Annotated in this window: 51 protein-coding genes and 1 pseudogene (1 of these 52 running past the window's edge); 38 read left to right on the top strand and 14 right to left on the bottom strand. The window is 65.0% G+C overall.

Going from position 1 to position 57,671, the window contains the following annotated elements:
• On the bottom strand, positions 1 to 125 hold the 5' portion of the coding sequence (locus EWU68_RS08415; RefSeq protein ID WP_129315685.1) for a PTS sugar transporter subunit IIB. The gene continues 106 nt to the left of window position 1, outside the view; 125 of the gene's 231 nt are visible here — the first part of the coding sequence; its start codon is at positions 123 to 125; its stop codon lies beyond the left edge, outside the window.
• 145 nt (positions 126 to 270) lie between these two features.
• On the opposite strand from EWU68_RS08415, the pseudogene EWU68_RS08410 reads away from it, so the two are divergent.
• Positions 271 to 1,488: pseudogene (locus EWU68_RS08410) on the top strand (PTS transporter subunit EIIC); the annotation flags it as partial.
• Between the two features lie 381 nt (positions 1,489 to 1,869).
• Here EWU68_RS08410 and nrdF read toward each other — a convergent pair.
• The 3 genes from nrdF to nrdI are packed head-to-tail and all read right to left on the bottom strand — an operon-like array spanning position 1,870 to position 5,571.
• Positions 1,870 to 2,895, bottom strand: coding sequence for a class 1b ribonucleoside-diphosphate reductase subunit beta (gene nrdF, locus EWU68_RS08405; protein ID WP_129315683.1), 1,026 nt, complete (start codon positions 2,893 to 2,895; stop codon positions 1,870 to 1,872).
• 28 nt (positions 2,896 to 2,923) lie between these two features.
• Positions 2,924 to 5,083, bottom strand: coding sequence for a class 1b ribonucleoside-diphosphate reductase subunit alpha (gene nrdE, locus EWU68_RS08400; protein WP_129315682.1), 2,160 nt, complete (start codon positions 5,081 to 5,083; stop codon positions 2,924 to 2,926).
• Positions 5,080 to 5,571, bottom strand: coding sequence for a class Ib ribonucleoside-diphosphate reductase assembly flavoprotein NrdI (gene nrdI / locus EWU68_RS08395; protein ID WP_129315681.1), 492 nt, complete (start codon positions 5,569 to 5,571; stop codon positions 5,080 to 5,082). Before nrdI ends, nrdE begins: the two co-directional genes overlap by 4 nt.
• 150 nt (positions 5,572 to 5,721) lie before the next feature.
• Here nrdI and EWU68_RS08390 point away from each other — a divergent pair, with 150 nt between their 5' ends.
• The 4 genes from EWU68_RS08390 (at position 5,722) to EWU68_RS08375 (ending at position 11,224) form a co-directional block, all read left to right on the top strand.
• Positions 5,722 to 6,663 carry a MurR/RpiR family transcriptional regulator gene (locus EWU68_RS08390; RefSeq protein WP_162421364.1) on the top strand — a complete coding sequence of 314 codons (942 nt, stop codon included), beginning with the start codon at positions 5,722 to 5,724 and terminating at the stop codon, positions 6,661 to 6,663.
• On the top strand, positions 6,660 to 7,571 hold the full coding sequence (gene murQ / locus EWU68_RS08385) for an N-acetylmuramic acid 6-phosphate etherase (RefSeq protein WP_129315679.1): 912 nt from the start codon (positions 6,660 to 6,662) through the stop codon (positions 7,569 to 7,571). Before EWU68_RS08390 ends, murQ begins: the two co-directional genes overlap by 4 nt.
• 93 nt (positions 7,572 to 7,664) lie before the next feature.
• On the top strand, positions 7,665 to 9,251 hold the full coding sequence (locus EWU68_RS08380; RefSeq protein WP_129315678.1) for a PTS transporter subunit EIIC: 1,587 nt from the start codon (positions 7,665 to 7,667) through the stop codon (positions 9,249 to 9,251).
• A 500-nt stretch (positions 9,252 to 9,751) separates the two neighbouring features.
• Complete coding sequence (locus EWU68_RS08375; RefSeq protein ID WP_129315677.1) at positions 9,752 to 11,224, top strand: amidohydrolase; 1,473 nt, start codon at positions 9,752 to 9,754, stop codon at positions 11,222 to 11,224.
• 7 nt (positions 11,225 to 11,231) lie between these two features.
• Here the strand turns inward: EWU68_RS08375 and EWU68_RS08370 are convergent, their stop codons facing one another.
• Together EWU68_RS08370 and EWU68_RS08365 are read right to left on the bottom strand one after the other, a co-directional pair.
• Entirely contained in the window at positions 11,232 to 11,888 is a 657-nt protein-coding gene (locus EWU68_RS08370) for a flavin reductase family protein (RefSeq protein ID WP_129315676.1), read from the bottom strand.
• Positions 11,885 to 13,312, bottom strand: coding sequence for a purine-cytosine permease family protein (locus EWU68_RS08365; RefSeq protein ID WP_129315675.1), 1,428 nt, complete (start codon positions 13,310 to 13,312; stop codon positions 11,885 to 11,887). The genes EWU68_RS08370 and EWU68_RS08365 overlap by 4 nt, the downstream gene beginning before the upstream one ends.
• Before the next feature lie 131 nt (positions 13,313 to 13,443).
• Between EWU68_RS08365 and EWU68_RS08360 the strand changes: the two genes are divergently transcribed.
• Positions 13,444 to 14,100 carry a GntR family transcriptional regulator gene (locus tag EWU68_RS08360; protein WP_129315674.1) on the top strand — a complete coding sequence of 219 codons (657 nt, stop codon included), beginning with the start codon at positions 13,444 to 13,446 and terminating at the stop codon, positions 14,098 to 14,100.
• A gap of 135 nt (positions 14,101 to 14,235) precedes the next feature.
• The gene (locus EWU68_RS08355; protein WP_129315673.1) at positions 14,236 to 15,369 is read left to right on the top strand and encodes a lipid II:glycine glycyltransferase FemX; all 1,134 of its coding nucleotides are present in this window, start codon (positions 14,236 to 14,238) and stop codon (positions 15,367 to 15,369) included.
• Positions 15,370 to 15,428: 59 nt separating this feature from the next.
• Here the strand turns inward: EWU68_RS08355 and EWU68_RS08350 are convergent, their stop codons facing one another.
• The gene (locus tag EWU68_RS08350) at positions 15,429 to 16,196 is read right to left on the bottom strand and encodes a FadR/GntR family transcriptional regulator (RefSeq protein ID WP_129315672.1); all 768 of its coding nucleotides are present in this window, start codon (positions 16,194 to 16,196) and stop codon (positions 15,429 to 15,431) included.
• A gap of 206 nt (positions 16,197 to 16,402) precedes the next feature.
• Between EWU68_RS08350 and eat the strand changes: the two genes are divergently transcribed.
• The 7 genes from eat to EWU68_RS08315 all read left to right on the top strand — a co-directional run bounded on the left by eat (position 16,403) and on the right by EWU68_RS08315 (position 24,194).
• On the top strand, positions 16,403 to 17,824 hold the full coding sequence (gene eat, locus EWU68_RS08345) for an ethanolamine permease (RefSeq protein WP_129315671.1): 1,422 nt from the start codon (positions 16,403 to 16,405) through the stop codon (positions 17,822 to 17,824).
• A 48-nt stretch (positions 17,825 to 17,872) separates the two neighbouring features.
• Positions 17,873 to 19,246 carry a glutamine synthetase family protein gene (locus EWU68_RS08340; RefSeq protein ID WP_202976707.1) on the top strand — a complete coding sequence of 458 codons (1,374 nt, stop codon included), beginning with the start codon at positions 17,873 to 17,875 and terminating at the stop codon, positions 19,244 to 19,246.
• Complete coding sequence (locus tag EWU68_RS08335; RefSeq protein ID WP_129315670.1) at positions 19,233 to 19,997, top strand: gamma-glutamyl-gamma-aminobutyrate hydrolase family protein; 765 nt, start codon at positions 19,233 to 19,235, stop codon at positions 19,995 to 19,997. The genes EWU68_RS08340 and EWU68_RS08335 overlap by 14 nt, the downstream gene beginning before the upstream one ends.
• Positions 19,994 to 21,385 (top strand): aldehyde dehydrogenase family protein, encoded by a 1,392-nt coding sequence (locus tag EWU68_RS08330; protein ID WP_129315669.1) that lies wholly within the window; start codon positions 19,994 to 19,996, stop codon positions 21,383 to 21,385. Before EWU68_RS08335 ends, EWU68_RS08330 begins: the two co-directional genes overlap by 4 nt.
• Positions 21,382 to 22,161 (top strand): 3-oxoacyl-ACP reductase, encoded by a 780-nt coding sequence (locus tag EWU68_RS08325; protein ID WP_129315668.1) that lies wholly within the window; start codon positions 21,382 to 21,384, stop codon positions 22,159 to 22,161. Before EWU68_RS08330 ends, EWU68_RS08325 begins: the two co-directional genes overlap by 4 nt.
• A 215-nt stretch (positions 22,162 to 22,376) precedes the next feature.
• Positions 22,377 to 22,910, top strand: coding sequence for an O-acetyl-ADP-ribose deacetylase (locus tag EWU68_RS08320; RefSeq protein ID WP_129315667.1), 534 nt, complete (start codon positions 22,377 to 22,379; stop codon positions 22,908 to 22,910).
• 60 nt (positions 22,911 to 22,970) lie between these two features.
• Entirely contained in the window at positions 22,971 to 24,194 is a 1,224-nt protein-coding gene (locus EWU68_RS08315) for a M20 family metallopeptidase (protein WP_129315666.1), read from the top strand.
• 523 nt (positions 24,195 to 24,717) lie between these two features.
• On the opposite strand, the gene ppa is transcribed toward EWU68_RS08315, so the two are convergent.
• Complete coding sequence (gene ppa / locus EWU68_RS08310) at positions 24,718 to 25,197, bottom strand: inorganic diphosphatase (RefSeq protein ID WP_129315665.1); 480 nt, start codon at positions 25,195 to 25,197, stop codon at positions 24,718 to 24,720.
• Between the two features lie 215 nt (positions 25,198 to 25,412).
• On the opposite strand from ppa, the gene dacB reads away from it, so the two are divergent.
• The 19 genes from dacB (at position 25,413) to EWU68_RS08215 (ending at position 45,668) form a co-directional block, all read left to right on the top strand.
• The gene (gene dacB, locus EWU68_RS08305) at positions 25,413 to 26,894 is read left to right on the top strand and encodes a D-alanyl-D-alanine carboxypeptidase/D-alanyl-D-alanine endopeptidase (protein WP_129315664.1); all 1,482 of its coding nucleotides are present in this window, start codon (positions 25,413 to 25,415) and stop codon (positions 26,892 to 26,894) included.
• A gap of 35 nt (positions 26,895 to 26,929) precedes the next feature.
• Complete coding sequence (locus EWU68_RS08300; RefSeq protein WP_238692390.1) at positions 26,930 to 28,156, top strand: zinc-dependent metalloprotease; 1,227 nt, start codon at positions 26,930 to 26,932, stop codon at positions 28,154 to 28,156.
• A 68-nt stretch (positions 28,157 to 28,224) separates the two neighbouring features.
• Positions 28,225 to 29,427: a tRNA lysidine(34) synthetase TilS gene (tilS, locus tag EWU68_RS08295; protein ID WP_238692389.1), complete on the top strand. Its 1,203-nt coding sequence runs from the start codon at positions 28,225 to 28,227 to the stop codon at positions 29,425 to 29,427.
• Positions 29,428 to 29,539: 112 nt separating this feature from the next.
• Positions 29,540 to 30,091, top strand: a complete 552-nt coding sequence (gene hpt / locus EWU68_RS08290; RefSeq protein WP_129315661.1) for a hypoxanthine phosphoribosyltransferase — start codon at positions 29,540 to 29,542, stop codon at positions 30,089 to 30,091.
• Positions 30,092 to 30,229: 138 nt separating this feature from the next.
• Positions 30,230 to 32,407 carry an ATP-dependent zinc metalloprotease FtsH gene (gene ftsH / locus EWU68_RS08285; RefSeq protein WP_156265365.1) on the top strand — a complete coding sequence of 726 codons (2,178 nt, stop codon included), beginning with the start codon at positions 30,230 to 30,232 and terminating at the stop codon, positions 32,405 to 32,407.
• 2 nt (positions 32,408 to 32,409) lie between these two features.
• On the top strand, positions 32,410 to 32,979 hold the full coding sequence (gene folE / locus EWU68_RS08280) for a GTP cyclohydrolase I FolE (protein ID WP_129315660.1): 570 nt from the start codon (positions 32,410 to 32,412) through the stop codon (positions 32,977 to 32,979).
• On the top strand, positions 32,976 to 33,944 hold the full coding sequence (gene folP, locus EWU68_RS08275; RefSeq protein WP_238692388.1) for a dihydropteroate synthase: 969 nt from the start codon (positions 32,976 to 32,978) through the stop codon (positions 33,942 to 33,944). Before folE ends, folP begins: the two co-directional genes overlap by 4 nt.
• Before the next feature lie 64 nt (positions 33,945 to 34,008).
• Complete coding sequence (gene folB, locus EWU68_RS08270; RefSeq protein ID WP_129315659.1) at positions 34,009 to 34,425, top strand: dihydroneopterin aldolase; 417 nt, start codon at positions 34,009 to 34,011, stop codon at positions 34,423 to 34,425.
• Positions 34,422 to 34,937, top strand: coding sequence for a 2-amino-4-hydroxy-6-hydroxymethyldihydropteridine diphosphokinase (gene folK, locus EWU68_RS08265; protein WP_129315658.1), 516 nt, complete (start codon positions 34,422 to 34,424; stop codon positions 34,935 to 34,937). The genes folB and folK overlap by 4 nt, the downstream gene beginning before the upstream one ends.
• Complete coding sequence (locus EWU68_RS08260) at positions 34,934 to 35,476, top strand: DUF3180 domain-containing protein (protein WP_129315657.1); 543 nt, start codon at positions 34,934 to 34,936, stop codon at positions 35,474 to 35,476. Before folK ends, EWU68_RS08260 begins: the two co-directional genes overlap by 4 nt.
• Complete coding sequence (locus EWU68_RS13300; RefSeq protein WP_238692387.1) at positions 35,454 to 36,119, top strand: PH domain-containing protein; 666 nt, start codon at positions 35,454 to 35,456, stop codon at positions 36,117 to 36,119. Before EWU68_RS08260 ends, EWU68_RS13300 begins: the two co-directional genes overlap by 23 nt.
• Positions 36,120 to 36,122: 3 nt before the next feature.
• Positions 36,123 to 37,724, top strand: a complete 1,602-nt coding sequence (locus EWU68_RS08250) for a PH domain-containing protein (RefSeq protein WP_129315656.1) — start codon at positions 36,123 to 36,125, stop codon at positions 37,722 to 37,724.
• Positions 37,721 to 38,659 carry a Rossmann-like and DUF2520 domain-containing protein gene (locus EWU68_RS08245; RefSeq protein WP_129315655.1) on the top strand — a complete coding sequence of 313 codons (939 nt, stop codon included), beginning with the start codon at positions 37,721 to 37,723 and terminating at the stop codon, positions 38,657 to 38,659. Before EWU68_RS08250 ends, EWU68_RS08245 begins: the two co-directional genes overlap by 4 nt.
• A 116-nt stretch (positions 38,660 to 38,775) precedes the next feature.
• On the top strand, positions 38,776 to 39,732 hold the full coding sequence (panC, locus tag EWU68_RS08240) for a pantoate--beta-alanine ligase (protein ID WP_238692386.1): 957 nt from the start codon (positions 38,776 to 38,778) through the stop codon (positions 39,730 to 39,732).
• Positions 39,733 to 39,857: 125 nt separating this feature from the next.
• Complete coding sequence (gene lysS, locus EWU68_RS08235; RefSeq protein ID WP_129315703.1) at positions 39,858 to 41,306, top strand: lysine--tRNA ligase; 1,449 nt, start codon at positions 39,858 to 39,860, stop codon at positions 41,304 to 41,306.
• A gap of 56 nt (positions 41,307 to 41,362) precedes the next feature.
• Entirely contained in the window at positions 41,363 to 41,557 is a 195-nt protein-coding gene (locus EWU68_RS08230; protein WP_238692385.1) for a hypothetical protein, read from the top strand.
• 210 nt (positions 41,558 to 41,767) lie between these two features.
• A complete protein-coding gene (locus tag EWU68_RS08225) occupies positions 41,768 to 42,115 on the top strand; it encodes a histone-like nucleoid-structuring protein Lsr2 (RefSeq protein WP_129315653.1) in 348 nt (115 codons plus the stop codon).
• A gap of 203 nt (positions 42,116 to 42,318) precedes the next feature.
• Positions 42,319 to 44,931, top strand: a complete 2,613-nt coding sequence (locus EWU68_RS08220; protein ID WP_129315652.1) for an ATP-dependent Clp protease ATP-binding subunit — start codon at positions 42,319 to 42,321, stop codon at positions 44,929 to 44,931.
• 218 nt (positions 44,932 to 45,149) lie between these two features.
• The gene (locus EWU68_RS08215) at positions 45,150 to 45,668 is read left to right on the top strand and encodes an amino-acid N-acetyltransferase (RefSeq protein WP_129315651.1); all 519 of its coding nucleotides are present in this window, start codon (positions 45,150 to 45,152) and stop codon (positions 45,666 to 45,668) included.
• A gap of 12 nt (positions 45,669 to 45,680) precedes the next feature.
• Here the strand turns inward: EWU68_RS08215 and EWU68_RS08210 are convergent, their stop codons facing one another.
• Positions 45,681 to 46,685, bottom strand: a complete 1,005-nt coding sequence (locus tag EWU68_RS08210; protein WP_193554042.1) for an HhH-GPD family protein — start codon at positions 46,683 to 46,685, stop codon at positions 45,681 to 45,683.
• 67 nt (positions 46,686 to 46,752) lie between these two features.
• On the opposite strand from EWU68_RS08210, the gene EWU68_RS08205 reads away from it, so the two are divergent.
• Positions 46,753 to 47,583 carry a hypothetical protein gene (locus tag EWU68_RS08205; protein WP_129315649.1) on the top strand — a complete coding sequence of 277 codons (831 nt, stop codon included), beginning with the start codon at positions 46,753 to 46,755 and terminating at the stop codon, positions 47,581 to 47,583.
• Between the two features lie 74 nt (positions 47,584 to 47,657).
• Here the strand turns inward: EWU68_RS08205 and disA are convergent, their stop codons facing one another.
• From disA to EWU68_RS08190, 3 genes are read right to left on the bottom strand one after another with little or no spacing between them, the layout of a single operon-like run.
• A complete protein-coding gene (gene disA / locus EWU68_RS08200) occupies positions 47,658 to 48,728 on the bottom strand; it encodes a DNA integrity scanning diadenylate cyclase DisA (RefSeq protein ID WP_397555695.1) in 1,071 nt (356 codons plus the stop codon).
• A 44-nt stretch (positions 48,729 to 48,772) separates the two neighbouring features.
• Positions 48,773 to 50,239 (bottom strand): DNA repair protein RadA, encoded by a 1,467-nt coding sequence (locus tag EWU68_RS08195; protein WP_129315647.1) that lies wholly within the window; start codon positions 50,237 to 50,239, stop codon positions 48,773 to 48,775.
• Positions 50,240 to 50,269: 30 nt separating this feature from the next.
• Positions 50,270 to 51,469, bottom strand: a complete 1,200-nt coding sequence (locus tag EWU68_RS08190; protein WP_238692384.1) for an FUSC family protein — start codon at positions 51,467 to 51,469, stop codon at positions 50,270 to 50,272.
• 245 nt (positions 51,470 to 51,714) lie between these two features.
• Between EWU68_RS08190 and pstS the strand changes: the two genes are divergently transcribed.
• From pstS to pstB, 4 genes are all read left to right on the top strand, one after another.
• The gene (pstS, locus tag EWU68_RS08185; protein WP_129315646.1) at positions 51,715 to 52,818 is read left to right on the top strand and encodes a phosphate ABC transporter substrate-binding protein PstS; all 1,104 of its coding nucleotides are present in this window, start codon (positions 51,715 to 51,717) and stop codon (positions 52,816 to 52,818) included.
• A 108-nt stretch (positions 52,819 to 52,926) separates the two neighbouring features.
• Positions 52,927 to 53,949 (top strand): phosphate ABC transporter permease subunit PstC, encoded by a 1,023-nt coding sequence (pstC, locus tag EWU68_RS08180; protein ID WP_129315645.1) that lies wholly within the window; start codon positions 52,927 to 52,929, stop codon positions 53,947 to 53,949.
• Positions 53,946 to 55,052, top strand: a complete 1,107-nt coding sequence (gene pstA, locus EWU68_RS08175; protein ID WP_129315644.1) for a phosphate ABC transporter permease PstA — start codon at positions 53,946 to 53,948, stop codon at positions 55,050 to 55,052. Before pstC ends, pstA begins: the two co-directional genes overlap by 4 nt.
• A 28-nt stretch (positions 55,053 to 55,080) precedes the next feature.
• Positions 55,081 to 55,860, top strand: coding sequence for a phosphate ABC transporter ATP-binding protein PstB (pstB, locus tag EWU68_RS08170; protein ID WP_129315643.1), 780 nt, complete (start codon positions 55,081 to 55,083; stop codon positions 55,858 to 55,860).
• Between the two features lie 49 nt (positions 55,861 to 55,909).
• On the opposite strand, the gene EWU68_RS08165 is transcribed toward pstB, so the two are convergent.
• A complete protein-coding gene (locus EWU68_RS08165; RefSeq protein ID WP_129315642.1) occupies positions 55,910 to 56,920 on the bottom strand; it encodes an inorganic phosphate transporter in 1,011 nt (336 codons plus the stop codon).
• Positions 56,921 to 56,923: 3 nt separating this feature from the next.
• Positions 56,924 to 57,541 carry a phosphate transport regulator gene (locus EWU68_RS08160; RefSeq protein ID WP_129315641.1) on the bottom strand — a complete coding sequence of 206 codons (618 nt, stop codon included), beginning with the start codon at positions 57,539 to 57,541 and terminating at the stop codon, positions 56,924 to 56,926.
• Positions 57,542 to 57,671 lie beyond the last annotated feature (130 nt).

Raw genomic sequence — 57,671 nt, 5'->3', positions numbered from 1 at the left:
AGTGCGGCCTCATCGACCACGGACGAATCCTCGACCTCGGTGCGCAAGCGGGTGATGCATCCTTCGATTTCTTCGACGTTCTCGGCTCCGCCGAGTGCTTCCAGCAATTTCTCCGGATCGAACATTGGGTGCCTCCTGGCCTTGACAAGTTACGTCACGTGAATACAGTGATCAGAACCACTGGTTATAAACAGTTGTCTCGAGCGTACCCATAGCGCTCGACCTTCACAACCGCACGCTACTCTCGCACCCGCGGGAAACGAGGTCCCCATGTCTTCGTCAGACGCTTCCACCCCGGCCGCTGCCGCGCCGCGGACCAAGGGTGACGGCAACGCCATGAAAATTCTCCAACGCTTTGGCCGGAGCCTCATGCTTCCGATCGCGGCCCTACCTGCGGCCGCGATTCTCCAAAGGCTGGGGCAGGATGATCTTCTCGGACAATTCTCGTCCATTTCCACGGCCGCACAGGTGATCGGTGCCGCAGGTTCGGCCCTGTTCGACGGGCTGCCGCTGCTCTTCGCCGTCGGAATTTCCTTCGGTTTCGCCAAGAAGGGCGACGGCTCGACGGCGCTCGCGGCCGTCGTCGGCTACTTGGTGATGACCAACATCTTCAAGGTCATGTCTCCTGTGGTGCTGGACAGCAGCGCCACCGCGGCCGCCGGAGAGAAGCCGGAGATCGATTACGGCGTCCTGGGCGGCATCGTGATCGGTCTGACATCGGCCCTGTTGTGGCAAAGATTCCACCGGACCAAACTGCCCGACTGGCTGGGCTTCTTCGGCGGGCGCCGTCTCGTGCCGATCCTGACCTCGCTGGCCGCATTGGTGATCGCCGTGGTGCTCGCCCTGCTCTACCCGTTCTTCGACAAGGGCCTCGCCGCGATCGGCTCCGCCGTGAGCAGCAATACGGTTCTGGGCGCGGGAATCTACGGCATCCTGAACCGACTGCTGATTCCATTCGGCCTGCACCACATTCTCAACTCGATCGTGTGGTTCATCCTGGGCGACTACGACGGTGCCCACGGTGACCTCTCCCGGTTCTTCGCCGGCGATCCCAGCGCGGGCGTCTTCATGACCGGCTTCTTCCCGATCATGATGTTCGGACTCCCCGCGGCGGCTCTGGCCATCTGGCACGAGGCGAAACCGGGCCAGAAGAAGGTCATTGGAGGCATCATGCTCTCGACGGGTCTGACCTCGTTCCTCACGGGGATCACCGAGCCGCTGGAGTTCTCCTTCATGTTCATTGCGTGGCCGCTCTACCTGATCCACGCGGTACTCATGGGAACCTCCATGGCCCTGACCAACGCCCTGGACATACATACCGGCTTCGGATTCTCCGCGGGAACCATCGACTACCTCCTCAACTTCGGCATATCCCAGAACTCGATCTGGCTGATACCCATAGGCATCGGCTACGCCCTGATCTACTACTTCTTGTTCCGTTTCGTGATCCGCAAGTGGAACCTGCGCACGCCGGGCCGTGAGGAAGACGCCGGGGCCGAGGCCGCCGTGGGTGCTGGCGAGGGGACCTCGAAGCGAGTCGCCGCCGAGAAAACGTCGGCCACAGATTCCGGCAAGTCCGACGCCGGTTCGTCCGACGCCGGTTCGCCCGACGCGGCCCCGACCGATGGGACACGCGGCGAGGCCAGTCCGGACGACGCCGACACGGCGGGGCGAGACGGTGTGCCGGGTGCCTCCGGCCGACATGTGGCACAGTCCTCGGATCGGAACCCGGACCGAGGCCCGGACCCGGCATAGCCGTGGGGGCCTGAGGCGGCAGCTTCGTGCATGCCCCGAGGCCGAGGTGGCAGGTTTGTGCGAATTTCGGCGCGAAAGACGCACAAACTTGCCACCTCGCGCCGTGGGAAGCGGCTAGAAGTCCCAGTCGTCGTCGTCGGTCTCCACGGCCTTGCCCATCACGTAGGAGGACCCGGATCCGCTGAAGAAGTCGTGGTTCTCGTCCGACCCCGGGGCGAGGGCCGCAAGGATCTCGGGATTCACTGTGGTCTCCTCCGCGCCGAAACGCGCGGGGTATCCGAGGTTCATGAGGGCCTTGTTGGCGTTGTACCGGACGAAGACGGCGACGTCGTCCATGAGACCGAGGGGCTCGTACAGCTCTCCCGAATACTGGAGTTCGAGGTCGTACAGATCGTCGAGCAGACCCGTGGTGAAGGCCTGGATCTCTTCCCTGCGGTCGCCCGTGCAGGAGTCCAGGCCGCGCTGGAACTTGTACCCCGAGTAGTACCCGTGAACCGCTTTGTCTCTCAGGATCAGCCGGATCATGTCCGCGGTGTTGGTCATGGTCGCGTGGACCGAGAAATGCAGGGGGAGATAGAACCCGGCGTAGAGCAGCAGCGAGGACAGCAGAGTCGAGGCGACTTTTCGGCGCAGCGGATCGTCCCCGTAGTAGTGCACCAGAACCTTCTTGGCGCGTTCCTGCAAGAGGTCGTTGGCGACGGCCCACCGGTAGGATTCCTCGATCTGGGGCGTCGAGGCCAGCGTCGAAAACACGCTCGAATACGACCTGGCGTGGACCGACTGCATGAAGGCGATGTTGGTGTACACGGCCTCCTCGTGCTCGGTGCGGGCATCCTGGATCTGGCTGATTTCTCCGACGGTCGCCTGAACCGTGTCCAGCATGGTCAGGCCCGTGAAAACCCGCATCGTCAGTGTCCGCTCTTCCTCGGACAGACGCTGCCAGGCCGGGAGGTCGTTCGAGAGCGGGACCTTCTCGGGCAACCAGAAATTCGACGTGAGCCGGTTCCAGACCTCGAGGTCTTTCTCATCCTGGATGCGGTTCCAATTGATCGGGCGCAGTCGGTGGTTCGGGTCGTGACGAAAGGACGGCGGGGTCACCGAGATCTCGGTGAGGGGTCGGCGATCGGTCGATGGGGTCATGGTGTTCTCCTTCGAAAGCGGGGAGGGGTCAGAGGGAGCAGGACACGCAGTCCTGCACTTCGGTTCCGTTCAGGGCCGCCTGGCGGAGCCGGATGTAGTAGAGGGTTTTGATTCCGGATCTCCACGCGTAGATCTGGGCCCTGTTGATGTCCCGCGTGGTCGCTTCGTCGGTGAAGAACAGTGTGAGCGACAGCCCCTGGTCCACGTGCGGGGTCGCGGCGGCGTACGTGTCGATGATCTTGCGGTACCCGATCTCGTAGGCGTCCTCGAAGTACTCGAGGTTGTCCTGGGTCATGTGGGGCGCAGGAAAGTACACGCGGCCCAACTTGCCCTCCTTTCTGATCTCGATCCGGGAGGCCACGGGGTGCAACGACGCCGTCGAGTGGTTGATATAGCTGATGGAACTGGTGGGCGGTATCGCCTGCAGATAGGCGTTGTACATGCCGTCGCGCATGACCCGTGACCTGAGCACGATCCAGTCCTCGCGGGTCGGAAGATGCAGGCCGGCGTCGGCGAAGAGAGCCCGCACCCTCTCGGTTGCGGGTCTGCCGCTCGACTGGACGTAACGGTCGAACCTGGCCCCATTCGCGTAATCGGAGTCCTCGAAGCCTTCGAAGGTCTCCCGGCGTTCCACGGCGAGTCGGTGCGATGCACGGATCGCGTGGTAGGTCACGAGCCGGAAATAGGCGTCCGTGAAATCAAGCGCCTCGGGGCTGCCGTACCGGATGCGTTGCGATGCCAGGTATCCGTGCAGGTTCATCTGCCCCAGCCCGATCGCGTGGCTCGCCCGGTTGCCGCGTTCGACGGACGGAACCGCGCCGACGTCGCACTGGTCCGAAACGCTCGTCAGGGCGCGCACCGCGGTCTCCACGGTCCGGCCGAAGTCGGGCGAGGCCATGGCGGCGGCGATGTTGAGCGAGCCCAGGTTGCAGGAGACATCTCGGCCCACGGAGGAGTACGTCAGGTCCGGATCCATGGTCGATGGCGTGCTGACCTGGAGGATTTCGCTGCACAGGTTGGACATCCCGACCCGCCCGGGGTGGGGATGCTCGCGATTGACGGTGTCGTCGAACAGCACGTACGGGTAACCGGATTCGAACTGGAGCTCGGCGATGGTCGTGAAGAAGTCCCGTGCACGGATCGTGGTCTTCCGGATGCGCGAGTTGCGGACCAGGTCGTCGTAGTGCTCCGTGATCGACAAATCGGACATCGGGGTGCCGTACTCGCGCTCGACGTCGTAGGGAGAGAACAGGTGCATCTCGCGGTCTTCCTTCGCCAGCCGGAAGGTGATGTCCGGGACCACGACGCCGAGCGAAAGAGTCTTGATCCGAACCTTCTCGTCGGCGTTCTCCCGTTTCGTGTCCAGGAAGCGAAGGATGTCCGGGTGGTGGGCGTGCAGGTAGACCGCGCCGGCCCCCTGCCGGGCTCCCAGCTGATTCGCGTAGGAGAAAGAGTCTTCGAGGATCTTCATGACCGGAACCACGCCCGACGCCTGGTTCTCGATTTTCTTGATCGGTGCACCCGCTTCCCGAAGATTCGTGAGCATGAGGGCGACGCCGCCGCCGCGCTTCGACAGCTGGAGGGCCGAATTGATCGACCGACCGATCGACTCCATCGAGTCCTCGACGCGCAGCAGGAAGCAGGAGATCAGCTCGCCGCGTTGCTTCTTGCCCGCATTGAGGAACGTGGGGGTCGCCGGTTGATAGCGGCCGGACATCATCTCGTCCACGAGGTGCGCGGCGAACTTGCGCTCGCCCTGCGCCAGGTAAAGCGCCGTCGCCGCGACGCGGTCCGGAAACTCTTCGAGATACTCCGTTCCGTCGAAGCTTTTGAGGGCGTACGACGTGAAGAACTTGAAGGCGCCCAGGAACGATCCGAAGGTGTGCCCGAACTGATGGGCACGGTGGTGAATCTCCTCCAGGGCGTCACGCTCGTAGAGGTCCAGAAATTCGGCCTCGTAATAGTCATTGGCCACGAGCCAGTCGAGGCGCTCCAGGACGGAGTCGAATGTCTTCAGGCGAGGGCCGATCTGCTGTTCCAGGAAGGCGTGGATGGCTTCCTGGTCTTGGTCGAACTGGATGCGCCCCTGATCGTCGAACAGATTAAGCCGGGCGTTCAAGGCATGGTAGTCCTTGCGCGTCCCGATGCCTTCGCGGCCGACGTCGGTTGTTTCCGGCGAGAGCGTCATGCGGTTTCCTCCTCTTTCTGCGTGGTTTTCCAGAACTCGTCGAGTCCGTGGTCGATGGTCTTGATGTCGTGTGCATTGCCGAGCAACTCGAACCTGTAGAGCTCCGGGACTCCGCATTTCTTCGCGATCACGGGGCCGGCGATGCAGTAGTCCTCCCCGAAATTGGTGTTGCCCGCGGTCACGACTCCCCGAATGAGGGAGCGGTTCTGGGGGTCGTTCAGGAAGGTGATGACCTGCCGGGGGACGGCCTTTTTGGCGTCACCGCCGCCGTAGCTCGGCACGACCAGCACGTATGGCCGGCTGACCCGGATCATGCCCTCTGTGCGGGGACGAAGAGGTATGCGAACACTGGGGTGCCTCAGCCGTTGCACGAGCCGGTGAGTGTTCTCGGAGGCGCTCGAGAAGTACACCAGGCGGGGCGATTCGGTCGGTGGGAGGGTGCGGAACGACGTCGGGGGCCGCCTGCGGGAGGCGGATGGATCGTTCATGGCGTCCTTTCGTTGTTGGTCGAAAACACAACATGTTGTGCTGGTGGGCCCCTGAGGTGCGCATATATAGAAATACCACGTGGCAGAACTTAAAACTACGCCCAGGCGTAGTTCTTGACACGGCTCACATATGAAGGAAAACTCCTGCTTGTGAATGCCAAAGTGAAGGAAAACTCCGAAAGCTCTGATGATGCCGATATCCTCGGGTCCTTGAGAGCCGTGGAGGGCACGCTGAGCCCGGGGCCTGCCCGGGTCGCCCGCTTCATCCTCGAGGATCCGGCTCGCACGGTCCCGATGACGCTGGCGGACCTCGCGAAGGAGAGCCGGACCAGCGACGCCTCGGTCATCCGCCTGGCCCGCGCCGTCGGGTGCTCAGGTTTTCGCGAGCTGCGCACTCGCTTGGCCACCTCGATCGGCCGTGCGCAAGGGTCGGACGGGGGCGACCGCTCGTATCCCGCGGGGATCTCGGCCGAGGATCCCCCGGAGGTCGTCATGGCCAAGCTCGCGTCCAGCGACCGCGAGACGATCGCGCGGACGGAAGAGACCCTGGACGCGCACGCCGTCCGCGAGGTGGCCGGAGCCGTGGCAGGGGCCAGGCGGGTCCTCGTCGTCGGCGTCGGGGCGTCCGGCCTGGTCGCGCGAGACCTCGCGGCGAAACTGGGGCGTATAGGGATCCAGGTCCACATGGCGTCGGACGCCCACGACGCGCTCACGTTCGCCGTCCTGCTGACGGACCAGGACGTGTTCATCGGAATCTCCGCGTCCGGGCGCACGCGGGACGTCGTCGACCCTCTTTCCCTTGCCGCACGTGCCGGTGCCCGCACCGTGGCCATCACGACGCGCCCGCGCTCGCCGTTGGGGTCGGCCGACCATGTCCTCGTCAGCGTGGCGACTCGCGAGACCGGTCTTCGACTGGCCGCGATGACCTCCCGTTCGGGGCAGCTCTTCGTGGTCGACGCCCTGTTCACCATGGTCTTCCAACTGCGCGAGGACGAAGCCAGAACCGCAATCGCGCGCTCCCACGAAGCTCTGGCCTTCAAGCGACTGCCCCGAACCGCCCATACCCCCACCCCAGCATCGGAGAAATCATGACGACGGACGTGCCCACCACCGAGGCAGTCGACGAACAGTACTCACAGATCGACAGGATGCCGACCGCGGACCTGGCTCGGCTCATGAATCGGGCGGACTCCACGGTTCCTGACGCCGTGGGGCGCTGCGCCGAGGACATTGCCCTGCTCGTCGATCAGGCCGTGCCCGGGCTCCGCGCCGGTGGGCGCCTGGTCTATGCGGGTGCCGGGACGGCCGGAAGGCTCGGCGTCCTGGACGCATCCGAGTGCCCGCCCACGTTCAATACGGCTCCGGGGGAGGTCGTCGGTCTCATCGCCGGCGGTGAACGAGCCCTGGTTTCCGCCGTGGAAGGAGCGGAGGACGACGCCGCCGCGGGTGCCCAGGCCGTGATCGACCTGGACATCGGTCCGCTGGACGCCGTCGTCGGGGTCTCGGCCTCGGGCAGGACACCCTACGCCGTCGGCGCGGTCGAGGAGGCGGCGCGTCGTGGCGCCACGACGGGAGCGATGGTGTGCAACACAGGTTCGCGCCTTGCATCCGTCGCGGCGCACCCCATCGAAGTCGTGGTCGGTCCGGAGCTCGTGGCCGGATCGACGCGGCTGAAGGCCGGAACCGCCCAGAAACTGGTGCTCAACATGATTTCGACGATGAGCATGGTGCGGCTCGGCAAGACCTACGGAAACCTCATGGTCGACGTGCAGTCCACCAACGCCAAGCTGCGGGAACGGGTTCAGCGCATCGTGGGCGCGGTCACCGGGGCCGAACCGGACGTCATCGGGAAGGCCGTCAGCGCGGCCGACGGAAGCGCCAAGGTCGCGATCCTGACAATCCTTGCCGACGTCGACGCCGCGCGCGCCCGAGAGGAGCTCGAACGCGACTCAGGCGTCCTCAGAGCCGCCTTGGAACGCCTGGTCCGACCCCAGGACTGAACCAAACCACCCCGCCGTCAGCCCGGCGGTCCCGCGCCGGAACCCCTGCCGCTCCGGTCGGTGAAACGAACGCAACCCACAAAGGAGTCGGTCATGTCCGATCAGAACACGACGTCCCAGGACGTCATCGCCGGTCTCGGCGGTGCGTCAAACATCAACGGTGTGGAAAATTGCATCACCCGTCTGAGGATCCCGGTCCACAACGAATCGGCGGTGGACGTCGACGCCCTGCGGGGGATTGACGCGGTTCTCGGTGTCGTTCCGGGGCCCACCATGCAGGTGGTCCTGGGCCCCGGCGTCGTGGACACCGTTGCCCGCGACATCGAGGCCCGCTTGCGGGACGCCGAATCGGAGCCCTCGGGGAACGGAGACGGCGTTGCGGGCGGTGCGGCCGCCGGCAGTGCGGCCGGAGCCGGATCCTCCAGCGCGGCTGGAGCCTCGGCCGCGGGACGAGGTGCGGGCGCAGGAATAGGTGCGGAGGGGGAGGCCCCCGGCTCGCCCGAGGACCTTCAGGCCCTCGGTGCGCAGATGAAACGTTCCCAGTCGGAGCGCAAGTCTTCGCCGGTCCGTGCATTCCTGGGGCGGATCGCCAACATCTTCCTCCCGCTGATTCCCGCGCTGATCGCCTGCGGAATCGTGGCAGGCATCAGCGGCGTGCTCCAGAACTTCGTCGCGAACGGTGCGTGGCCGTGGGCCGCCGGGGCGGTCCCGGTCCTGACCGCGATCTCCAGTGGGTTCATGACCCTGATCGCGGTCTTCGTGGGCATGAATGCTGCGAAGGAATTCGGCGGGACGCCAGTGCTCGGCGGCGCCGTCGCAGCCATTATTCCCTTCGCCGGTGTGTCCAAAGTGTCGATTCTCGGTGCCAGCCTGGAACCCGGCCAGGGCGGTGTGATCGGCGCGCTGCTGGCCGCCATCCTGGCGGCATATGTGGAGCGATGGGCACGGAAGTGGGCCCCTGAATCGCTCGCGATGTTGATCGTCCCGACCGTGACTGTCCTCGTTGCCGGAGCGCTGACCCTCTTCCCGCTCATGACGCTCGCCGGTTGGATCTCGACCGGCATCGGAACCGGCGCCACCTGGTTGCTCGGGACCAGCGGCGGACTTGCCGGGTTTGTCCTCGCGGGCCTCTTCCTGCCGCTCGTGATGCTGGGACTGCACCAGGCACTCATCCCGATCCACACCACGCTGATCGCGCAGGCCGGGTACACGATCCTTCTGCCGATCCTGGCGATGGCGGGTGGCGGACAGGTGGGTGCGACCGCCGCGGTGTACCTGCGCATCCGCAACCGGGCCCTGCGCAACACGATCAAGTCGGCGTTGCCCGCCGGAATTCTTGGCGTCGGAGAGCCGCTGATCTATGGCGTGACCCTGCCCATGGGCCGCCCGTTCATCACCGCGTGCATCGGTGGCGCGTTCGGCGGCGGATTCATCGGCATCTTCAACCAGCTCGGGTTCGCGACCGGGTCCACCGCGATCGGGCCCAGCGGTTGGGCACTGTTCCCGCTGGCCGCAGGAAACCACGGCCTGGGTGCCGCCCTGGGGGTCTACGCCGTGGGGCTGCTCATTTCTTACGTGGCAGGGTTCCTGCTGACCTACTTCTTCGGCGTTCCCAAGGACCTCGTCGCTCGCATGGCGGACGAGGAAGCCGCGGCGGAATCCGCTGTCGCGACGGCGTGACGGTGTGGAGGAGCGGCGGGTGGCGGAGAGGCTGGTGGTCGACTCCGCTGCCCAACTCCCCAGTTCGGTCGGTGGGGTGAACGGCGGGTGACTGGTTTCGGGGAAAGCCCCACGCCGCAACGTCCTTGAGGTTCTCGGCGTCGTCGGAATCCGGTTCAGGCCCGGCCGACACTGAATCTCGCTCGCTGTCCTGCACGTGAGTGCCACTTCGGTCCCGAGGTGGCAGTGGTGTGCGGTTGGGATGGGTTTTCCGGGGTGAGGTGGCAGTTTTGTGCGGTTTTGGGTGGGTTTTTTGCACGTGAGTGCCACCTCGTCCCGCCGCGCTGCACGAAATTGCCACCTCGTTCCCGAGGCGGCAGCCCGAGACGGCCCCAAGCGCCCCCGTCCAGAGACGAGCCAGCACCCCGTTCGCCCGACCCTCGCGATACCTCGACGTCATATTCCGTCGGCACCTGGGAAGGCGTGAGGCGACGGGTCGGCGACTGGGGTAGAAGGGAATCATGGACTCGTTCTTCCTCCGCACCGTGAGAGACCCCTTCGGGGGCGACATCCTTGATGCGCGCATCGCCCATGGCCGCATCGAGTGGGGACACGGTCTCGAGCCGGACGCCGAGGACCACGTCGTCGACGCGGACGGCCGATGGCTCGTTCCGGGCCTCTGGGATGCGCACGCCCACTTCGACCAGTGGGCCCAAGCCAGGTCGCGGCTCGACCTGTCCGGGACGCCGTCGCCCGCAGCGGTGACCCAGGCCGTCGGCGAAGCGCTCAAGCAGGACCGCGGAGGCAGCGTGTTCTTCGGCTTCGGATATCGTTCGTCGGCGTGGCAGCGGCAGCCGACCGTGACCGAGCTCGACGCCGTGAGCGGGAACCGACCTGTGGTCCTGGTCAGCGGCGACATGCACAACGGGTGGCTCAACTCGGCGGCGATGACACTCCTCGGCGTGCCTCCGCGGGATGCGATCTTCAACGAGGACGATTGGTTCCCGCTCTTCGCGAAGCTCGAACCGCTGGCGCCGGACCCCGAAGCGGCCGTTCGCGACGCCGCGCTGGCGGCGGCGGCCCGCGGCGTCGTCGGCATGGTCGACCTCGAATTCGCGGCAAATCACGACGCGTGGGTGCGTCGTTCGGGGCAGAGCGAACCACTGCTCAGGGTCCGGACCGGTGTCTACCCGGACCTCCTGGACGACGTCCTGGACCGCGGGCTCGCCAGCGGAGACGCACTGGACGAGTCAGGCCTCATCCGGATGGGCCCGCTCAAGATCATTTCCGACGGGTCGTTGGGAACCAGGACCGCTCACTGCTGCGAGCCCTACGTCGGGGCCGAAGACCTGGACCATCCCCGGGGCGTGCAGAACGTGCCGCCGGAGGAGTTGAACAGATTGCTCGACCTCGCGCACCAAGGGGGACTCGACGTCGCGCTCCACGCTCTGGGGGACGCCGCCGTCGGTCTGGCCCTGGATGCCTTCGAATCCGTGGGTGCTCGAGGGTCGGTTGAGCACGCGCAGGTGGTTCGGCCTGACGACCTGGACCGTATGGCCCGGCTGGGGATCACGGCCAGTGTGCAACCGGCTCACCTCATCGACGACCGGGACGCCATGGACCGTTTGTGGCCGGATCGAGCCGACCGCATCTTCGCCTTCCGCACGATGCTGGATCGGGGCGTCCGTCTCGCCATGGGATCTGACGCGCCCGTGGCGCCTCTGGATCCGTGGTTGGCCATGGCGGCCGCGGTCCATCGATCGGGCGACGGGCGGCCGCCGTGGCACCAGGAGGAAGCGATCACCCCGAGGGAAGCGTTCGCGGCCTCGACGGACGGCGTCGACCGGATCCGTTCGGGCGACGCCGCGGATGTGCTGCTGCTCGATGCGGATCCGTTCGCCGGGGCCACGAGCGACGACGCCGCGCGCACCCTGGCAGGGATGTCGGTCGCCGCCACATTCGTTGCGGGGCGACCGACCCACTGGGACCTCTGAATACTTCCTACTGAGGGTTGCCGTCCAGGCCGGCCTGCGCGTCGGCGTCGGCACCGGGAACGCGCATCTCGAAGGTGTCTGTCACCACGGTGTAGTCGAAGTACCCCATCCGGGCGATGGGCTGCACCGCGGTGATGTCCACGCGGCCGTCATCGGTCAGGTACTTCTCATTGAGGTGGATCCGCTCGACGGTCGCGTAGACGACGTCGATGGTCCCCACATTGGACTTGCCGGGCAGGCGATGCGTCGTGAGGTACTTGCACTCGTAGTGGAAAGGGCTTTCCGCGACCATCGGGGCGGGGGAGAGGTCCGCGGTCTGCTTGGTGACGTCGAGACGATCGAACTCGTTCTCGCCGGGCGGCAGCGCCATGGCCGAGATGTTGACCGATTCGCGCAGATCCCAGGTCGCCATGTTCCACACGAACCACCCGGTCTTCTCGGCGTTGACGACGGTGTCCTTGCGTCGCCCGTCCGGGTACTGGTTGGCCGCGAACATGACCATCGGCGGGTCGAAAGTCAGGTTCTGCCACTGGCTGTACGGGGCGATGTTCTCGACGCCGTCCTCGCTGACGCTCGAGAGCCAACCGATGGGACGAGGCACCGTCAGGGCCTTGAACGGCGAGTGTGAGAGCGGGCGTTCGACCTCGTTGGGATCGTATTTCACAGTGCATTCCTTTCTTGTTGGTGGTTTGCGGAGCGATCGTCGGCGGCGGAGTCGCGACCGGCCGCCGATTTCTTGGCAATGGCCAGGTAGATGCCGCCGGCGACCACGAGACCGATGATCCACGCGATCTCGGCACCGCCGAACAGGTCGGCGATGGGGCCGACGTAGAGGGAACTGTTCATGAACGGAATCTGGATCAGCACGGCGGCGAAGTAAGCCACGAAGGCCCCCTTGTTGACCGTGCCATAGGGACCATTGCGCTGGAACAGGGCCTCGACGTCGTACTTCTTGTGTCGAATGAGGTAGTAGTCGACCAGGTTGATCGCGGACCACGGCGTCATGAAGTACAGCAGGAACATCAGGAAGTCGGTGAACACGGCGACGAAATTGTCCGACGCCAGGAGCGCGATCACCACCGCGAAGGCGGAGATGATGAGCACGTAGATCGAGCGTGCCCGAGGCTTGATGACCTCGTGCCGGGCCACCGCCGTCACGATCGTCGCCAAGGACATGAACCCGCCGTACGAACTCAGCGTGTTGCCCGTCAGCTTGCCGACGACGACGGCCAACAGCACGAGCCAGAAGAAAGTGCCCGCCAGCCCCGAGAGGAATCCGACCTGGTGGTCGCTGAAGGCCTGCCCGCCGATCTGTGCGGCGAAGGCTCCGACGATCATGGCCAGGGTCGCCCCGATGAAGCTCCCCGCAAAGGTCCATCCGATCGTGGACCGTTGGGACGTCGTCTCGGGGAGGTACCGGCTGTAATCGGCGATGTAGGGGCCGAAGGTCAGCTGCCACGACGCCGAGAGCGAGATACCCAGAATGAACGGGGCCAGGGCGAAACTGGTGTCCGCGGTGATCTGATGACGCATCGGACCGCCCAGAACAATGACCAGGAGAATCACGAAGACGACCCCGCTCAGGACCGACGCCGCGTGCGAAAACTTGTGGATCCACTTGTACCCGGCAATGGCCAGGACGGTCGAGAACAGCGCAAAGATCACCGCACCTGCCTTGACGCTGATGTGCAGCAGGGTCGCGAGTGCCTGTCCGCCGAGCACCAGGCCGGTCGCGTAGAAGCCGATATAGATGATCAGTGCCAGGACCAGGGGAAGGATCGCCCCGTAGTAGCCGAACTGGGCGCGACTCTGGATCATCTGGGGTACGCCCAGCTGAGGCCCTTGGGCGGAGTGGAGGGCCGTGATGAATCCGCCGATCAGGTTGCCGACGATGATGGCGGGGATGGACCACAGGGCCGAATTGCCCAGCAGAACGAAGAGGCCGCCGGTCACCAGAGCCGTGATCGAGCTGTTCGCCGCGAACCAGAGGAAGAAAAGAGAGACCGGGGAACCGTGACGTTCCCGCGGCGGGATCCAGTCAATGGACCGGAGTTCCATGGTTTTCGGTCCGACCGTTGGAGTGGACATGTCATTCTCCTTGCTTTCGGTGTCACTGTGAGCCCTGACACCATTCGTGACCGCCACTCTACCGATATATCGGCTGTATATTCCAGCGGTGTGCCAAGATTTTTGTACGACCCCCGTCAGAGAGGACCAGCATGAACCGCCCCGTCCGCACGCGCTCCGGACCCACACTCACGGACACTGCCTATGTGCACATAGAGCGCATGATCATTCACGGGGAGATCGAGCCGCTCACCTTCGTGTCGGAAGCAGACTTCATGGAGTGGACGGGACTGGGCCGTACGCCGGTTCGTGAGGCGGTCCATCGGCTGGCGCGGGAGAGGATGGTGGAGATCCATCCCAGCCGGGGCATCCTCATCCCGGAGATCAGCGTTGAGTCCGAACTGCGGATCCTCGAGATGCGCCGGGTTCTGGATCCGTGGGCGACTCGGTTGGCGTGCGAGCGAGCCACACCCGGGGAGCGCGACGAGATGCGCGATCTCGCGGAAACTCTTGGGACAGAGAACTTCACCCTGTCCGATTACTCGGAGACCGTCCGCCAGACCCACGGGCTGATTCTCCGTGCGGCCCATAACGAGTACCTTCACGACGCCATGGTCCAGTTGCAGAATCTCTCGCGCAGATTCTGGACGTCGCACGTGACCGACCAGTCGGAGGTGACCACCGGCGCGACCCTCCACCGTGCCATGCTGACCGCCATTGTGCGGGAGGACGCGAAAGAAGGGGAGCGGGCGGCCACGAATCTGAATGACTATTTGGTCGACTTCGCCCGCAGGGTCCTGGCCGTCTGAAGTTTTTTTCTCCTCGAATGAATCCGGCCGCCGGGTTGGTTCCGAACTCTTGTCAGAGAGAACCAGCAACGAGGCGGTTCGTCGGTTGGCCCTGGTTCTCCTCCATCGCTCACGATCGGAAGAGGGACCACATCGATGTCAACGCTCTACTACCCGGACGGACGCGCCGAGTTCGGGACGAACTCATTTCCGTTCCTCCCATCCCCCGCCTGGTCAGGGCTTGCCGGGTCCGCAGGGTCCGCCGGATCGGTTCCGATAGCGGGCCGGATCGGTCAGCTGGCGGGACCCCACACCGTTCTGCAGAGCCGCGATTGGGATCGCGTCCAAACTGCGTTGGGGCGCAGGACCCACCGGTTCCGCGGACCCGGGTGGTCGGCTTTGGTGATCGAGGAGAGCAATACGTTGGGGCGGATCTGGTACCTCCCGTACGGTCCGGTCGCGAACGACGTCGTGGCCCTCGAAGCCGCACTGACCAGCCTGGGTGAGGCCGCCAAGAAGGCGAGAGTCGCATGGGTGCGTATCGAGCCCATGGTGTCCGACGGGTCGGAACAGATGCGGGCTCCGGGACTTCGGTCAGAGCTGCTGGAACTGGGAGCGCGCGAGGCCCCGCGCGACATCCAACCACGTCGGTCGAGGTGGTTGGACCTGACTCAGGGTGAGGATGCGATCCTGGCGGCCATGACCGGCACGAATCGCAACCTGTGGAGGCGCCACCAGGACAAGGGGCTGAGCATCGAGTGCAGCAGAGACCCGGGCGACGTCGAAGAACTCATTTCCCTGAATCGGGCCGGGGCCGAGCGGAAGGGATTCGTGGCGCACGATGCCGACTATCTGCGCACGGTGGCACGTACGCTGCTGGCGCGCGATTCGGGCCGTGTGTACCTGACGCGGTACGAAGGGCAGGTTGTCGCCTCCGCCTTCGTCTACGACTCGGCGAGCACCAGGATCTTTGCTCACGCGGGCATGAAGCCCGAATTCAGGAAACTTCGCCCCAACCAACCGATGATCGCCCAGGCCGTCTTGGATGCTGCCGAACGCGGCGCGAAAATCGCGGACCTCTTCGGCATCGCGCCCACGGATTCTCCCCATCACCCGTGGGCGGGCTTCACCCAATTCAAGAGGTCTTTCGGGGGTCGCGACGTCGAATTCGCCGGCACCTGGGACCTGCCCGTCTCCGTCCCCCGCTATGCCGCGTACCGGTCGATGCGGTCGGGTCGGGGCATGGCCCAGGGTATGGCAGGCGCTCTCCGGGGGCGCCTTCGGGGATAGTGGGGGAGGGTCGGGAAAAGTGCCGGGATTGCCCTCCGCGTTCGAGCCCGGAGGCGGCCCTACGCACTGAGGTTCAGGAAGCTCCGCAACAACGTCTCCGTGCCGTCGAGGTGGGCCCGGGCCACGGACTCGGCTGTTTCCGGATCCCCGTCCAGGATGGCTGCTACGAGCTCCTGGTGCTGGTGGTTCGAGTGCTCGAGGTTCGACGCGAGCAACGGAATTCTGTCCAGCAGATCATTCACGAGGGCCCGCGACTCGACGACGCAGTCGACAAGTCTTCGTGACCCGGTCAGCTCGCCAATCACGATGTGCAGCCTGGAGTCGAGGTGTCGGTAGTCTTCCGGCGCGGCCGCCGACGCCGCGTCCAGGGCACGTCGGAGCCCTCTTCTTTGGGGCGCCTGGAGGTCGGCCTCGGCCGCGAGGCGAGCGGCCCCTGACTCGACCACGGTCCGATAGGCGAGGATGTCCTGGAGCTGGCGCGGGTCCACCGTGACATCCGTTTGCTTTTCGGGGGCCGAATCGATGACGAAGGTTCCGCCGTACCGTCCTCGTCTCACTTCCAGGTAGCCGTGACGTTGCAAGTCACCGAGGACGCTTCGGAGCGTCGAGCGTGAAACCTGCAGGCTGTCGGCAAGTTCTCGTTCGGGTGGGAGCCGCTGCCCGGGGAGGACGGCGCCAACTTTGATCAGCCGCAACAACCCCTCAAAGGTTGCTTCCAGTGTGTTTCCCGCCCGCACGGGGTGAATGAGTGACCGAGGGTCGACCAGACCTTCCGCCACGCTGCGCTCACCGAGGCTATCTACTTGGTCCTCAGCTTCACACGTCATTGTCTGCCCATCTCACGTCGGTTTCCCGACCATTGTATGGGCCGGGCCGGGCGACGTCGTCCAAAGGCATCTTGAGCATGCCAAAGGAGTCATCTCCAATCGATCGAGGGTTGATCCTGGGCGAAACCTTGACATTGCGGTGTGATTCAGATCATTATTTTGTCCACATCAAAGGTCTCCAAAAATACCATTGGATGGACGGTGCCATGGCGGATCATTCTCCGAGCGAGTCGGATTACCTAGGGAAGAGGCAACTCAACAAGGGCGCGGCCGGGTGGGTGCTGCTCGCCGGGTTGGGAGTGGCCTACGTGGTCTCCGGAGACTTCTCCGGCTGGAATCTCGGCCTCGCCCAGGGCGGATGGGGTGGTTTGCTGATCGCATTCCTCCTCATGGGCCTGATGTACACGTGCATGGTCCTGGGCCTGGCGGAACTGTCCTCGACACTCCCCACCGCGGGGGCCGGCTACGGATTCGCTCGCCGAGCACTCGGGCCGCTGGGAGGGTTCGCCACGGGTATGGCCATCCTGATCGAGTACTCGGTGGCACCCGCCGCCATTGCGACCTTCATCGGCGGATACATCGAATCGCTGGGCCTGTTCGGGATCACCAATTCGTGGCCCGTATATCTCGTTGCGTACCTGGTGTTCATCGGTATTCACTGTGTGGGCGTCGGCGAGGCGCTCAAACTCATGTTCGTCATCACCGCAGTCGCGGTGGTCGCGCTGGGAGTCTTCGTCGTCGGCATGATTCCCCACTTCGACATCGGGAAACTCGTGGAGATCGAGCCCACCGGCGCTTTCGGGGCGAACGGCTTCCTTCCATTCGGTGTCACAGGAGTTCTTGCCGCGTTGGTCTACGGCATCTGGTTCTTCCTGGCCGTCGAGGGCGTCCCGCTTGCCGCCGAGGAGACCGCCAATCCTCGGCGGGACATGCCCCGCGGAATCGTCGTCGCTATCTCGGTCCTGCTCTGTTCCGGGCTTGCGGTCCTCATTCTGGCCCCCGGAGGTGCTGGCGCCCTCTCCATGAGCGAGTCGGAGAGCCCACTGCCCGATGCTCTCCGTGCCGTGTACGGTCCGGGCAGCGGCCTGGCCCAATTCGTCAACTACGCCGGACTGGCAGGACTCGTGGCGAGCTTCTTCTCCATCATCTTTGCCTATTCCCGTCAGCTCTTTGCCCTCTCCCGTGCCGGCTACCTGCCGCGGTGGCTCTCGTTGACCACCCGCCGCAACACGCCGGCACTGGCGCTGATCATTCCCGGAACCATCGGATTCATCCTCGCGACGACGGTCCGGGACGGGGGCCTCCTGATCGACATCGCAGTATTCGGTGCAACGGTCTCCTACGTTTTGTTGAACCTGTCCCACATCGTGCTCCGTATCCGGGAACCGGAGCTCGACCGCGGCTACTGGACACCGGGCGGCCGGGTGACCACATCCATCGCGTTGGTGCTGGCCGTGGTGTCGGTGGTCGCGACCTTCCTGGTTGACGTCATGGCTGCCAGTTACACGCTCGGCGTCTTCGTGCTGGCGCTCGCATACTTCTGGTTCTACAGCCGGCACCGCGTGGTCACGAGCGCCCCCGAAGAAGAATTTGCCTCGATTGCAGAGGCCGAATCGAAACTCAAGTAGATGCAGGCCGAAGTCCCAGCGGCTTCGGGTGATGAGAAAGGATGACACATGTCCACGAAGGAGAAACTTCCGGGGATGCTGAGTGTCGGAGAGCTCGAGGACTTGGTTGCCGAGGGCGAGATCGACACGGTCGTCGTCGGAATGACCGATGTCATGGGGCGAGTCCAGGGCAAGAGGTGCGGGGCGCGCTTCTTCATGGACGAGGTTCTCCGGCACGGAGTCGAGGGATGCAACTACCTGTTGGCGGTCGACGTCGACAACAACACGGTCGACGGATACGCCTGCTCCTCCTGGGAGAACGGGTACGGGGACCTCGTCATGAAGCCGGACCTGGCGACACTGCGTCGTATCCCGTGGTTGCCCGGTTCGGCCCTCGTGCTGTGCGACATCGGTTCGACCGACGGCGCCCCGATCCCCATGTCCCCACGTCAGTTGCTGAAGAGCCAGATAGCGCGGCTCGAAGAACTCGGCTATCGCCCGCACGCAGCAACCGAACTCGAATTCATCCTTTTCGACACCGACTACGAAAGCGCCTTTGCGAAGGGATACACGGGGCTCGAGCCCTCGACCGACTACAACGTGGACTACTCCCTTCTGGCCACCTCTCGCCTGGAACCGGTGATTCGGGACATCCGCACCGGCATGGAGGGAGCGGGGATGATCGTGGAGGCTTCCAAGGGCGAATGCAATCTGGGACAGCAGGAAATCACGTTCCGGTACAGCGATGCCCTCACGGCGTGCGACAACCACAGCATCTACAAGGCCGGGGCCAAGGAGATCGCGGCCCAGCACGGCAAGTCGGTGACTTTCATGGCCAAGTACAACGAGCGTGAGGGAAATTCCTGCCACGTGCACTTCAGTCTGACCGACCTGGACGGAAACCCGGTATCCACCGGCGAGCGCGAGCACGGATTCAGTCGGGTGTTCGAACAGATGATCGCCGGGCAGATCGCGTGCCTGTCTGACTTCTCTCTGTTTTTCGCGCCCAACATCAATTCCTACAAGCGGTACCAGGAAGGAAGCTTCGCTCCGACCGCGATCGCCTGGGGCAAGGACAACCGCAGCTGCGCTCTCCGTATTGTGGGCGAAGGCGCGTCCTTGCGGGTCGAGAACAGGGTTGGTGGCGGCGACGTCAACCCCTACCTGATCCTGGCAGCCATCATCGCGGCAACCTGTCACGGCATCGAAAACGATCTGCCGCTCCCTCCGGTGACCTCCGGAAGCGCCTACGCCGCCGATGCCGACCGTGTCCCGGCTTCCCTCTCTCTGGCGCGCGATGCCTTCGCCAACAGCGCTCTCGCGGTTGAGCGCTTCGGACGCGACGTGGTTGACCACTACACCCACGCCGCAGACATCGAACTCGACGCCTTCGCGAGCGTCGTGACCGACTGGGAAAGGAGGCGGGGCTTTGAACGTCTCTGACGTCCGCCCACTGATCGGGATCACGACCTACTACCAGCATGCGACCTGGGGCGTGTGGAACGGTGAAGCTGCCATCCTCCCAGGGAATTACCTTCATGCGGTGGTGGATGCCGGCGGCATACCCGTTCTCCTCCCACCACGAGGGACGGGAACCAAGGTCCTCGATACCCTGGACGGGCTCCTGGTCATCGGCGGGTCCGACGTCGACCCCTCCCGCTATGGAGAAAACGCCCACCCCACCACCGAATTCGATACCGAGAGGGACAGCCACGACTTTGCCCTCCTCGGGGCGGCAGAAGCGCTCGGTCTGCCGATCCTGTGCGTCTGCCGCGGTGCACAGGTGCTCAACGTGGCACACGGCGGAAGTCTGCTCCAGCACCTGCCGGATGTTCTCCCGGAAGGAGAGCGATACAGGTGCGCCCCCGGAGTCTTTTCCGACACCCGGATCACGATCGATCCCGAGAGTCTGGCCCACAGCATCCTCGGCGATTCGTGCACCGTTTCGTCCTACCACCACCAGGGTCTCGACCGAATTGGAAAGGGACTGCTGGTCACCGCCCGTTCCGCCGACGGGCTGCCACAAATCCTGGAAAGCACCGATGACTCCTGGCTGATTGCTACGCAGTATCACCCCGAGGAGAAACGGCTCGAGGACCGCCGTCTTTTCGCGGCCTTCGTCGCGGCCTGCGGTTCCCGAACCGAGGCCGTGTCCGATACCAAACCCACCCCCAGCGAGGAGATCACGGAATGAGCATCCACGAAGTCATCAACCCGGCCACGGAAGAAGTGATCGACTCGGTCGAGCACCTCGATGTGAGGGGCACGGACGAGGCGATCGAGCGTGCCGCCAGAGCGTACGAGACCTGGAAAAACGTCGCTCCTGCGGAAAGAGCGAGGATCATGCGCGACTTCGCGAGCGCACTGGGGGACGCCCAGGAGGAACTGGCTCGGCTCGAAGTTTCCAATGCGGGCCACGTGATCGGCAACGCCCGCTGGGAGGCGGGAAACGTCCGCGACGTCGTCGGCTATTACTCCGCGGCGCCGGAACGGCTCCTGGGCGACCAGATTCCTGTCGAGGGAGGGCTGAACGTCACGTTCCACGAACCCCTGGGGGTGGTGGGCGTGATCGTTCCGTGGAACTTTCCGCTGCCCATCGCCGGCTGGGCGATAGGCCCGGCTCTCGCGGCCGGCAACACTGTGGTCCTCAAACCCGCCGAGCTGACCCCGCTCACCGCGATGCGCATCGGCTCCATCGCGCGCGAGGCGGGGGTTCCCGAAGGAGTTCTCCAGATCCTTCCTGGCAAGGGGTCGGTGGTCGGCGACAGGTTCGTCACCCACCCCGCCGTGCGCAAAGTCGTATTCACCGGGTCCACAGCGGTCGGTCGGCGGATCATGGCCGGCTGCGCATCCCAGTCCAAACGCGTGACCCTTGAGATGGGCGGAAAGAACTCGAACGTCGTCTTCGCCGACGCCGACGTGCGAGCCGCGGCGGAAGCCGCTCCCGGCGGCGCCTTCGACAATGCAGGCCAGGATTGTTGCGCCAGGTCGAGGATTCTCGTGCAGGAATCGGTCTTCGACGAATTCATGGAACACCTCGAGACGGCCGTCAAGAATTTCAGGGTCGGGGACCCCAACGACGAGGATTCCGCGATGGGTCCACTGATCTCGGCCGGGCACCGTGATTCGGTTCTGCGGTACATCGACCAGGGCGACGTCGCCTTCACCGGCGAGGCCCCGTCCGGACCCGGGTACTGGGTCAGGCCCACGGTTCTGCTGGCCAGGTCGGCGACGGAACCGTGCTTTTCAGAGGAGATCTTCGGCCCTGTCGTCTCGGTCCTGCGTTTCCGCGACGAGGGCGAAGCGGTCGAGCTGGCCAACAACACCGAATACGGGCTGTCCGGATCGATCTGGACGAGAGACCTGGGCCGAGCGCTACGCGTCAGCCGGGGCATCGAGTCGGGGAATCTGTCCGTCAACTCACACAGCTCGGTGCGGTACTCGACTCCCTTCGGCGGTTTCAAGCAATCCGGACTGGGACGCGAGCTCGGCCCCCACGCCGTGGAGGCATTCACCGAGGTCAAGAACGTCTTCTTCGCCAACAACCAATCCACTCATCCAGAGAGCAGGAGGCAATCATGAACAACGTCAAGGCGCACCGTCTCGAGGGGAAGAGCGCAGTCATCACTGGGGGCGCCTCCGGAATAGGTCTGGCCACCGCGCGCCGACTCGCTGCCGAGGGGGCACGGGTGGTCATCGCCGACGTATCCGAAGAGCAAGGAACGGCGGCTGCGCAAGAGGTTGACGGTCTCTTCGTCAGGACGGATGTGACTGACGCGAAGAGCGTCGAGGAGCTGTTCCAGCGGACTCACGACGAATACGGTTCGGTCGATGTCGCTTTCAACAACGCCGGAATCTCACCCAACGACGACGCCTCGATCACGGAAACCGGCATTGATGCTTGGAAGCGGGTTCAGGACGTCAACCTGACGAGCGTCTTCCACTGCTGCAAGTACGCTCTCGAACACATGCGGCGCCAGCGCAGCGGATCGATCATCAACACGGCCTCGTTCGTGGCGGTCATGGGTGCGGCGACGTCCCAGATTTCGTACTCCGCGTCGAAGGGTGGGGTGCTCGCGATGAGTCGGGAGCTCGGCGTCGAATTTGCCAGGGAAGGGATCAGAGTCAACGCGCTCTGTCCCGGCCCGGTCAACACCCCGTTGCTCAAGGAGCTCTTCGCGAAGGATCCGGCGAAGGCCCAGCGACGACTCGTTCACGTTCCGATGGGGCGTTTCGGGGAACCTGAGGAGATGGCCGCTGCCGTCGCCTTCCTGGCGTCGGATGATTCATCCTTCATCACAGCCAACACGTTCCTGGTCGATGGTGGTTTGTCCGGAGCGTACGTCACGCCCGAGTAGTCACCGACGGGTGTCTCCGGTCGCGGCCGAGGCGGCAGACGCGTGAGCAGGGACCAAGTCTCGGCTCGCGCTGTGCTCTGCCCCTCGGCCCGAGGGTTTGCCGCTGCCGGGGCAGCACTGCGCCGGTCGACGTCTCCCTCTCGCCCGGAACGGGCGATTCCATCACTTGTCCACAACCCGTCCCGCTGACGGCGAGTTGCCCCTAGGCTGGTGGCATGGACATCGAAATACGCCCTGGCGACATCACCGCGGTCGAAACCCAAGCCATCGTGAATGCGGCCAATTCCTCCCTCATGGGTGGTGGCGGCGTCGACGGTGCGATCCATCGTGCCGGTGGCCCCTCGATCCTGGACGAGTGCAAGAAAATTCGTGAGACCGATTTGCCGGACGGCCTTCCCGCCGGCCAAGCGGTCGTGACGACGGCGGGAGAGCTGCCTGCACAGTGGGTCGTCCACACTGTGGGGCCCACGTACGCCAAGACACCCGAGAAGTATCAGGAGAAAGCTCCCGTCCTGGCCTCCTGCTACCGGGCCTCGCTCCAGGCCGCTGCCGAACTCGGCGTCGAAACCATCGCATTTCCCACGATCTCCGCTGGCGTGTACGGATGGCCGATGGACGACGCGACCAGAATCGCCGTCGAGACGATCCGTTCAATGGAAGAACAAGTCGGCGACACCATTCGCACCGTGGTGCTGGTCCCTTTCGGCCAAGAGGCGGAGGATGGATACAGGGCGGCCTTGGCAGGATGAGTCTGACCGCCGCCTCCCGGTCGACGCCGATCGGGAGTCAGTCGAGGTGAAAGGACAACCATGGGAACCAGCGACGTCTTCGCGAACCTCTCCGACCAGTTGGGATGGCAGGAGGAGTTGTACAAGGACCTGCACCGCAGGCCGGAACTCGGACTGCAGGAACACCGAACCTCGGAGCGAATTCACCAGGAACTGAAGGACCTCGGCCTCGAGACGACATCGATCGGCGGGACCGGCGTCGTCGCCGTCATAGAGAACGGGGAGGGTCCCACCATCATGGCCCGAGCCGACATCGATGCGCTCCCCGTCACCGAGCGGACGGGCCTGGACTACGCCTCGGAGAACGAGGGGGCCATGCACGCGTGCGGCCACGACATGCACGTGGCGGCGCTCATGGGTGCGGTACGGATTCTGGTGCAGAACAAGAATGCCTGGGCCGGCACCTACATCGCGTTGTTCCAGCCCGCCGAGGAGAACTCCAAGGGCGCCTCGGCCATGATCGACGACGGCCTGGTGAACAAGGTCCCGCACCCCGAAGTGGTGCTGGGCCAACACGTCATGCCGAAGCCGAGCGGTCACGTCTTCACCCACGCGGGTCCCATGCTCTCCATGGCGGACTCGGTGCACATCACCATCCATGGGCGCGGGTCCCACGGCTCGATGCCTCATTTGTCCGTCGACCCTGTCGTCATCGCGTCAAGCGTTGTCCTGAAACTGCAGACGATCGTCTCGCGCGAAGTCGAGCCGGGCGAGTTCGCCGTCGTGACCGTGGGTTCCCTGACCGCGGGCACCCAGGCCAACGTGATTCCCGATCGGGCGGAACTGCGCCTCAACGTGCGCACGTATGACACGGACGTCCGCAACCGGGTCATTGCTTCGATCGAGCGCATTGTCCGTGGGGAATGCGAGGCGGCGGGCGCGCAGGACGACCCCGAATTCGACTACTACGACCAGTTCCCCCTGACCGACAACGACGCCGACGTCACCGACCGGATCAGTCGCGCTTTCGACGCCGGCTTCGAGGCCGAAGTCCTGCAACCGGGCGCGCCCGCAACCGCGTCCGAGGACTTCAGCGAACTTCCGGACGCATTCGGGGTGCCTTACTGCTACTGGTTCTTCGGCGGGGCCGACCAGGAAAAGTACGACGACGCCGCGCGCAACGGCCGCCTTCAGGAGGACATCCCGGCCAACCATTCCCCATTCTTCTACCCGGTCATCCACCCGACCCTCGAGACGGGCACCCGCGCCCAGGTTCTCGCCGCGCTGGAATACTTGGGGAAATAGGAGGCTGTCCCGGGCACCCCGTTTCGTGCGCGGCTGGAGCCCGAGGTGGCATTTTTGTGCGCTTTCGGCGGTCAAAACCGCACAAATCTGCCACCTCGCGGGTTGAGACGAGCAGAGAACGCACGGGGAACGCACGGGATTGCCACCTCGCGGTTGGACACCGGGATTTCGTAGCCCTGCGACCCCACTGCGCGATGTTGTTGGGTGGCGGTTGCCCGATGGAGTGGGGGTTGCCGGCCCCGCGGTCGCTCTGTGGGGGGGTATTGAGAGGAGCTGTTGGGCGGGGGTTACCCGATTGAGCGGCGTTGGCTGTCGTTAGGTGGCGGTTCAACCGCCACCTAACGACAGCCAACGCCACCTAGTTGGGTAACCGCCACGCAACGGGCTCCGTGGGGTGACCCGGCCGCCACACGCCTCCCGCAAACACCACGGACGCACGAAAACGGGCGACGCCGCGAACGGTGAGTTCGCGGCGTCGCCCGTCGCTATGAAAGAGGCGAGGCCTCCGTCAGAGAAGTCGAACTTAAGAGTTCTTGAACCGGTCGACGGCCTCCTGGATCAGGCGCTCGGCTTCCTCCTTGGAATCCCAGCCTTCGCCCTTGACCCACTTGCCGGCTTCGAGGTCCTTGTAGCGCTCGAAGAAGTGCTTGATCTCGTCCTTCTTGTAGTCCTCGATGTCGTCCAGGCTCTGGATGCTGTCGAAGCGCTTGTCGCTCGGGACGCAGAGAACCTTGGCGTCGCCGCCGGCCTCGTCGGTCATGTTGAAGACGCCGATCGGGCGGGCCTCGACGATGACGCCCGGAATGATGTCGTAGTCCATCACGACCATCGCGTCGAGGGGGTCGCCGTCCTCGCCGAGGGTGTCCTCGAAGTACCCGTAGTGCGTGGGGTACTGCATGGACGTGTAGAGGACGCGGTCCAGGCGGAGGCGCCCGGTCTCGTGGTCGATCTCGTACTTTACGCGGGACCCCTGCGGGATCTCGATCGTGACATCAAGTTCCATGAATGAATCTCCTGCACACTGGCTTGTTGTGGATTTCCTGATTCCATGGCCGTTTGGCGTGCCAACGGCCTTTCTGCCTCTCAATCTATCTTCCTCCCCGCGCATTTGGGAAAACCTCGCCGAGGCAATTGCGCCTAAACTCGTGAACGAACCTCAACGGTTTCGGTCGGCCCGTACCCGGTCTGAAACCATGCCCCCACCCTCGAGGAGACCCGATGAGCACGCGTCACCCCAAGCCGCCCGAGCGGTCGAAGACATCCGACAAGTCCGAGAACTCGGGCCGGCCGAAGAGCCGCGGATGGTGGGTCGCCACGGGGATCCTGGCGGCTGGCTGCTTGGGTGTGGGCGCTTGGCTCGTGCCGACGGCCGCAGGACAGTGGGGAATGCTGACCGGTGCGGACCAGCCCAACGTCATGGACTCCGCATCCACGGCGGAGAACCCGGTCAAGAACTTGCCCGACGACGCCGCACGCCCTGCACCGGCGGATCTCGCCGGTCCCTTGGGCGCGGCAGCCGGAAAGCTCAACGGGGGCGGCACGATGTCCTCGCAGGTGGTCGACGTCTCGAGTGGGGACGTCTTGTACTCGGACGATGCGGCGCATCCGGTCACACCGGCGTCGAACCTGAAACTCCTGACGCAATTCACGCTTCTGAGCCATACGGACCCGAATTCGAGGTACGAAACTAACTCCTACCTGTCCCAGGACTCCAAGTCGGTGAACCTGGTGGCCGGTGGCGACACCATGATCTCCGACGGTGAATCGGACGAGAACTCCGTTCTGGGGCACGCCGGCATGCGCACCCTCGCCGAACAGACCGTGGACCGGCTCAAGAACCAGGGGGTCTCCGGGGAGCTGCCGGTGAATCTGGACGCCTCCATGTACTCGGGAGAAGCGACCAACCCGGCGTGGGACTCGGCCGATATCGATGCCGGCTACGTCACGGGTATCTCGCCGATCGCCTTGTGGGACCACCACACGCAACGACCCTCGGACGGGGAGGACGTCTCCCACCGTCCGGACAATGCCGGCGAGGAAGCCCTCGACCAATACGTGAAGGCCCTCAATGAGCTGGGTGCCGACCAGGGGATCAGTTTTACGGCCGGGACCGGGTCGACCACCTCTGGTGACCAGGGCGAGGACCGCAAGCTCGGATCGGTCGAATCCGCGACCGTTCTGGAACAGGCCAAGTACATGATGGAGAACTCCGACAACGTCCTGGCCGAGGTCCTCGGTCGCAACGCGGCCGTCGCGGCAGGCAACGACGGATCGATCGAGGGGGCCATCCGGACGGTCAAGGAGACCCTGGACGCCGCCGGAATCTCCACGCACGGCCTGACGCAGAAGGACTCGAGCGGTCTCTCGGCGGACAACCGCGTCACGCCGATCACCCTGTCCCAGCTCATCGCGAACGCGACCCAATCCAAGACCGCGACGTCGGACCTTGCTGAGACCTTGCCGGTGGCCGGCGGCACGGGCACGCTGGCCGCCCGTTTCGAGGCCGACGACGCCAAGGCGGCCCAGGGCAATGCACGCGCCAAGACGGGCACGTTGCTGAAGGTCAATTCCCTGACGGGCTACACCACGACGTCGCAGGGCAGGCTTCTCGCGTACTCCTTCGTGGTCAATGACGTGACCGACGCCAAGGCCGCCACGAACACCCTGGATGCCTCGGTCGCCGCTCTCTCCGAACTCTGAGGTCGCGTTCGGCCTCGTGTGGCATGGTGGGGATCATGACCGAGAACATCATCAGTTGGAAGGCTGCCGCTTCGGCCGCGGCACGTGTGACGCCGGCAGGTCCCAAGCTCTCCGCCCGGGAGGCCGGCCGCGTCGTCGAATCGGTGAGGTACAACGCGACCGCCTCCGTGGATCATGTTCACCGGATTACCCAGCTGGACGCGGCCGAGAACCTTCACGACTCGCAGGTCCTGGTGGTGGATCGGGCGGGGTGGTCGCGAGCCAACGCCCAGACCTTCTCTCATCTTCTCAACGAGCTGGTGCGAGCCGGCTTGCAAGAGAAATTCGATGACATGGGGTCGGTCGATCGCAAGGTCGCGGAAATGGGCACGGCCGTCGAGCTCGGCGGTGTCCTGTCCTTCCTCTCGAGCAAGGTTCTCGGGCAGTACGACCCGTTCGCCGCGTTGGGCGGTTTCGGTGCACCAGGTGGCCGTCTCCTGCTGGTCGCACCGAACTTGGTCATGATCGAGAGGGAGCTCAACCTCGAGCCGGAGGATTTCCGCTTGTGGGTGTGCCTCCACGAGCAGACCCACCGCGTACAGTTCGCCGCCGCACCGTGGTTGCGCGGGCACATGATCGACCTGATGTCCCGGTTGCCCGAATCCGTAGCGGGCGGAGGCAAAGAAATGGTCGACCGGCTCATCGAGGGGGCGACGGAGGCAGTGCGCACTGCCCGGAAGAAGGGCGAAACCCCTGCCGTTGGCACGGCGGCCGACGGCGAGAACAGCGAAGACGGCGAGACCGCGACCGGCACGGACGCGGTACTCAATCCCGTTCCGAAGAACCGCATGACGGCCCTGCTGGACGAGGAGTCCGCGGCGGTGTTCTCGCGGCTCACCGGGATCATGAGCCTGATGGAGGGGCACGCGAACGTCGTGATGGACGCCGTCGACGCCGAGATCGTGCCCACGGTCAAGACCATTCGCCGTCGCTTCGAAACCCGAGGACGCAACAGGGGCGCGTTCGACACCATGATCCGGAAAGCCTTGGGCATGGACATCAAGATGCGCCAGTACCGGGACGGACAGCGCTTCGTGCGCCACGTGGTCGACGAGCGCGGCATGGCGCAGTTCAACAGGATCTGGGAGGGGCCGGACAATCTGCCCAGTGAACTCGAGATCCACAATCCGAGGCTCTGGATCGACCGGGTGCTGGACGGGCGGGCGGCGTCGGACCGCCCGGCCGACACCACGGACGACGACCGCCCGGAAGGGGTGCGCTAGTGGCGCAGTCGGGGCGTGATGGTCGGCTCCATCCGTCCGTCGGATCCGCCCGCAGATGTTTCGCGGAGGTGCTCGAACGCCATGTTCCGGGCTTCCGCGCCGCCCCCACCGGGCGAACGCGGAGGAACCGCGCCGACGACACGGAGCCTCCGCTCGTGCTGGTCGCCTGCAGCGGGGGACCGGATTCCTTGGCCCTGGCCTCGATCGCCGCACACTTCGCACGCCGAGGTGATCTGCGGGTCGGCGCCGTGGTCGTGGACCACGCGCTCCAGGAAGGCAGTGCCGAACAGGCCGAACGTGCCGCACGGGAATGCGAAGAGCTGGGCCTCGCCCCGGTTCGCACGGTCCGCGCGGAGGTCGAGAGGCGTGGGATGGGCCCGGAAATGGCCGCGCGCACGGCTCGCTACGAGGCCCTGGGGCGCGTCGCGCGGGAGGAAGCGGCACGAGCCGTGCTCCTCGGTCACACACTCGACGACCAGGCCGAGACCGTGGTGCTGGGCCTGGCCCGTGGGTCAGGTACCCGTTCCCTCTCCGGGATGCCGGAAGCCCGGATTCTGGAGGAGGCACGCGCCGAAGCCGGCCCGCGGCCCGATGCCGGGGCCACGGTTCGGGACGAGCCCGAGACGCCGACTCTGGTGGTCCGACCGCTCCTCTCCCTCCGGCGTGAGGATACGCTCGCGATCTGCGAGGCCGAGGGACTCGCGGCGTGGCACGACCCGACGAACGACCAGACCGCATTCCGTCGGAACCGCGTTCGCCACGAGATCCTGCCTTTCCTCGACGAGAGGATCGGGCCCGGGATTCCGCAGGCCCTGGCCCGGACGGCGGCGATTCTTGGCGCCGACGCGGATTTCCTCGAGCAGTGCGCCAACGACGTCGCCCGGGAGGCCGCGACGGACCCGTCCGAGTACCACCCCGTCCCTCGGGGCGAGGACACCGCGGTCGTTGCGGCCTTGTCCCTTCCGCGGTTGAGGGCGGCGCATTCCGCGATGCGTCGTCGCGTCCTGGCACGGTCCGTCGTCGACGCCGGGGGAGAGTCGCCCAGCTTCGAACGGTTGACCGCGATGGAAGAACTGGTCGCCGGGCACGGCAACGCGGGTCCGATTCAGCTGGCCGGACACGTGGCCGCCTGGCGACGTCGTCCGCTCACGGTCGAACGCCAGGAGGAGAGGCCCGACGGTCCGGAGGGCGCATTGGTCCTCACCCGCCCCGTGGAGGAGAGCCGGATTCGCGTGAATGACCCGACTCATGGGGTCGGTGTGACCCCGTGACGTGCCCCGGTTGCGTCACGGGTAGAGTTGCCATGAGTCGTCGCGCTCCTCGGTATTCCGCGCCCGGCGCGAGCGGCCCCTAAGATTTCAGCGACTTGAGCAGGAGACAGCAGTGGATTCACAGGACGTCAAGGAAGATCTGAAGCATGTTCTCTTCACCAAGGAAGAGATCCAGGAGAAGATCGCCGAACTCGCGGCCCAGGTGGACAAGGACTACGAGGACAGGGAAGTCCTCCTGGTCGGTGTCCTGAAGGGCGCCGTGATGGTGATGGCCGACTTGTCCCGTGCGCTGCACGCGCATTACACGATGGACTGGATGGCGGTCTCTTCCTACGGGTCGGGCACGAAGTCCTCCGGCGTGGTGCGCATCCTCAAGGACCTGGACACGGACCTGCACGGGCGTGACGTCCTGATCGTCGAGGACATCATCGATTCCGGCCTCACACTGTCCTGGCTCAAATCCAACCTCGAATCGCGGGGCGCGAATTCGGTGGAGATCTGCGCCCTGCTGCGCAAGCCGGCCTCCGTCAAGACCGAGGTCCCCGTCAAATACGTCGGATGGGATATCGATCCCGAATTCGTGGTCGGATACGGTCTCGATTTTGCCGAGCAGTACCGCAACCTGGATTGCATCGGAACCTTGGCACCGCACGTGTATTCCTAGGGAATCCCGAGGGATTTCCCACGCTCCTCGGCGGATGTCCGCTGTGAGGTGAAGAGCGGACGCTCTTCAGCTCACGGCTGTACCCTATTGCGAGGATTCAAACTCGACCGTGATCGTTTCACGCGGAGGAAAATTAGCTTGGCTCAGCAAAACAGCAACCAGAAGAAGCCGCTCAAGGACAGGATCCTCAAGGGGCCGTATTTCTGGATCTTCCTGGCGCTTCTGGTGCTGCTTCCCGTGATCTTCGTATCCACGTCCTCCTCCACGAACCGCGTGGACACGAACGTGGGGATGGAGTTGCTCAAGGACGACAAGGTCAACGAGGCCAAGATCTACGACGGCGACCAGAAGGTCGAGCTCTCGCTCAAGGACAATTACCACGAGGGCGATCGCGACCTGGGCAAGAAGGTCGAGTTCTATTACGTCGAGCCGCGATCGGGCGACGTCGTCAAGGCCATGGACGATGCCGGCCTGAAGGGGTACACGGACCAGCCCGTTCAGAACAACTGGTTCACTTCGATGCTGGGCTTCATCGTGCCCTTCCTGCTGGTCATGCTGATCTTCTGGTTCCTCCTCTCCCGCATGGGCGGTGGCGGCGGCCAGATCATGAACTTCGGCAAGTCGAAGGCCAAGAAGTTCAACAAGGAGAACTCGCAGGTCAAGTTCGTCGACGTCGCCGGCGCGGACGAGGCGGTCGAGGAACTCCACGAGGTCAAGGAATTCCTGACCGATCCCTCTCGATTCACGTCCGTCGGGGCCAAGATCCCCAAGGGCGTGCTGCTCTACGGTCCTCCGGGTACGGGCAAGACCTTGCTCGCGAAGGCGGTTGCCGGCGAGGCGGGCGTTCCGTTCTACTCGATCTCGGGGTCCGATTTCGTCGAAATGTTCGTCGGTGTGGGCGCATCCCGCGTGCGTGACCTGTTCGAGCAGGCCAAGCAGAACGACGCCGCCATTATCTTCGTCGACGAGATCGACGCCGTGGGACGCCAGCGCGGCGCCGGCATGGGCGGCGGCAACGACGAGCGCGAGCAGACCCTCAACCAGCTGCTCGTTGAAATGGACGGGTTCGACGAGAACACCAACATCATTCTCATCGCTGCGACCAACCGTCCCGATGTTCTGGACCCCGCCCTCCTCCGTCCCGGGCGTTTCGACCGCCAGATCGGCGTGGATGCCCCGGACCTGAAGGGCCGCAAGCAGATCCTCGAGGTCCACGCACAGGGCAAGCGTCTGGCCGAGAACGTGGACATGGGCGCCGTGGCCAAGCGGACCCCGGGGTTCACGGGTGCGGACCTGGCCAACGTCATGAACGAGGCCGCTCTCCTGACGGCGCGATCCAACGCCCAGATCATCGACGACCGGGCGCTGGACGAGGCGATCGACCGCGTCATCGCCGGACCGCAGAGGCGGTCCCGGCTCATGAAGGAGCTCGAACGCAAGATCACCGCCTACCACGAAGGTGGGCACGCGCTCGTGGCCGCGGCTCTGCGCAATACCGATCCCGTCACCAAGATCACCATCCTCCCGCGCGGTCGCGCGCTGGGATACACCATGGTCATGCCGGTCGACGACAAGTACTCGACCACCAGGAACGAGCTCCTCGACCAGCTCGCCTACGCTTTGGGCGGCCGTGCCGCGGAGGAAATCGTGTTCCATGACCCGTCCACGGGCGCGGCCAACGACATCGACAAGGCGACCGGGACAGCCCGCAAGATGGTCACCGAGTACGGCATGAGTTCCGTGATCGGGTCGGTCAAGCTGGGCTCGGGGAATTCGGAGCCCTTCATGGGGCGCGACGCCGGCTCGAGCGGACCCGAGTACTCGGACGAACTCGCTGCCAAGATCGACGCCGAGGTCCGCACCCTGATCGACAGCGCGCACGACGAGGCCTACGAAATCCTGACGGAGAATCGCGACGTCCTGGACCGTCTCGCTTTCGAACTGCTGGACAAGGAGACCCTGAACGAGCGCGAGATCGCCGACATCTTCAAGGACGTGCGCAAGCGCCCGCTGCGCGACGTCTGGCTCTCCAAGGAGACGCGCCCGGTCTCGAGCATGCCTCCCATAACGACTCCTGCCGAGAAGGAAGAGGCCGCCGAAGCCGGCGCCGAGGATCCCGAGACCATGGCGCCCCAGGACCAGGCCGTCGCGGCCAAGCCCGAGCATCCCCTCGAGGTCCCGGAGAATTCTTCCGGCGCCGTCCCGCCCGACAACGGTCCTCAGCCGGGACCGGGCGAGCCCGGTTCCGACGAACCCGGCCAGGGCCCTGCGGGAGGCCCGAAGCCCGACGACGGCACCTCGGGCGACCAGGCGTAGTCATGGATCAGCCTCGCATCGAAGCCGCTGTCCGCGAGATCTTGGCCGCGATCGGCGAGGACCCGGACAGGGACGGTCTGAAAGATACACCGGCGCGGGTCGCGCGGTCCTACGCCGAGGTGTTTTCCGGCCTGGGCACGGATCCCACCGAACTGTTGGCGACCACCTTCGACATCGACCACTCGGAGATGGTCCTGGTCAAGGACATCGACTTCTTCTCGATGTGTGAGCACCATTTGGTGCCCTTCTACGGCCTGGCGCACGTGGCCTACATACCCGGAGCCAGCGGGCGTGTGACGGGCCTGTCCAAATTCGCCCGGCTGGTGGACCTCTACGCGAAGCGACCGCAGGTCCAGGAACGTCTCACGACCCAAATCGTCGAGGCCATCGAGGACTCCCTCGAACCAGCGGGGGCGATGGTGGTCATCGAGGGTGAGCACATGTGCATGTCGATGCGTGGTGTGCAGAAACCCGGGGCGAAGACCGTGACCTCCGCCGTGCGCGGACAGATGAGGGACACCGCGACGCGCTCCGAGGCCATGGGCCTCATCATGGGAGGCAAGAGCCGGTGACCGCATCCTCGTCCACGTCCGGATCCCTCGGTGGCGAGCTCGAACTCTCCCCGGAACAGGAATCCGTGCGCGGTTGGGGATCGTTCGACAATCTGCCTCGCGGACGGACCCTGGTCATGGGGATCCTCAACGTCACCCCCGATTCGTTCTCCGACGGTGGGCAGCACGCCGACAGGTCCGGAGCCGTGAGACACGCTCTGGACCTGGTGCTCGCGGGCGCGGACATCGTCGACGTCGGGGGCGAGTCCACGAGACCCGGAGCCAGCCCCGTCGCGGTCCCGACCGAGCAGGACAGGATTCTGCCGGTCATCCGGGAACTGGCCGCGCGCGGCGTCGTGATGTCCGTGGACACGATGCACGGTGAGACCGCGCGTCGTGCGGTCGAGGCCGGGGCGCACATCATCAACGACGTCTCGGGCGAACGGGTCACGGACGACATGATCGACCTGGTCCGTGATACCGGCGTTCCGTATATTCTCACCCACGCCCGAGGGGACTCCCGGTCCATGGACCGTCGGGCCGTCTACGAGAACACGGTCGAGGACGTGCGGGCGGAATTGCTCGAGTGGCGCGAAAGGTTCCTGGACCGTGGCGTCAAGCGGGAACAACTGATTCTGGACCCGGGCCTGGGATTCGCCAAGGCAGGAGACCAGGACTGGGACCTGCTGGCAGGCATGGGCAGATTCACCGATATCGGGCACCCCGTTCTGATCGCGGCTTCACGGAAGAGGTTCATCGGAACCCTGATGGCCCGGTCGCGTGAGGAAAGCATCGACGAGTCGGGAGGGGCTGACCTGCAGGTTCCCCCGCCGTCGGAGAGGGACGCCGCGACCGCGGCGATCTCCGCCCTTGCCGCCGAGAGGGGAGCCTGGGCGGTCAGGGTCCACGACGCCGCCTCGAGCCGGAATGCGGTGGATGTCACCCGCAAACTGCTCGCCACAGAAGCCTCTGGTGACGCATCCTGATAGTCAACGCAGTCAATCACATCGCATAGCAATAGATATTTGCTGGACCTGAGGGGACGGACACATGACGGAGAACCTCCCGAGCAGACCCGCCGACCCGGCACCGCACGCCCCGACGCGGCAGGACCGCATCGCAATCTCCGGGATCGGAGCGGTGGGCTATCACGGGGTCTTCGACCAGGAGAAGCGCGTGGGACAGCCGTTCTTCGTGGACGTCACGCTGTTCACCAATTGCGCTCCCGCTGCCAGGACCGACGATCTCGAACACACCGTCAATTACGGCGCGGTGGCCGAGACAGTCAAGGACGTCATCGTGGGCGACCCGGTGGACCTCATCGAGACTTTGGCCGAACGCATCGTGAGCAGCCTGTTCGCGTCCTACGAGGTGTCCGCCGTCGAGGTCACCGTCCACAAACCGAAGGCCCCCATCCAAGTCACGTTCGCGGACGTTTCGGTCACGATCTACCGGGAGAAACCATGACCGTCGATTCCATCATTGCCCTCGGCTCCAATCTGGGGGAGTCTCGGGACACCCTCTCGAAGGCCATCGAGGCGCTCGCGGAGAATGACAGGATCTCAGTCGAGGACGTGTCGCCGGTTGCCGTCACGGCCCCGGTCGGAGGTCCTGAGGGGCAGCCCGATTACCTCAATCAGATCGTCAGGGTCAGTACCGGCCTGAGCCCCTTCGCCCTGTTGCGTTTCTGCCAGGGCATAGAGGAAGACTTTCACCGAGTCCGCACGGTGCGCTGGGGCCCCCGAACCCTGGACGTGGACATCGTGACCTTCGGCGACCTGTACATGGACGAGCCCGAACTGAACCTGCCCCATCCTCGTGCCGCCGAAAGGGCCTTTGTCCTAGCTCCCTGGGCGCGCATGGACCCCGACGCCGTGCTGGACGGCGTGTCCGTCGCCGAGCTGGCCGAACGGGCGGCGGATCGAGACGGTGTCCGCGGATACCTGGACGCGACGGACAAACCGGAGCCGAGTACATGAAGCCATTGCGATACAGGTGGCTCGCGCTGATTGCCGCCGTTGCACTTGCCGCGGGTGGCCTCGCGACGGGCATATGGCCGGACTTCCGAGAGGTCGGGTTCATCCTCCCCTGGCCGACGCTGGCGGTCAGTGTGCTCCTGGCGGCTGCGGCCCTCGCCCTCGGATGGAAAGTCAGGGCGCACGTCAAGGATCCCAAGCACAAGCCCATCGAGCCGATCGTCGCGTCCAGAATCGCCGTCCTGGCCCAGACCTGCGCCGTGTACGGTGCGCTCCTCTTCGGTTGGGCCGCGGGAATCGTCGCTTACGAACTCGCTCTCCTGCGCTTCCGCCCGGCATCGGACACTTTGTTGCTGAGCCTCGCTAATGTTGTGGTGGGCGCGATGGTGTGCATCGCGGGCTGCCTCGCAGAGACATGGTGCAAGAGACCACCCGACGATTCGGACAGATCCGAATCGGACCAGGACGTCACCACTCGGCGAGGTTCGGACCAAGACATACCCGAGGGAGAAGGCGGATATGCCAGGAACCGGAGAGACTGAGAAGCACTCGGTGTCCCCGCACGAGCATTCGACGGACAACGGACCGAAGGAGGAGGTCGACCGTCCGGGCTCGGACACCTCAGGAAGCGCCCGACGTCGACACCTGGGTCCCGGGTCTCCGCGTTTTGAACGGACTCTTCGGGAACTCGACCCGTGGTCTACCGAGTGGGTCCGGCCCGACACCCGCTACCCCAAGTTGCTGTTGGTCAACGAAATCATTTGGGGAGCAGTGGTCACCGCGGCGCTGTGCATTCCCCTCGTCATGGTGAGCCTCGGATGGTGGAACTGGCCGTGGTTGTGGTTGGCCATCGCCGTGCCAGCCGCGTACGCGGTGGGCGTCGTCATCAGCGTTGCGCTCGTGCCCCGCCGTGCCCGAGCCCGCGGCTATTCCGAGCGCGACGACGACCTGCTCATCCGTCACGGCGCGATGTGGCACAAAGTCAATGCGATTCCTTACGGCCGACTCCAGACCGTCGAGGTTTCCGTCGGGCCTCTCGAGCGGAGATTCGGCCTGGCCAAGGTCGAGCTGCATACGGCGTCGTCCTCGACCGACGCGAAGATCGAGGGGATCACGGCCGAAGAAGCCGCCCGACTCCGGCACGAGCTGACCGAGCGCGGCGACAACCGACTCGCGGGGCTGTGACCGATGGACTCGCAGACTCCTGATACCCAGCGGTGGCGGCGCGTCCACCCGCTGAGCCCCTTGGCGAGATTCTGGTTCGCGATCCTGATCGCACTGTTCGCGGTCGGACGCAATTTCATCGAAGACATCTTCGAAGGCAAAACGGACGCTGAATCCCTGCGCAACAATGTCGTCGACTTTCTGACGTCATTGAATATTCTCGCTTGGCTCGGCCTGACACTCCTGATCGTGGTCGTACTGGGAGGAATGTTCCTCAACTGGTGGTTCACTCGTTTCACGGTGACCGCAGACTCCGTACGCGTGCGCCAGGGGTGGCTGTTCCGCACGGACAAGCAAGCACGTCTCGACCGCGTCCAGAGCATCGAGATCTTCCAACCGTTCATGGCACGCCTCGTGGGGCTGGCTGAGCTTCGGTTCGACGTCGCGGATTCGGGCGACGCCGCCCTCCACCTCCAGTACCTCAGGAAGAAGGACGCCGAGGCGTTGCGAGAGCAGCTCCTGGGACGTCGCAATGCGATCCGGGCCGAGGAATCGGCGTCGACATCACTGGGCGCGGAAGCCAACAGTGCGCAGTCGGCGGGCGCCGACCAGGATTCCGATTCCGGTCGGCACGCGGCGGGCCGCCCGCAGGCCGGTCCAGAGGTGAAACCGCATCCGGAATCGGAGACCTCGGACATGAACGAGGCTCCGCTCGCCTCCGTCGGTCCCGGCCGAGCGATCGTCTCGACGCTCCTGGGCGGAACCGGGCTCTGGTTCCTGGTCGTGCTCTGCGGTTCGTTGGCTTTCGGTCTCTTCCTGCCGGAGGTCGGCGGCTTCGTTTTCGTCCCGGCGATACTGAGTCTCGTCGGCGGTGTGTGGAGCTCGGTCAACACCGGGGCGAACTTCACGCTGACCAGGACCTGCGACGGATTCAGAATGAGATACGGGTTGACCTCCACACGTACTCGGACCCTGCCGCTGGGCCGTATCCAGGCCGTCGGCATCGACCAGCCGCTGCTGTGGAGGATCCCGGGTTGGTTCCGTGTGCGCATCAACTCCGCGGGGCTGGGGACGTCGTCGTCCGAAGAGCAGCACAGGACCCTCCTGCCCGTGGGCACGGGACAGGACCTGATGAATATCCTTCCGCACGTCGTCGAGACGTCCGAGGACGGCGGCGTCGACGGGTACCGGCTTCGGAGCGCGCTCGAGGGCAGCGGCCCGGAGAACGGTTTCGTGGTGGCACCCCGCAGGTCCCGGTGGCTCGATCCGTTCAACTATCGGCGCAACGGCTATGCCACCACGCCGGACCTCCTGCTGCTTCGCGGAGGATGGCTCAGGCGGCGGCTCAGCGTGGTTCCGCATGAGAGGACACAATCGGTCGCCCTCGAGAGCGGCCCTCTGCTCAGGCGGCTCGGACTGGCCACCGCGAGGTTGGACTCGGTCGGCGGGGAAGTCAGCACGAAGGTCGAGCACTTGGCGACCGAGGACGTGCGTGAGATGATCCGCGAACAGGCCGCGCGGGCGGCCTTCGCTCGGCGGATTTCCGCCGACACAACGCCCGGCACCCCCACGGCGCCCCGCACTGACACATCACTGACCCCGAGCGAGGACTCCGCAACATCATGAGCGAACCAGCCAACCGTCCCGGGCGCCTCGGCATCGGCGTCATCGGCGCAGGCAAGGTCGGTGCCGTTCTCGGTGCCGCCCTCCGGTCCGCGGGCCACGCGCTGGTCGGGGTCCACGCGGTGTCGGAGGACTCGCGAACCCGCGCCGAGGCTCTCTTGCCCGATGTCCCGGTTCTGCCGATTCCGCAGATCGTCGAGCGGAGCGAGGTCGTGCTCTTCGCGGTGCCGGATGACGAACTCGGCCCGCTCGTCTCGGGTCTCGCCCAGGCCGGGCACTTCACGACCGGGCAGATCCTCGTGCACACCTCCGGCCGGTTCGGTACTGACGTCCTGGAGCCGGGTCGGGAAGCCGGTGCGATTGCTCTGGCCGTGCACCCGGTCATGACGTTCACGGGACTTTCCCTGGACCTGGCGCGTTTGCACACGGCTTCCTTCGGTGTCACGGCCTCCGGCCCCTTTCTGCCGATCGCGCAGGCCCTCGTCGTCGAGATGGGCGGGGAACCCGTGGTCGTCGCGGAGGGGGACAGGCCGCTCTACCATGCCGCGCTGGCCCACGCCTCGAATCATTCGGTCACGCTCGTCGGCCAGGCCTCCCAGATCTTGGAGAGCATGGGCATCGAGAATCCCGGGGAGGTCTTGGGGCCCCTCGTCCGTGCGAGCATCGACAACGCCCTGGCCTCGGGGGACGGCGCGCTGACCGGGCCCGTGGTACGTGGAGACGCCGGAACCGTCCAGACCCATCGGGAAAACCTCGAGGGGTTCGCGACGGAGGAATCTGCCCCGGACATCGGCGCCGCCTACCTCGCCATGGCGGAGGCCAGCGCTTATCGGGCCAATCGCAGGGGAGCCCTTCCGGACGAGGCGCTCGAACGCATATTGCGTGCTCTCGGTCTCGAAAATTCGCACAAAAGTGAAAGCGGCGGCCACGAACAGTAAACTGCATTGCGGTCCGAGGCATCCCGCGCCCAGTCGCGGAGGTGCCTCGCCCCCGTGGCACCCGGCCATTCGCACCGACAGGCCGTGCCGCGGTATTCGCTCAAGGAAGGACGACTATGACGGGTGAGCTGTTCATCGCTCGAACCCTGGAAGAATTTTCCGCCCACATCAGCCAACGCATGGGCGACGCCGAAGCGAGGATCCACGCGGCCGAGGCCGAAACCCTCTCGGCGCACCGCAGCGATCCCGACGCCGAGCCCACGACGCCCCGTGTGGCGACCCTCGGTTTCGTCCCGACCATGGGTGCACTGCACGACGGGCACGCAACCCTCATCGAAAGAGCGCGTGAGCAGAACGACGTCGTCGCAGTCTCGATCTTCGTCAACCCGCTCCAGTTCGGACCCGGAGAGGACTACGACAAGTACCCGCGCCAGCCGGACGAGGATCTGGCCCTGCTGCGGGAGTACGGGGTCGACATCGTGTTCATCCCGGAACTCGAGGTCATGTACCCCGGAGGCGAGCCCCTTGTGCGCGTGAGCTCCGGCCGGCTCGGAACCATGTTCGAAGGGGCCGCCCGGCCGGGACACTTCGATGGCGTGCTGACCGTGGTCAACAAGCTGTTCAACGTCGTCGTTGCCGCCGCGGGCCCACATCGGGGCCGCGCGTACTTCGGCCAGAAGGACGCCCAGCAGGTCGCCCTGGTCCAGCGGATGGTGGCCGACTTCGCGATCCCGCTGGTGGTCTGCCCCGTGGCCATCGTCCGTGACGACGACGGCCTCGCGATGTCCTCCCGCAACTCCTATCTGGATCCCGAGGAGAGGAAAGCCGCCCTCGTGCTCTCCCGCACCCTCGCCCTCTTGCGCGAGGAAGGGCTCTCACGGGGCTACGCCGGAATCGACGTCGACGCCGCGAGGGAACGGATATCCGACCGGGACGGAGTGGACCTCGAATACCTCGAGATCGTCGACCCCAAGACCTTCGAGGCGCCCGTCGAGAATTCGGAACGGGCGACGGCGCTCGCCGCGATTCGCGTGGGCGGAACCCGGCTCATCGACAACATGGATGTCATCTGAGGGCTCCCACACCCTCGGATTCCGCGTCCGATACACCCACAGATAGGCTTAGGACCGTGAGTACTTCAGCTTCGTCGTCCTCCCCGCAGGACCAGACCAGTCAGCAGACCGAGATCAACGAGCAGATGCGCATCCGGATGGACAAGCGCGCGGAACTGATCTCTCGAGGACGTGAAGCCTATCCCGTGGGCGTCCCCGTGACCCGAAGCATCCAGAGCGTCCGCGAGCAGTACGGCGACCTGGAGGCCGGGGACGAGACGGGCGACGTCGTCGGCGTCGTCGGGCGCGTGGTGTTCGTGCGGAACACGGGCAAGCTGTGCTTCGCGAGCCTCCAGGCCGGGGACGGAACACGACTTCAAGCGATGATTTCGCTCGCGAAGGCCGGACAGGAGAACCTGGACGACTGGAAGGCGCTCGTGGACCTCGGCGACCACGTGTTCGTGCACGGGGAAGTCGTCAGCTCACGTCGCGGCGAGCTGTCGGTCATGGTCGAGGACTGGTCGATGGCGTCCAAGTCGTTGCGCCCGCTCCCGACCCTGCACAAGGACCTGAACGAGGAGACCCGGGTCCGGCAGCGCTACCTGGATCTCATGGTCCGCAAGGAAGCGCAGGAGACGGTCCTCAACCGCGCGAAGATCATGCAGACCGTGCGTCAGGTCCTTGTCGATCAGGGCTACATCGAAATCGAGTCGCCGATCCTGCAGCTCGTGCACGGTGGCGCGACCGCGCGGCCGTTCCAGACCCATCTCAACGCCTTCGACCAGGACATGACGTTGCGCATCGCGACCGAGCTGTACCTGAAGCGAGCCGTGGTCGGTGGGATCGACCGTGTCTTCGAGATCGGGCGCATTTTCCGCAACGAGGGCGTGGATTCCACGCACAGCCCCGAGTTCACGACCCTTGAGGCGTACCAAGCCTACGGGGACCAGTTCACGATGGCCGAGCTCATCCAGAACATCATCATGGCCTGCGCCGATGCTCTGGGAGTCCATCAGATCGAGACGGACCGGGGAACGATCGACCTCAACGCGGAATGGACATGGCTCGGCGTCTATCCGGGCCTGTCGGAGGCCGTCGGGCGGGAGATCACCCCCGAGACCACGGCCGAGGATCTTCGCGGGATCGCGGACCAGCACGACGTCTCGGTGGATCCCTCGTGGGACGCCGAGAAGCTCGTCATCGAACTCTTCGGCGAAATCGTGGAACCGACCCTCATCAACCCGACGTTCGTGTGCGACTATCCGCCGTCGGCGCAGCCGCTTGCCCGGCCCCACCGGTCGAAGCCGGACGTCATCGAGGCCTGGGACCTCATTATCGGCGGTATGGAGCGCGGCACAGCTTTCTCCGAATTGATCGATCCTGTGATCCAGCGAGAGCGGCTCACGGAGCAGTCCCGGCTGGCCGCCGGCGGAGACGACGAAGCCATGGAACTCGACGAGGACTTTCTGCGAGCCCTGGAACATGCCGCTCCTCCCATGGGCGGATTGGGCCTGGGAATTGATCGGCTGATCATGTTGTTCACAGGACTGGGGATTAGGGAAACGATTTTGTTTCCGCTGATGAAGCCCGAGTAAATCGGGATGATCAAGCGGGCCTCCGGGCCCGGGGGAGAAGGTTCGGCGTGGAATATGTGGCCGTATTGTTGCCGTCCGTCGCTATCGGCATCATCTTCTATTTCGTGATGCGCTGGGCGTTCCGGGCCGACAGCTCGGAGCGCAAGGCCCATGCAGCCTCGGACGACGACGCGCGCCAATGGTACGAGAAGATCAAATCCCGGGAAGGATCCGGAGAGATTTTCCTTCCCAGAGAAGACTCGGATTCATAAGTTTTTCACAGGAAGAATTATGCTTCCGGAGGACTATTCGACTGTCCTTTTCTGTTGGCAATTGATACTCTGGCCTTACACCAGGACAAAAGTCCACAGCTTTAGTGCCGCGTGAGCCGGATACCGTTCCCGCGCTTCGCTAACACGATTAAGGTCCTCTGACATCAAATTTTGCGTCGGACCGCGCCAATAAGGACTGAGGAGACACTCATGGCTCAGAAAGTTAAGATCATTCTCGAGGACGATCTCGAGGGCGGCGCCGCTGACGAAACCGTGCGTTTCGGGCTCGACGGCGGCCAGTACGAAATCGACCTCTCGTCGGCGAACGCCGCGAAGCTTCGCGACGCGATTCGTCCGTACGCGGCCAAGGCCCGCCGGGTCCAGGGGCGCAACAGTGGGCGAGGCACCTCGGGCAAGGGCTCGGGGCAGGTCCGCAATCCTGAGACGGCCCTGATCCGCAAGTGGGCCAAGGAGAACGGCTACAACGTCTCCGACCGCGGCCGCATCCACCAGGAGATTCAGGACGCCTACTACGCCGCTCGTAAGAAAGACTCCTAGTAAGAGCCGGTTTTCGAGGGCTGTCGAAGGAATCGGCGCGAAGCATCTGCTGGTTCTCGACCTCGTGCAAGATCAAGCTCAGGGCGGAAATACTTAGGTATTTTCTGCCCTGAGCTTTATTGCGTCTCGCCGGTGGCGAACAGCAGATAATCAGGCCTTTTCCGTGCGTAGCATCGAATCAAAGACGTACAAGGAGACCAACTATGTTTGAACGGTTTACGGACCGCGCACGGCGTGTTGTGGTGCTGGCTCAGGAAGAAGCCCGCATGCTCAACCACAATTACATCGGCACAGAACACCTGTTGCTGGGTCTGATCCATGAGGGCGAAGGAATCGCGGCCAAGGCCCTGGAGTCCATGGGCGTGACCCTCTCCGCCGTTCGTGAGCAGGTCCAGGACATCATCGGACCGGGCCAGCAGGCGCCCAGCGGGCACATCCCGTTCACGCCGCGGGCCAAGAAGGTCCTCGAGCTGTCCCTGCGCGAAGCGCTCCAGCTCGGACACAACTACATCGGAACCGAGCACATTCTGCTCGGCCTCATCAGGGCCGGCGAAGGCGTTGCCTCGCAGGTTCTGTCCAAGCTGGGCGCCGAGCCCTCGCGCGTGCGCCAGACGGTCATCGACATGATCTCCGGCTACCAGGGCGGATCGGGCGACTCGAAGGAAGCTGCCGGCGTGGGCGCGGGCGGCAAGGAAGGAGCCCCGGCGGGTTCCGCGGTGCTGGACCAGTTCGGCACGAACCTCACTGCCGCCGCCCGGGAGAGCAATCTCGACCCGGTGATCGGGCGCTACAAGGAGATGGAACGCGTGATGCAGGTCCTCTCCCGGCGCACCAAGAACAACCCCGTGCTGATCGGCGAGCCCGGAGTCGGCAAGACGGCCGTCGTCGAGGGCCTGGCCCAGGCGATCGTTCGTGGAGACGTCCCGGAGACGCTCAAGGACAAGCACCTGTACACGCTGGATCTCGGGTCCCTCGTGGCCGGTTCCCGCTACCGCGGCGACTTCGAGGAACGCCTCAAGAAGGTGCTCAAGGAGATCCGCACCCGCGGGGACATCATCCTGTTCATCGATGAGATCCACACGCTGGTGGGTGCGGGAGCGGCCGAAGGCGCCATAGACGCCGCGTCGATCCTCAAGCCCATGCTGGCCCGCGGTGAGTTGCAGACCATCGGTGCGACCACCCTGGACGAGTACCGCAAGCACATCGAGAAGGACGCCGCCCTCGAGCGTCGTTTCCAGCCGATTCAGGTCGACGAACCGTCGCAGGCGCACGCCGTCGAAATCCTCAAGGGCCTGCGGGACAAGTACGAGGCACACCACCGGGTCACGATTTCCGACGAGGCCCTCGAGGCGGCCGTGAGCCTGTCGGCCCGGTACATCTCGGACCGGTTCCTCCCGGACAAGGCGATCGACATGATCGACGAGGCCGGCGCCCGTCTGCGCATCAAGCGTCTGACCGCTCCGCCAGAGATCAAGGCCATCGAGGAACGGATCGCCGAGGTGAAGTCCCAGAAGGAGTCCGCGATCGACGGACAGGACTTCGAGAAGGCAGCTTCCCTGCGCGACAAGGAGCAGAAGCTCATCGCGGAGAAGGACGAGCAGGAGAAGAAGTGGAAGGAGAGCGACTCCGCCATGGGCGAGGTCACTCCGGACGTCATCTCCGAGGTTCTCTCCGCATCCACGGGCGTTCCGGTGTACAAGCTCACCGACGAGGAATCGGGCCGACTCCTCAACATGGAGGAGGAGCTGCACCGCCGGGTCATCGGTCAGGACAACGCCATCAAGGCGCTGTCCCGGTCGATCCGACGCACGCGTGCCGGGTTGAAGGATCCGCACCGTCCCGGTGGCTCGTTCATCTTCGCCGGACCCACGGGTGTCGGCAAGACCGAGCTGGCCAAGGCCCTGGCCCAGTTCCTGTTCGGCGACGACGACTCGCTGATCACGCTGGACATGTCCGAGTACCAGGAGAAGCACACGGTCTCTCGGCTGTTCGGTGCGCCCCCCGGATACGTCGGCTACGAAGAGGGCGGCCAGCTGACCGAGAAGGTCCGCCGCAAGCCCTTCTCCGTGGTCCTGTTCGACGAGGTCGAGAAGGCCCACGCGGACCTGTTCAACTCGTTGCTGCAGATCCTCGAGGACGGTCGCCTGACCGACTCGCAGGGACGCGTGGTGGACTTCAAGAACACCGTGATCATCATGACCACGAACCTGGGAACGAAGGACATCTCACGCCGGGTTCCCGTGGGCTTCCAGTCCCACGAGGATCCCACGACGAACTACGAGCGGATGCAGGCCAAGGTCCAGGAGGAGCTCAAGGAGCACTTCCGTCCGGAGTTCCTGAACCGCGTGGATGACATCATCGTCTTCCCGCAGCTGTCCGAGGAAGAGATCATCCAGATCGTCGACCTGTTCGTCGCCCGCCTCGCGGAGCGTCTGCGGGACCAGGACATGTCCATCGAGCTCACGGACGCCGCCAAGAAGCTCCTGGGGGAGCGTGGCTACGATCCGTCGATGGGTGCCCGCCCGCTGCGCCGCACGATGCAGCGCGAGATCGAGGACCAGATCTCCGAGAAGATCCTCTTCGGAGAGATCCAGGGCGGGGAGAAGATCACCGTGGATGCCGAGGGCGAAGGCAAGGACGCGAAGTTCCTCTTCTCCTCGCAGAAGATGTCCGAGCTGACGGATGACGGATTCGATTACGGTCAGGCCGAGTCCACGGAGTCGAACCCGGACACCCAGCAGCTCTCGCGTCCGTCCACGCCGCCGCGTTACGAAGGCGGCGACGGCGGCGGAGCGGCCGGGTCCGCGACCGCGTAGGAGCCCGTCCAGGCCGGAGCCGTCCGTCGGCCCCTGTGGGGCTCGGGCGAGCTCCGGAACTGGTCCGGTGCTCTGAGCCAGTGGCACCGCATGCACGAAGCGGGGTCGCCCTCCGGGGCGGCCCCGCTTCGTGCGTCTCGGGGCCGGCGCGTCGCGTCGGGGCCGCCCCGTGAGATCGAATGGTGCCGACGCCGGTCACGGGCGTAAACTCTGGGCGCATGACCAACCTGCGGATGCGACCTGCCAGAACTTCGGACGTCCACGAGATCAGGCGGCTCGTCGCACCGTACGTCACGTCCGGCGCGCTGATTTCCAAGGACGCGGTCGAGTATTTCGAGTCGATCCAGGAATTCATGGTGGTCGAAGACCTCGAAGCCCACGGCTCGGCACGGCTCATTGGTTGCGGTGCCCTGCACATCCTGTGGGAGGACCTGGGCGAGATCCGCACCCTCGCTGCGGACGAACGGGCGCGCGGGCGAGGCGTGGGGCGCATGCTGGTTCAGTCCTTGCTCGAACGGGCCCGAGGAATCGGCGTCGACCGCGTCTTCTGCCTGACGTTCGAGGTCGAATTCTTCCGGCGCATGGGCTTCGAGATCATGAGCAATCAAGAGACGATCGACCATGAGGTCTTCGCCGAGCTCCTGCGGTCCCATGACGAAGGCGTCGCAGAATTCCTGGATCTGGCGAGGGTGAAGCCGAATACCCTCGGCAACACCCGCATGCTTCGACACCTCTGACGCCGAATCCGGTCAGCCGGGAAGAGTCACACGGCCCTCGGGGTCTCGCGATGCCAGGGCGTCACGGACCAGTCCCTCGAGGCATCGCTCCAACTGGTCTCCCGGGGCACCGATGGCCCTCAGCTGTTCCATGGCGTGAGGCGCCCCCTTCCACGCGGTCCTTTCCGGGGACAGGAGGGCCTCCGGCGGGACCGGCTCCGTGGCCTCCCTGAGCACGGCCATCATGGCTCCCCGGGCCTGGCGGTCCGTGCCTTTCCACGCTTGCCCTCGGGGCACGTATTCCGGCTCGGGTCGACCCGCGGCCACCCACGCGCACTGGTCCAGCACGGGGCATATGTCGCACCGGGGAGATTTCGCGGTGCAGACCAGGGCTCCCAGTTCCATGACGGCGATGTTCCACCGGACGGCGGTTGCGTCGTCGTCGGGCATCAATGATTCGGCGAGTCTCGTCTCTGCCGCGGTCAGCCCCTTGGAAGGCAACGCCTTTCCGCTGATGGCGCGCGCCTGAACCCGTCGAATGTTGGTATCGATCACGGTTTGCCGGTCACCGAAGGCAAACACGGAAACGGCCGCGGCGGTGTAGGAGCCGACTCCCGGGAGGGCCAGGAGTTCGTCGTAGTCCGAGGGGACCTCGCCGCCGTGCCGCTCGACGATGGCCACCGCTGCGGCGTGCAGTCGAAGGGCCCTCCGGGGGTAACCGAGTCGACCCCACTCACGCACGGCGTCTCCCGTGGTCGCGGACGCCAGGTCCGACGGCTCGGGCCACAACTGCATCCATCGTTTCCATTGCGGAAGAACACGGACCACCGGGGTCTGCTGGAGCATGAACTCGCTGACCATGACCTGCCAGGGGGTACGGTCCGGTGCCCGCCACGGCAGGTCCCGAGCATTCCACGTGAACCAGTCGATGATGTGTCGATGCATCGTGCGGACGGTGTCCGGGTCGGGCCAGGGGGCGTGGTCCGCGGCGGCGTCGGCCTGTTCCGACGGTGCGGCCGGTGGATTCGAAAAATTCATGACGTGACCACTGTAGTGTGCCGGGTCCGTCCCTGGGTTGGGCTCTCCTTTTAGTAGCCTAGGACGCATGACAGAGTACGAAGACCCCACACCGGAGAACGGCGGCAACCAGGGCGGGTACCGGCGCGAATCGCCCGCGGTCTACCGCCGACGTCGGATCATCGCGCTGATCCTTGCTCTCCTGGTGATCGTGCTGGTCGTGTGGGGAGTCGTCTTCGCGGTGAACAAGATCGCCGCGAGCATCGGTGGCGGTTCCGGCGGGTCGTCCTCGCAGTCGTCGACCGACAATTTCGCCAGCTTCAGCGCCCGGCCCTCGCATTCGGCCTCGGGCTCGTCGGGTCCGAGCGGATCGGCGGGGCCTTCCGCGTCTGCATCCTCCTCGGACGGTGCGTCGGCCTCGGACAAGCCATCGGAGCAGGCGGAGGGGGACCAGAGCGAGAAGCCTGATCCCGAGGAGTCGAAGGCAGAAGCCGCCGCGACCACGGCGCCGACCGAGTCCAAGCCGGCCCAGCCCCGGGCTTGTGGCTCGAATATCCAGGTCAGCGCCAAACTGGACAAGGGGACGTACGGTCAGGGTGAGAATCCCGTCATGAGCACGACCGTCAAGAACTCCGGGGACAACCCGTGCAACGTCGATCTCGGTGCCAACAAGGTGACCTATGAGATCACGTCGGGTTCGGCCGAGGTGTACAGCACCTCCAAGTGCGGAGGCGATGGGGCGGCCAAGCAGTCCACCCTCGACGCGGGTTCGGCCCAGACCGTGTCACAGTCGTGGGACCGGTCCATCAATGCCCTCGGTTGCGGTGACGCGGCCCAACCGGCCCAGCCCGGCTACTACTGGTTGACGGTGTCCGTGAACGGCGTCCCGAGCGAGAAACAACAGATCGTTCTCGAGTAGAGGTGCAGGCCGCAGGGAGCGTCCGGCTCACGAGACGGGCGTCCCGAGAACGCCGGACCCTCTCCGCGGGCGGATTACATGAAGCGGTCGAGCAGGCTCGTCTCGGCCATGCGCGCCAGGGACTCGCGGATGCTCCTGGCCCGATATTCTCCGATGCCCTCGACGCTGCGCAGGTCGTCCACGTTGGCGGCCATGAGCGGTTGCAGGCCTTCGAAGCGGTCGACCAGGCGTTCGGAGACCGTGTGGGGAATGGACTTGACCCCGCTGAGCAGACGGTAGCCGCGAGGCTGCAACGTATAGTCCAGATCCCCTCCACCCGGTAGGCCGACGGCCCGGGCAATTGCTATGGGGTCGGCCAGTTCCACGGGGGAGAGGCTGCAGAGGCTCGCCTGGGCCCGTTCGGTCACATGGGACTCGTGGCCCGAGGGCAGGTAGTCCTTGAACACGAGCTCCGCGGTCGGCTGGTTCAGCACCAGTTCCTCGAGCTGCATGGCGATCATTCGTCCCTCGGCGCCCAGCTCGACGACGTTGTCCCCGATCTCTTCGGAGATCCGCCGGACCAGTTCCAGGCGCTGAAGGGCCAGGGCCACATTGCGGACGGTCACATCGGACTCGATTTCCAGAGCGGAGAGGTTGTTGAGTTCCTCGTTGAGACGGACGGTGTACCGTTCGAGGGTCTGGATGGCCTGGTTGGCCCGGCCCATGATTTCCTGGGACCCTTCCAGCGGGTACCGCTCGCCGTCCGCATAGATGGTGATGACTCCCATCGATTTCGACACCGAGATCACGGGGAACCCCGTTTGTTTGGCGACGCGTTCGGCGGTGCGGTGCCGTGTACCGGATTCTTCCGTGGTGATGGCGGGGTCGGGCATGAGCTGGACGCCCGCGTGATGGATCGTGCGGACTTCTCGATCGCAGACGATGGCTCCGTCCATCTTGGCGAGTTCGCGCAATCGGGTTCCGGTGAATTCGGTGTCGATGCTGAACCCGCCGCTGATGATTTCTTCGACCGTACGGTCCTTGCCCAGCACGATCAGAGCGCCCGTGCGGCCCTGGAGGATGCGATCGAGGCCGTCCCGGAGCTGTGTTCCGGGGGCCAACAGAGCCAACGTCTTCTTGAGCTGATCATTACGGGGAGAAACCACGATTCCAGCCTATCGTGTGGTCGCGCGTCTGCGGCTCAGGGCCGTCAGGAGCGTGAAGGGAAGAGGGTGTCGACGGCGTCCACCACGGAAGCCACTTCCTTGACGTGCACGCCCTCCGGCACCTCCCCGACGCCGGCCGGCGATGCGGGGACCATGACGTGGGTGAAGCCGAGCCGCGCGACTTCGTTGATGCGTTGACGAATTCCGGGCACCGCCCGGACCTCTCCGGCGAGCCCGACCTCACCGAATACCACGAGCCGGCGGGGAAGAGGCTTGTCCTCGGCCGCGGAAGCGAGCGCCATGACCGTGGCCAGGTCGGCCGCGGGTTCGTTGAGCCGCACCCCGCCGACCGTCGAGAGATAGCAATCCAGCTTGCCCACGTTGAACCCCGCGCGCCGTTGGAGCACGGCGAGCAGCATGGCGGTGCGCGCGGAATCCAGGCCGGCCGTGGCCCGCCGGGGCTGGGCCGTGGCGGATTCGTCCAGAAGTGCTTGGACCTCCGCCAACAATGGTCGCCTGCCCTCCATGGTGATCGTGAGACACGTTCCGGCGACCGGATGAGCCGTCCGGGATACAAAAAGGCCCGACGGATCGGAGACGCCTTCGATGCCGTCCTCGAGCAGATCGAAGCAGCCGACCTCGTCCGTGGGGCCGAAGCGGTTCTTGACCGCACGGAGCATTCGGATGCGCGAGTTCTTGTCTCCCTCGAACTGGCACACGACATCCACGAGGTGCTCGAGGAGGCGGGGTCCCGCGATGGTTCCCTCCTTGGTCACGTGGCCCACCAGCAACGTGGTCATGTTCCGTTTCTTGGCCTCGGCGATGATCGAGGCCGCGACCTCACGGACCTGGGTCACGCCGCCGGCTGCGCCCTCCACCTCGGCGCTCGCCAGGGTCTGCACCGAATCGACGACCAACAGGCTGGGGGAGACCTTGTCCATGTGCGCCAAAGCCGCGCCCAAGTCGGTTTCCGAGGCCAGGTACAGCGTGTCCGCAACCGCTCCGATACGATCCGCCCGGAGTTTGACCTGGGCCGCCGACTCCTCGCCGGTCACGTACAGGACATCGTGGGCCGGGTGGCCTCCCTCGCTGGGATCCGCCCCGGACGACGTCGAGCCGGACTCCGCGGCACCGGCGCCCTGGCCGAACGACGTTCCGCGCGCGAACGTCGATGCCACGTCCAGGAGCAGGGTCGACTTGCCGACACCCGGTTCTCCCGCCATCAGAATCACGGCGCCCGGGACCAGACCGCCGCCGAGGACCCGATCGAATTCCTGGATTCCCGTGCTGGAGAACTGGGCGAGAGACGCGTCCACGTCCCCGATCGGACGGGCCGGGGTTTCGACCGTACGTGCCGCGCTGGTCCGTGCGACCGTGGGTCCTCCGGCCTCTTCGACGGTTCCCCATTGCTGGCACTCTCCGCAGCGGCCGACCCATTTGGCCGTGGTCCAGCCGCATTCGCGGCATCGGTACATATTGGTGTTCTTGGATGTTTTCCGTGCGGGGCTCATACCGAAATCGTACGGGGGCCGACTGACAACTTAGGAGTCGTGGTCGTCGTCCTCCGGGTCGATCACCTCGATCGCCTCGGTCAGTTCCTGTCGGATCGTGGCCAGCACGTTGCCCGCGGACTTCTGGTCCATCCCCGTCATGACCAGAAGGTCCACGGTCAGCGGACGGATGATCATCACGAGCGCCTCGCCCTGATACGTCCGCACGCCCAGGGCCTGAGGATCGAGTTTGGCCGCCGTCGAGCTCAGCTCCACGCGAGCCCGGCGACGCATGACCTCTCGTGCGTCTTCGGTGTCGGACTTCAGCGACAGTCCGAGAAGGTCGACCGCTTCGGACAGTTCGAGCAGTACATCGCGGAGGGAGACAATTGCTTCCTCCCGCAACTGGACCGTGTCGATCACGTTGGCGATCCGTCGGATCAGGACGCGCGCATTGCGGATCGCGTAATCGATTCCGTGCAGGGCGCGCTCGTAGTCGCGAATGTCCCTCAGCGCCTGACGTCGCGTGAGGGCGACCCGCGCGAGACCCTTGCTCGTCTTGAGGGAGTTCTCGACCTGGTCCAGGAGGGGCTGGGTCTTGCGCGCGCGAGACAGCGCATACCAGGCCCGGGCGGCGTCGTAATCGCCGATGGCCTCGCTCGCTTCCCGCAGGATCCGTGAGAATTCTCGGACCAGATTCTTCATCTCGTCCTTGGGCTGACGCCTCGGGTCCTGGGGCACCAGGGCCATGACCAGCAGGGCGCACAGACCGCCGACGACGGCGTCGAAGCTCCGCGCGAACGGGCCGTCGATTGCAGGGGGAAGCAGTACCACCAGGACAGCCTGCAATCCCATCTGCGTCGAGAAGATGGTCCCGTTGTCCAGGAAGCGGGCGAGCAGCAGGGAGAACAACAGGACCAGTGATGCCTGGAGCGGGCCCCTGCCGAGAAAATACATCAAGAAGTCGCCCACGGCGATGCCCAGAGTGCAGCCTATGGCCACCTCCATGATGCGGCGCATGTGGTTTCCGCCGCGCACGTACCCGAGGGAAACGATCGCCGCCGTTGCGGCAAAGAGCGGCTGGTGGTGGCTCAACAGGACCTCGGCAATGAAATAGGCGCCGACGGCGGCCACCGTGATCTGCACTGACTGGAACAGGCCACTGCGAACTCGCGACATTCCCAAACGCGCACGCGAGACGAGCTGACGGCGCGAGGACCGTGCCCTCTCCCTGACCGAGATTCGTCTCATGGGGCAATCATAGTTTGTCGACGTCGCGCGTTCGTTCCAGAGTTCATCCGCAGTTCACCGGATCCGGGTCCGGGGGATACCTGTCCTCCGTAGCGTGCCGAGTACGGGCGCCAGGAGCCTCCGGCCACCTGGCCAGACCGAGTCCGGGCAGACCAGGCACCGGTCACATCACAATCACTGAGCCGTTCCGATCCGCTTCGACAGGCAGCGGAGGACGGTCGACGACTCTTGAAGGGGTACCTTTCGTGAAGATCTCTCGCATCGGGCGTTTCGCCGCTATCGCAGCAGTAGGAACCATCGCGCTGACGGCGTGCGGCTCGGACAACGCCACGGGCGAAGCCGGCACCGGATCATCCTCGGCAGGGGCGGACGTCAAAGGCACCCTGTCCGGCGTGGGGTCATCCGCACAGCAGGCCGCCATGACCCAATGGCAGACGGATTTCCAGAGTGACAATTCCGGCGCCAACGTCCAGTACTCTCCGGACGGATCGGGCGCGGGACGCAAGGCCTTCCTCTCGGGCGGCGCCAACTTCGCGGGCTCCGATGCGCACCTGGACGACGACGAATACAACCAGGCCAAGGATCAGTGCGGCCCCGACGGCGCGATGGACATCCCCGTGTACGTGTCCCCGATCGCCGTCGCCTTCAACGTGAAGGGTGTCGACTCGCTCAACCTGGACCCGGCCACCATCGCCAAGATCTTCAAGGGCGAGATCTCCACATGGAACGACCCGGAGATCAAGAAGCAGAACGAGGATGCCAAGCTGCCGGACACCCCGATCAACGTCGTCCACCGCTCGGACAACTCCGGCACGACCGAGAACTTCACCGAGTACCTCTCGAAGGCCTCCGGCGGAGCCTGGGACAAGGAGCCTTCGGGTGATTGGCCGAGCGACTTCAAGGGCGAGGCCAACAAGGGGACATCGGGCGTGGTCTCCACGACCCAGAGCACGGACGGGGCCATCACCTACGCGGATGAGTCCGCCGTCGGCGACCTCTCCACCGCCAAGGTCAAGGACGGAGACGACTACGTCAAGGTCTCCGCCGATTCCGCGGCCAAGGCCGTGGAGCAGTCCGACAAGGTTCAGGGACGCGGCGAGCACGACATGTCCCTCGAGCTGAACCGGACCCCGAACGATGGTTCCTACCCGATCGTCCTGGTCTCGTACCACGTGGTCTGCTCCGCCTACAAGGACCAGGAGACCGCGGATCTGGTCAAGGCCTTCGAGAACTACGTGGTCAGCGAGGACGGCCAGAAGTCGGCCGCCAGCGCTGCGAAGTCGGCGGTCCTCCCTGAGAGTATGCGTGAGGACGCCAAGAAGGCCATCGACTCGATCACGACCAAGTAGCGGACCCAGAGGATCCCATAGCGTCGTATTCCCATCGGGGCATATCGTGTCCTGGTGGGAATTCGGCGCATCGACCACAACCGACCACCAGAGAGTACTCGAGGTTTCATGTCTCACTCTTCTTCGACGGTTCCCGAGTTCAGCACACCGACCGGGGACCAACCCGGGCAAGGGGACGAGAACAGCGATCATCGACGTGAGGGCCACGTCGCGATCGGAGACGCCAAGGGCGGCCCGGCGCAGGACCGAGTGTTCGCCGGCGTCACGCTGGTCGCCGGTGCGATCATTCTGGTGGTCCTGGCGGCCGTCGCCTTCTTCCTGACCTGGCAGGCCTCTCCGATCTTCGGTGCGGCCTCGAGCGAGGTCACGGGCGGAAAAGGTTTCCTGTCCTACATCTGGCCGCTCGTGGTCGGGACTCTGATCGCTTCCGTGATCGCCCTCCTTCTGGCGACGCCGGTGGGCATCGGCGTCGCCCTGTACATCTCGCACTATGCCCCGCCCCGATTCGCCAAGGGCGTCGGGTACGTGATCGATCTCTTGGCGGCGATCCCCTCGGTGATTTTCGGAGCGTGGGGTGCCTCCGTGCTGGCGCCGAAGATCGTGCCCTTCTACGACTGGTTGTCCGGAATCCTCGGTTTCCTGCCGATCTTCGAGGGGCCTCCGACGGCGACCGGCAAGACCATTCTCACCGCCGGGATCGTTCTGGCGATCATGATCCTGCCGATCATCACAGCAATGTGCCGCGAGATCTTCGCCCAGACCCCGGTTCTGCAGCAGGAGGCCGCGCTCGGTCTGGGGGCGACCCGCTGGGAAATGGTCCGCATGACAGTCTTCCCCTTCGCGAGAGCCGGCATCATTTCCTCGGTCATGCTCGCCCTCGGGCGCGCGATGGGGGAGACCATGGCCGTGACGCTTGTTCTTTCGGGCGGCCCCTTCAACCCCTCGCTCATCCAGTCCGGAAACCAGACGGTCGCCTCCGAGATCGCCCTCAACTTCCCGGAAGCCTACGGACTGCGCCTCAATGAGCTGATCGCGGCCGGTCTGGTCCTGTTCGTGATCACCCTGGTGGTCAACCTGCTCGCGCGCCTGGTGATCAGCCGGTACAAGGAATTCTCGGGAGCCAACTCATGAGCATCGCAACGACCTCCTCGAAACTCATCGGGCGGCAGGCACCCCGATGGCTGCCCCTGCTCATTGGCCTGTGTGCGCTGATTCTGGGTGCGGCGCTGTCCGCCCTGATCGGGTTCAGCATCGGCCTGTGGGCAGTCTTCGCCGGGCTCATTTTCGTGATCGCCGGGCCCGTCGTCGTCGGGATGCTCGAAGGCTCGCGCAAGGGGAAGGACGCCTTCGCCCGCTACCTGATTTACGGTGCTTTCCTGCTGGCCCTGATACCCCTGGTTTCGGTCATCTGGGTGGTTCTCGGCCGTGGCGTCCCCGGCCTCTCGGGAAATCTGTTGGGGACCTCGATGAACGGCGTCAGCGGCGTCACCGACAACGAGGCCGCCCAGGGCGGACCGGCCTACGGCGGCGCCTACCACGCGATCGTGGGAACCGTCATGATCACGTTCTGGGCGACGCTCATGTCGGTCCCGATCGGGTTGCTCACGGCCGTGTTCCTGACCGAATACAGCGACAGCAACCGTGCGTTCCGGTGGATGGGGCGGGTCATCACGTTCCTGGTCGACGTCATGACGGGAATACCGTCGATCGTCGCGGGCCTGTTCGCGGTCGCGCTCTTCGTCCAGGTCCTGGGAGACCCCTCGGCGAGATTCGGGTTCATCGCGTCGATCGCGCTGTCCGTGCTCATGATTCCCACGGTCGTGCGCAACACGGAAGAAATGCTCAAAATCGTTCCGAATGAATTGCGGGAGGCATCCTACGCACTGGGCGTCCGGAAATGGCGAACGATCACCAAGGTCGTGATCCCGACGGCGATGTCCGGCATCTCCTCGGGCGTGACCCTGGCCATCGCCCGTGTGATCGGCGAGACCGCACCGATCCTGGTCACGGCCGGCTTCGTGGCGAGCATCAATTTCAACGCGTTCAGCGGATGGATGACCACGTTGCCGACGTTCATCTATTACCAGATCATGAACCCGACGTCGCCGACCAATCCGCAGGTCTCCGAGGATCGTGCCTGGGCCTCCGCCCTGATCCTGATCATTCTGGTGATGATCCTCAACCTCGCAGCCCGCCTGATCGCCAAGATCTTCGCCCCCAAAACCGGTCGCTGAATACCGCGAACCGCAGCAAAGGAAAATCATGTCAAAGCGTATCGACGTCGAACACCTCAAGGTCTACTACGGGGACTTCCTGGCCGTCGACGACATCACCATGCAGATCGAGCCCCGGGCGGTGACGGCGTTCATCGGACCGTCCGGCTGCGGCAAATCGACGTTCCTTCGCACCCTGAATCGGATGCACGAAGTCATCCCCGGGGCCTACGTCGAGGGCAAGGTCAACCTCGACGGCGAGAACCTCTATGCCAAGGGCGTCGACCCGGTTCGGGTGCGGTCGCAAGTGGGCATGGTCTTCCAGCGGCCCAACCCCTTCCCGACCATGTCGATCCGGGACAACGTGTTGGCCGGCGTCAAGCTGAACTCCCGCAGAATCGCGCGCTCGGACGCGGACGAACTCGTGGAATCCTCCCTCAGGAGCGCCAACCTGTGGAATGAGGTCAAGGACCGCCTGGACAAGCCGGGCTCGGGGCTGTCGGGAGGGCAGCAGCAGCGACTCTGCATCGCCCGGAGCATCGCGGTCCGCCCGGATGTGATCCTCATGGACGAACCGTGCTCTGCCCTCGACCCGATCTCGACCCTCGCGGTCGAAGACCTCATCAACGAGCTCAAGGCCGAATACACGGTCGTCATCGTCACGCACAACATGCAGCAGGCCGCGAGGGTCTCCGACAAGACGGCGTTCTTCAATATCGCGGGCACCGGCAAGCCCGGCCGTCTGATCGAATACGCTCCGACCCAGGAGATCTTCAACAAACCCCAGGAGAAGGCCACGGAGGATTACGTGTCCGGCCGCTTCGGCTGATCGTGGGCCGTGACCGTGGGTTGTGCACCCGTGGTTCGGGCCAGGGCGGTCACAGAAGCGGCGACAGTGCGAGGAAGAAGATCGCGGAAACCACGACGGTCACCGGTATGGTCACGACCCAGGTCACCACCAGTCGAAACGCCGTATTGGCCCGCACCGCGTGAAATCGTTGATTGGACCCGGCCCCGAGCACGGCCGAGGCCGCCAGGTGCGAGGACGAGAACGGATCCCGGGCCACGGCTCCCGTACCGAAGATGAGCACGCTCGTCACGGCCTGGGCCACTGCCCCGCGGAAAGGATCCAGGGCGACCAGGCGGTCCGTGAACGTGTGTCCGATGCGCCAGCTGCCGAGCAGGGTTCCGACGGCCATCATGAGGGCCAGGAGGGCACACAACAGGGTTGTCTGGGGCGTGCTGATGTCACGGCCGATCGACAACCACATCAGGGTCCCGATCACCAGGCTGCGGTGCCCGAAGTAGATGCCGTGGCCCAGCGAGATGAGGGATGTGCTCAGCGACAGCACATACCGTGACCGACGATGGATTTGTCGGGGGCTCGTGTGCTGGAGCAGGCGCACCAGAGGAATCACCACGGCCCAGGCCACGCCGAAGGCCACGAGCGGGGCCAGGACCAACGGCAGGATGACGTCGCCGACCATGGTCAGGCCGAGGTGCAGGTGGTTTCCGAGACCGACCTGGTTCGTTGCCCAGAGGCCCCCGAAGACCCCGCCGATCAGGGCATTGGTCGAGGACGACGGCGAACGCCGCCACCAGGTGAAGATTTCCCACAGGATCACGGTCAGCAGCGCAGCGGTCAGCACCGCGAGCCCGACGTCGTCGTGAGGAATCGTGAGCCACTGGTCAGAGGTGAGGGACAGAGTCACCGATCCCACGACCAGCCCCACCACGTTGAAGGCAGCGCAGACGATGAGCGCCACTCGGGGCGTCAGGGCGCGGGCGGACACCGGGACGGCCACGGCATTCGAGGCATCGTGGAAACACCCGATGGCGGTGTACCCCAGAAGGAAGAGACCGCACAGGACGAAAAGGAAGTACTCCACGCCTCAGGACTCCTGGACGAGGATGCGGCCGACGTCGGTGGCCACCTCCCGCACGCTGAGCGACGCCGCCTGCAACTGGGCCGTGAACTGGGCTTCCTTGATGTAGGCGGCCGGCTTGAGGCGGTCCATCATGTCCGCCTGGTACAGATTCGTGGTCCGGATCGACTGCTTCGACATGCGCAGCACCTCGACCCAGTACTCGTCCAGGCCTTCGAGGTCGGAGAGATGACGCATCGCCTCGGCGGTCAGGGAGGCCTGGCGCTGGAGGAGGTCCAGGAGATCGGAAGCGCGATTGGAAAAGCGGTCCAGGCTGTGGATCTTGATGATGTGCGACGCCGAGGTGAGGGACTCCGTGGCCTGATTGAGACGCTGACCGAGCCGGTACAGGTCGGCGCGCGGAAGAGGCAGAACGAAGGCGCTGCGCACCGTGGTCATCAGGGCAAAGAACGCGTCCGTCGAGCGCCCCTCGATTTCCAGGGCCTGTTCGAAGCCCTGATCATGGTCGGAAACCGGCGACCCCATCATGCGGGACGCCGAGGAGGTTGAGTCGACAACCAGTTGCGCCATGTCCGAGAGCAGCTCGAGGGCCTTGTTCTCCTGGGGGAATAAGCGAAGTGCCACGCTCTGCCTTCCAAGATGGTGGTGGGGTGATCATTCCCAAGATAACCGCACTTGGTTAACAAGCTCGACTTGGGGCTTTCATGACGCACGGGGCCGCGGGCGGGCCTGCGGGGCCTGCGGGGCCTGGGGG

The sequence above is a fragment of the Rothia koreensis genome, assembly GCF_004136575.1.
GTDB lineage: Bacteria > Actinomycetota > Actinomycetes > Actinomycetales > Micrococcaceae > Rothia > Rothia koreensis.
The sequence above is the reverse complement of the archived record's forward strand: the minus strand, read 5'-3'. Positions and strand labels throughout refer to the sequence as shown.

Excerpts from the sequence above, each read along its gene's own strand:
- EWU68_RS08320 (WP_129315667.1), top strand. The coding sequence starts at position 22,377 with ATGGACATCGAAATACGCCCTGGCGACATCACCGCGGTCGAAACCCAA.
- EWU68_RS08340 (WP_202976707.1), top strand. The coding sequence starts at position 17,873 with ATGTCCACGAAGGAGAAACTTCCGGGGATGCTGAGTGTCGGAGAGCTC.
- EWU68_RS08210 (WP_193554042.1), bottom strand. The coding sequence starts at position 46,685 with ATGAATTTTTCGAATCCACCGGCCGCACCGTCGGAACAGGCCGACGCC.
- lysS (WP_129315703.1), top strand. The coding sequence starts at position 39,858 with ATGCGCATCCGGATGGACAAGCGCGCGGAACTGATCTCTCGAGGACGT.
- EWU68_RS08220 (WP_129315652.1), top strand. The coding sequence starts at position 42,319 with ATGTTTGAACGGTTTACGGACCGCGCACGGCGTGTTGTGGTGCTGGCT.
- pstC (WP_129315645.1), top strand. The coding sequence starts at position 52,927 with ATGTCTCACTCTTCTTCGACGGTTCCCGAGTTCAGCACACCGACCGGG.
- panC (WP_238692386.1), top strand. The coding sequence starts at position 38,776 with ATGACGGGTGAGCTGTTCATCGCTCGAACCCTGGAAGAATTTTCCGCC.
- EWU68_RS08195 (WP_129315647.1), bottom strand. The coding sequence starts at position 50,239 with ATGAGCCCCGCACGGAAAACATCCAAGAACACCAATATGTACCGATGC.
- EWU68_RS13300 (WP_238692387.1), top strand. The coding sequence starts at position 35,454 with ATGCCAGGAACCGGAGAGACTGAGAAGCACTCGGTGTCCCCGCACGAG.
- EWU68_RS08245 (WP_129315655.1), top strand. The coding sequence starts at position 37,721 with ATGAGCGAACCAGCCAACCGTCCCGGGCGCCTCGGCATCGGCGTCATC.
- nrdF (WP_129315683.1), bottom strand. The coding sequence starts at position 2,895 with ATGACCCCATCGACCGATCGCCGACCCCTCACCGAGATCTCGGTGACC.
- EWU68_RS08260 (WP_129315657.1), top strand. The coding sequence starts at position 34,934 with ATGAAGCCATTGCGATACAGGTGGCTCGCGCTGATTGCCGCCGTTGCA.
- EWU68_RS08205 (WP_129315649.1), top strand. The coding sequence starts at position 46,753 with ATGACAGAGTACGAAGACCCCACACCGGAGAACGGCGGCAACCAGGGC.
- EWU68_RS08380 (WP_129315678.1), top strand. The coding sequence starts at position 7,665 with ATGTCCGATCAGAACACGACGTCCCAGGACGTCATCGCCGGTCTCGGC.
- EWU68_RS08350 (WP_129315672.1), bottom strand. The coding sequence starts at position 16,196 with ATGACGTGTGAAGCTGAGGACCAAGTAGATAGCCTCGGTGAGCGCAGC.
- folB (WP_129315659.1), top strand. The coding sequence starts at position 34,009 with ATGACGGAGAACCTCCCGAGCAGACCCGCCGACCCGGCACCGCACGCC.
- ppa (WP_129315665.1), bottom strand. The coding sequence starts at position 25,197 with ATGGAACTTGATGTCACGATCGAGATCCCGCAGGGGTCCCGCGTAAAG.
- pstB (WP_129315643.1), top strand. The coding sequence starts at position 55,081 with ATGTCAAAGCGTATCGACGTCGAACACCTCAAGGTCTACTACGGGGAC.
- EWU68_RS08250 (WP_129315656.1), top strand. The coding sequence starts at position 36,123 with ATGGACTCGCAGACTCCTGATACCCAGCGGTGGCGGCGCGTCCACCCG.
- eat (WP_129315671.1), top strand. The coding sequence starts at position 16,403 with ATGGCGGATCATTCTCCGAGCGAGTCGGATTACCTAGGGAAGAGGCAA.
- EWU68_RS08330 (WP_129315669.1), top strand. The coding sequence starts at position 19,994 with ATGAGCATCCACGAAGTCATCAACCCGGCCACGGAAGAAGTGATCGAC.
- EWU68_RS08190 (WP_238692384.1), bottom strand. The coding sequence starts at position 51,469 with ATGAGACGAATCTCGGTCAGGGAGAGGGCACGGTCCTCGCGCCGTCAG.
- dacB (WP_129315664.1), top strand. The coding sequence starts at position 25,413 with ATGAGCACGCGTCACCCCAAGCCGCCCGAGCGGTCGAAGACATCCGAC.
- pstA (WP_129315644.1), top strand. The coding sequence starts at position 53,946 with ATGAGCATCGCAACGACCTCCTCGAAACTCATCGGGCGGCAGGCACCC.
- EWU68_RS08355 (WP_129315673.1), top strand. The coding sequence starts at position 14,236 with ATGTCAACGCTCTACTACCCGGACGGACGCGCCGAGTTCGGGACGAAC.
- folE (WP_129315660.1), top strand. The coding sequence starts at position 32,410 with ATGGATCAGCCTCGCATCGAAGCCGCTGTCCGCGAGATCTTGGCCGCG.
- EWU68_RS08365 (WP_129315675.1), bottom strand. The coding sequence starts at position 13,312 with ATGTCCACTCCAACGGTCGGACCGAAAACCATGGAACTCCGGTCCATT.
- nrdI (WP_129315681.1), bottom strand. The coding sequence starts at position 5,571 with ATGAACGATCCATCCGCCTCCCGCAGGCGGCCCCCGACGTCGTTCCGC.
- EWU68_RS08375 (WP_129315677.1), top strand. The coding sequence starts at position 9,752 with ATGGACTCGTTCTTCCTCCGCACCGTGAGAGACCCCTTCGGGGGCGAC.
- folK (WP_129315658.1), top strand. The coding sequence starts at position 34,422 with ATGACCGTCGATTCCATCATTGCCCTCGGCTCCAATCTGGGGGAGTCT.
- EWU68_RS08315 (WP_129315666.1), top strand. The coding sequence starts at position 22,971 with ATGGGAACCAGCGACGTCTTCGCGAACCTCTCCGACCAGTTGGGATGG.
- EWU68_RS08215 (WP_129315651.1), top strand. The coding sequence starts at position 45,150 with ATGACCAACCTGCGGATGCGACCTGCCAGAACTTCGGACGTCCACGAG.
- murQ (WP_129315679.1), top strand. The coding sequence starts at position 6,660 with ATGACGACGGACGTGCCCACCACCGAGGCAGTCGACGAACAGTACTCA.
- EWU68_RS08300 (WP_238692390.1), top strand. The coding sequence starts at position 26,930 with ATGACCGAGAACATCATCAGTTGGAAGGCTGCCGCTTCGGCCGCGGCA.
- EWU68_RS08325 (WP_129315668.1), top strand. The coding sequence starts at position 21,382 with ATGAACAACGTCAAGGCGCACCGTCTCGAGGGGAAGAGCGCAGTCATC.
- EWU68_RS08360 (WP_129315674.1), top strand. The coding sequence starts at position 13,444 with ATGAACCGCCCCGTCCGCACGCGCTCCGGACCCACACTCACGGACACT.
- nrdE (WP_129315682.1), bottom strand. The coding sequence starts at position 5,083 with ATGACGCTCTCGCCGGAAACAACCGACGTCGGCCGCGAAGGCATCGGG.
- EWU68_RS08225 (WP_129315653.1), top strand. The coding sequence starts at position 41,768 with ATGGCTCAGAAAGTTAAGATCATTCTCGAGGACGATCTCGAGGGCGGC.